Raw genomic sequence first — 54698 nt, forward strand, 5'->3', positions numbered from 1 at the left:
TGTGTAGGATAGCTGGGAGGCTTGGAAACCCGGACGCCAGTTCGGGTGGAGCCAACCTTGAAATACCAGCCTGGCATCATTGGCGTTCTAACTCAGATCCGTGATCCGGATCGAGGACCGTGTGTGGTGGGTAGTTTGACTGGGGCGGTCTCCTCCCAAAGCGTAACGGAGGAGCACGAAGGTACCCTCAGCACGGTTGGAAATCGTGCAGTGAGTGCAAGAGCATAAGGGTGCTTAACTGCGAGACAGACACGTCGAGCAGGTACGAAAGTAGGTTCTAGTGATCCGGTGGTTCTGTATGGAAGGGCCATCGCTCAACGGATAAAAGGTACTCCGGGGATAACAGGCTGATACCGCCCAAGAGTTCACATCGACGGCGGTGTTTGGCACCTCGATGTCGGCTCATCACATCCTGGGGCTGAAGTCGGTCCCAAGGGTATGGCTGTTCGCCATTTAAAGTGGTACGCGAGCTGGGTTTAGAACGTCGTGAGACAGTTCGGTCCCTATCTGCCGTGGGCGTTGGATGTTTGAGAAGGGCTGCTCCTAGTACGAGAGGACCGGAGTGGACGCACCTCTGGTGTTCCGGTTGTCACGCCAGTGGCATTGCCGGGTAGCTATGTGCGGACGGGATAACCGCTGAAAGCATCTAAGCGGGAAGCCCCCTTCAAGATGAGACATCCCCGAGGCCTCGAGCCTCCTGAAGGGCCCAGCGAGACCAGCTGGTTGATAGGCCGGGTGTGGAAGCGCTGCAAGGCGTTGAGCTAACCGGTACTAATGGCCCGTGAGGCTTGACCATATAACACCCAAGCGGTCTGTGGATGACGACCGACCGCCGGATACGACGAGACGCCTCGCGTCAGCATGATTCACCGTTTTTCGCCTGACGACCATAGCGTGCGGGAACCACCTGATCCCTTGCCGAACTCAGCAGTGAAACCGCTCAGCGCCGATGGTAGTGTGGGGTCTCCCCATGCGAGAGTAGGTCATCGTCAGGCCCCTATTCAGAAACCCCGGCCATTGGTCGGGGTTTCGTCGTTGCGGGGGTCTCCCCATGGAGAGTCCCGGAGTGCCGGCCAAGTCATCGTCAGGCCCCTATCCCGAAAAAACCCCCGTGTTCGACAGAGCACGGGGTTTTTTCATGGGCGGCCCATGAGAGTGGCAGCTGTTATCATGGTGTTACGAATCACCACCGGAGATCGTTCGTGACGCTTACCACGCCGGCCCTGCTCTTTCCTGCCATCTCGCTGCTGTTACTGGCCTATACCAACCGTTTTCTGGTGCTTGCCCAGTTGATCCGCAAGCTGGCAGACGAGGAGCGCGACCGTCATCAGTCCGGCACCGCACGACAGATCGTGTTGCTGCGTCGGCGTATCTCCCTGACCAAGCGCATGCAGGTGGCCGGTGTACTGAGCTTCCTGCTCTGTACGCTGTCGATGTTCGCGCTCTTCCTGTCACTTGAGCTGCTGGGCGTGCTGCTCTTCGGTGTGAGCCTGGTGACCCTGTCCATTTCGCTGATCTACTCGCTCTGGGAGGTGACCATTTCGACCAATGCGCTCAATGTCCAGTTGCAGGATATCGAGGACCTGCGCAATCGCGCGTCCCCGGATTCGGTCACGGGTGCGTCCAAGGAGACTGGCCGATGACGATTCCCGGCGAGCTGTTGCTCTATTGTCGTTCGGGATTCGAGCCGGATCTGGCGGCAGAACTCGCGGACAAGGCCTTGGCGCTGGGCTGGCAGGGAGAGGCCGATTTCAGTTCCGGTGCCGGGTTCGTGCGCTTCATCGCCGCCGGCGATGCACCGGCCAACGCGCTGCATCGAGGATTGCCTCTGGCCAGCCTGGTGTTTGCCCGGCAGAGCCTGCTCGCGTTACCGCCGCTCCTGCTTCCCCGTGAGGATCGCCTGACACCCATCATCGACCAGGTCGTGGCGAGTGGCTGGAGCTTCGAGTCGGTATGGCAGGAGACGCCGGACACCAACGACGCCAAGGCCCTCGCCGGCCTGATCAAGGCACTCAAGCGGCCGCTGGAGTCGCTGCTCAAGAAACGCGGCGCCCTGCGGCGCAAGGCCGGTAGCCGCCGTCTTCACCTGCTGTGGAGTGACGGTGATCGCGTCCAACTGGGCATGAGCTTTCCCGGTAATCGCAGCGAACTCCCCGGGGGAATTCGCCGGCTGCGCTTTCCCCACCGCGCGCCGAGTCGTTCCACCCTCAAGCTGGAGGAGGCCTGGCACGAATTTATACCGCGAGATGATTGGGAGGAGCGGCTGGGGGAGGGCATGCAGGCAGCCGACCTTGGCGCCGCTCCCGGCGGCTGGACCTGGCAACTGGTGCAACGCGGCATGCAGGTCTACGCCATCGATAACGGCCCCATGGACAAGGGACTGATGGCCACGGGGCTGGTGGAGCACCTGCGCGAGGACGGCTTCGTCTGGGAGCCGCCCGGCCGGCTCGACTGGCTGGTGTGCGATATCGTCGACAAGCCATCGCGCGTGATGTCCATGGTCCAACGCTGGCTGGAGCGGCGCTGGTGCCGGGAGGCGGTGTTCAACCTGAAGTTGCCAATGAAGCGCCGCTGGCAGGAAGTCTCCCGCTGCCTTTCGGGCCTCGAGTCGGCACTCGCCGAGGCCGGTGTGCGAGCCAAGGTGGCGTGTCGCCATCTCTACCATGATCGCGAGGAGGTAACGGTACACGTGCGCATCCTCGACTGATCCGGATCCGCGCGGTCAATGGGACGTCGGTTCGTAGATGCGGACACGCTCCTCCTCGGTCAGCAGAGGCAGCAGGCTCTGCATGACTCGGGCGCGTGTCTCGCTCTGGTACCATTCCTTCCAGGCGCGCAGGTCACGCCACTTGGTGATCATCAGACGTCGATCACTGTGGCCAAGCTCGACGAGACTTTCGCCGCCGATGAAGCCACGCGCGCCGAGGGAATGGCGCATGGCCTCCCGGGCGGCTGCCTCGTATTCCTCCTCCAGGCCGGGCATGATACGACGTTCGATAATGATCTTGATCATCCGTTACTCCCTTACTTTTACTTTCCCGCAACGAGGTCATCGATGGTTGATTCCGCGGATACCCTGCCGGCCTGTGACGCGCAACTCGATACTACCGGGCTTTACTGTCCCGAACCGATCATGCTGATGCACAACAAGGTGCGTGACATGCAGTCGGGGGAGGTGCTCAAGGTGATCGCCAGCGACCCAGCCACGACGCGAGACATCCCCAAGTTTTGCAGTTTCCTGGGGCATGAACTCCTGCGTCAGCAGGAAGACGACGGCAGTTACCTCTACTTTATCCGTCTCGGCTGAGTCGCGACCAGCCTGTCATCGGCTCGATGTGTCAACGTCACTGTCGGGCATGACCATCAGGGCCAGCGCTTCCAGGGTGGTGGGGTCCTCATGCCGGATGCGGTTGGCGATCTGCCGCTGGAAGAAGTAGACCACCCGGTGGCGGCTATGGCCGGGATAGAGGCAGGGGTCGCTGGGCAGGATGGGAGTGGTCTCGATGAGGCGCTCGTCGGCGAGCAGCGCCTCCACCGAGCCATCGCTGTAGAGACGCCAGCCGAAGACCTGCTTCAGCTGCCAGGGCGCATCGTCCTCGTCCATGCACAGGGCATGGGTTCCCTGGGTCTCGGGAAGTTGCTGGATCAGCGTGGTCTCGTCGGTCTCTTCGTAATCGAAGTAGGCCGCGGCGTGCTCGAGCTCCAGCACCTTGTGCTCGGGAGCCTCCTCGAAGAGCTCCTCTGTTTCCGGGTCACGATAGCCGATGAAATGTCCGTGTTCGGCGTCATCCAGGCGATGGCAGGGCGTCAAAGCCTCCATCCAGGGCACCAGGCCGACTACCTCGCCATTTTCCTGAAGGCCCCAGGCTAGCAGCGGCATGCCGTACAGGGTGTCGGCATCCGAAGCGAGCCGATAGACCATCTCCAGACTGTCCAGCTCGGGTGAAAGACGAACCAACCGGCGGCGCGCCAGTTGCCGTTTGCGCATGGCCTCGAGATCGATGACCCGGGCGGAGCGGGGTGACTGCGGGATTCCCATGATGTCCCTCCAAGTGCTGCGTGGTCACGACTTCGGCCTGGTAGGCAGCGCACTGCGTCACTGTTACTTCATCAATAGCACAGAGTGATTGCCGAGGTTAAGTCCCGGTGGCTCATCGGCAGTGACGGGCAAGGCGATTGCGCAGAGCAGCATGGCGATCGAGGCTCGCCCTGAAGGCCGGCAGGGGAGCCTCGGGGTCGGTCAGTGACAGCCAGCGTCGACGATAGTCGGCCACTGCCGGTGGCGCTGTCACATGCACCTCGAGGAGGGCGTCGATGGCCCCGAACCAGTGTCGTGCGGCGCGTTCGAGCTCGCTCAGCCATGTCATCAACCGGGTCGCCTCGGACGAGTCGGCCAGGCGCTCGGGCGCGCCGCGACAGGCTTTCCCGTCCTGGTTTTCCAGAACTCCTTCGATCAGTGTCGAAGCCTCGGCAAGCCGCTGCTCGGCTAGCAGCAGGGTGCGCAGCAGCTCGGCAGAAAGCGGGCGCTCCTGCAGGGTCTTGAGGTGACCCTCGAGGGTGGAGGAATCGGGAACCCAGCTCCGATCGAACTGGTGCAGGGTTGCCTCCCGCAAGTAGCTGAGGGCGGCACTGCGCGGTTCAACCTCGTCGAGGTCGTCGGGGGAGAGGGGAGAGCTTGCTCGAGAGAAGTTCTTGACCCACTCCTCGGAGGCGAACAGGGCATTCCAGCTGACCTGCGGTAGCCGATCGGTCTTGGTCCTGGTCAGATGCACCAGGCGTTCCCGGCTGTCATCGGAGAGGGTGTCCGGCACGTCCCCGTTCCAGCAGCCGCTCAGCCTGCGCCATAGCTTGAGCTCATAAAGCCAGCGCTGGCTGGGGGCCGCTACCTTGCCGAGCTGGTTGTTGCGCCCTGCCACGAGGTTGGCGATATGGCACTCGCGCAGGGCAAAGATATCGAGAAGGCCCTCGCGAGTCTCGGCGATTCCAAACAGCCGCTCGTCCTGCTCGGGGAAGGCGCCGATGTTGTCCGGGGAGGCGCGCTCAGGTGCCTCGACGCCCAGGGTCTCGGCCAGGCGCTGCTGATAGCCGCGCAGCAGGGTCTCGCTATCCCCCTCGCCGCAGCCGACCAGCAACAGACACAGCATCACCGTCAGCCCCTGGATCCAGTGGCGGCGGGCTGTACGGCCGAAATCACTCGGCGGGAATCTCGATCTGTCCATGAGTCGTCGCCTTGCTGATGCGCCTGAGCCGCTCTCCCAGCAGCAGAGCCGCGATGGTCAGGCCGCCAATCAGGCCGATCCAGTAACCGTGCACGCCCATCGGGTCGATCCACCCGAACAGGCCTTGCGCTCCCAGCCAGTGACCGCCGCCCAGCCCCACCAGCCAGTAAGACAGGACGGTGATCAGCATGATGATCCGAGTATCCTTGTAGCCCCGCAGGGCCCCGGCCAGATTGACCTGCAGGGAATCCGACACCTGGAAGATCATCGCCAATCCGACCAGAGTCAAGGTCAGGTTCTGCACCTCACGGTCATGAGTGTACAGGCCGATCACCGGCTCGGCAGTGATCCATAGCAGCAGGCTGTTGAGCCCCGCCACGGCCAGTGCTACCAGGATGCCGTTCCAGGCCAACAGCCGAGCATCACCGAGGCGGCCCTGGCCCAGCGTGTTGCCCACCCGCACGGTCAGCGCCATCCCCAGGGAAAGCGGGAGCATGAAGAGTATCGAGGTGTAGTTGAGGGCCACCTGGTGGGCTGCAACGGTCACCTCGCCGAGGCTGGCGATGAACAGGGCGATCAGGGTGAACAGCGTCACCTCGACGAAGATCGCCACGCCGATGGGGACGCCCACATACAGCAGCTCGAGGATCAACGGCCAACGCGGGGCTGTCGGGGAGTGCCAGAGTGCGACGTCGCCGTAGGCTTGGGAGCGGCGGGTGTAGGCGATCATCGCCAGGCACATTACCCACATGGAGAGTGCCGTGGCAATACCGCAGCCCAGTGCCCCCAGGGCGGGGATGCCTTGCAGGATATCGGGTACCCCCTCGCCGAACAGTCCCGTCAGACCCTCGCCACCGTAGATCAGCAGAAAATTGCTGGGAATGTTGACGCCGAGTCCGATCAGGCTGATCCACAGCGACGGGCGAGTATGGTTCATGCCGTCCGAGAAGGCGCGTAGAGCTTGAAAAAGGGCCACCCCGGGCATGCCGAAGGCCACGGCGGCCAGATAGCCAGCGGCGCGCGTGGCGACCTCCTCAGGCACCGCCATCAGGCGAAAGACCGGCATCACCGCACTCCACAGCATCACCGCGGCGGCCACTCCCAGGGCCAGGGCGATCCACAGCGCCTGGTGCACGCTGGGACGAATCTCCGTTGTGCGCCTACCACCCAGCAATTGCGCGACGATCGGCGTCAGACCCATCAGAGTGCCGGTCATGAACAGCATCAGCGGCATCCACAGGCTGGAACCCACCGAGACCGCCGCCAGATCAGTGGCGCTGAGTCGTCCGGTCATCATCACGTCGGCGACGCTCATGCCGGCCTGGGCCAGCTGGGCCCCGCAGATGGGCAGTGCCAGGCGCAGCAGCGGCCGCGTTTCCTTGCGGCTGATGGCCAGCAGGCGTGAGGAGAACGAGGCCAAGGCAGCAGCTCCATGCATCGATGATGAGTCGGCAGCGTCCGGCCCGGGACGAGCGCAGGCGGGTCGCCCAGTGTATCAGGGGGCGGCGATTTTCGCTGTGTGCGGCCTTGCCCCTATAATGGCGCCTTTGACGCCTACCTGGAGCCTGCGTGAGCCACCGACTCGAGGATGTGATGGCCTTGTTCGACGGTCTCTTCCTGCCCCGCTACCGGACCCGTCTGGTTCGCGGTGGCGACGAACCCCTCTACCTGCCGGCGGACGAAGCCTCCCCCTGTCATCGGGTGATCTTCGCTCGCGGCTTTTTTGCCAGCGCCCTGCATGAAGTCAGCCACTGGTGCATTGCCGGCGCCCGTCGGCGTGAGTTCGAGGACTACGGCTACTGGTACCTGCCCGACGGCCGCGATGCCGACCAGCAGCGCGACTTCGAGGCGGTGGAGGTGGCACCCCAGGCGCTGGAGCTGCTCTTTTCGCGGGCTTGCGGCCGGCCCTTCCGGGTCAGCATCGATAACCTGGGCGAGGTGGAGGTCGACCGCCAAGGCTTCCAGGCACGGGTCGAGGCGCGGGCCGAACGCTACCTGCGTGAGGGCCTGCCGGGCCGGGCGGCGGCTTTCCGGCAGGCGCTGGCGGTTTTCTACCAGGAGAGTGGCAACCTCGAGCAGGCCGTGGCGGTCGGACAATGTTGTCTCGAGTCGGCCGGGTCGCGGCCCCACGAGGCGATCGACTAGGCTGAAGGGCACTGTCCAGCCGACCGGAGACCGACCGTGGCCGACTCCCTGCCCCAGGAACGCCGCTTCCTTGCCGCCCTGCATGATGACAGCTGGCCCGCGCCGTCACATGACAGCTCCCTTGAGGCGGCCGGGCTCGATCCCGAGGCGCTCGTCGAGCTCTTCGAGTCCCAGCTGACCAGCCGGCACCTCGATCTCCACGCCCGGCGGCTCCAGGCGCGGGGCGAGGGCTTCTATACCATCGGCAGTGCCGGCCACGAGGGCAACGCCGCTATCGCCCGGGCCTTCCGCCCCAGTGATCCCGCTTTCCTGCACTACCGTGATGCGGCCTTCATGATCCAGCGCAGCCGCGCCGTGCCGGACCAGATGCCGATCCGCGATCTGCTGCTGAGCTTCGCGGCCTCGGCCGAGGATCCGATCTCCGGCGGTCGCCACAAGGTGCTGGGTTCCAGAAGGCTCAACATTCCGCCCCAGACCAGCACCATCGCCTCCCATCTACCCAAGGCAGTGGGGGCAGCGCACAGCCTGGGGCTGTGGCGTCGCTTGGGGGGTGGCGGCGAGTGGCCGCGGGACAGCGTGGTGCTTTGCAGCTTCGGGGATGCCTCTTTCAATCATTCCACCGCCCAGGGGGCTCTCAATGCCGCCGGCTGGGCCGCCTGGCAGGGCGCCCCCATGCCGCTGGTGATGGTCTGCGAAGACAACGGCATCGGCATCTCCATGCCCACGCCGGCCGGCTGGATCGCCGCCAGCATGCGTGCCCACCCCGGCTTCCACTATCTCGCCTGCGACGGCCTCGACCTGCTGGATACCTGGCAGGTCGCCCGCGAGGCCGCGCACATCGCCCGCACCCATCGCCAGCCGGTGTTCCTCCATATGCACTGTGTGCGCCTCTTCGGTCACGCCGGCTCCGATGCCCAGCAGGCCTACCTGCCGGCCGCGCGTATCGAGGCCGACGAGGCCCGTGACCCCTTGCTGGTCAGTGCCGGCCTGTTGCGCCGGCACGGCGTGCTCTCCGTGGAGGAGATTGCCGAGCGTTATCGGTCGATCGGCGAGCGGGTAGCTCAGGAGGCCGAGGCGGTGATCCGGCGACCGAAACTGGAAAGCGCCGAACAGGTCATGGCGAGCATCTTGCCGCCATCGCGTTCCGGCCGGCGACTAGCCTGGCAGGGGCAGGTCGAGGCGAGCCCGGCCCCCATGGCCAGGCTGATCAACCAGGCGCTGCAGCGGCTGATGACCTGCTACCCGCATCTGGTGCTGGCCGGCGAGGACATCGGCCGCAAGGGTGGCGTCTACGGGGTCACCCAGCGGCTCCAGGCGCAGTTCGGCCCTCACCGGGTGATCGATACGCTGCTCGACGAGCAGAGCATCCTGGGACTGGGGATCGGCCTCGCCCAGAGTGGTCTGGTGCCGATCCTGGAGATCCAGTTCCTCGCCTATCTGCACAACGCCGAGGACCAGCTGCGTGGCGAAGCAGCCACCCTCAGCTTCTTCTCCAATGGCCAGTACACCAACCCCATGGTGGTGCGCATTGCCGGGCTCGGTTACCAGAAGGGTTTCGGTGGCCACTTCCACAACGACAATGCCATTGCCGTGCTGCGTGACATCCCCGGGCTGCTGGTGGCCTGTCCGTCGAGCGGCGCCGAGGCGGTGGGGCTGTTGCAGGAGGCGGTACGCCTGGCCGACGAGGAGCAGCGGGTGGTGGTGCTCCTCGAGCCCATCGCCCGCTACCACGCCCGTGATCTGCTGGAGGAGGGAGATGATCGCGGCTGCTGTGTTGATCCGGGGCCGGATTACCGCCTGGCGGTAGGCGAGCTCGGCCAATGGGGAGAGGGACGCGACCTGGCCATCGTCAGCTACGGTAACGGGGTCCACCTGTCGCGGCAGGCGGCTGTCCGCCTGGAGGAAGAGGGCATCGCGCTGCGCCTCATCGACCTGCGCTGGCTGACAGCTATCGATCACGATGCCCTGTATCGTCGGGTAGCCGACTGCGAGGGCATCCTGGTGGTGGACGAGTGCCGGCGGTCGGGCTCGCCGAGCGAGGAGCTGATCACCGGCCTGGTCGAGCGCGGCGTGGCAAGCGAGCGCCTGGCACGGCTGACTGCCGAAGACAGCTTCATAGCCCTGGGACCGGCCGCCACGGTCACGCTGCCCTCGGTGGCGGGCATCGTCGAGCGGGCCCTGGCGCTGCTGGGACGGTCGGGGGCGTAGTTGCATGGCGCCCGCTCAGTCATCGACGTCATCGCCGTCTAGCAGCCGGCCATCGAAGGGCAGGGCATCGGGGGGGGCGATGCTTGGGACGAGGCGCTGGTGGAGGTTGAGCATCACCGCCACCTCGTGCTCGGGGCGCAGCGGCTCCAGGCCCAGTTCGCCGAACAGCTCGCCCCGGGCTCGGGCCCAGTCGCCGGGCTCGAGCTCGCCGTAGAGGCTCTCCGCGGGGGCCAGTTCGACGAAAGGGTCGAGGCCATAGGTGTCGAAGAGTCGCGAGATAGCCGCCTCGTCATCACTCACCCCGGCTGTGAAGAGGGTTTCGCTGAAGTGGTCATTCTCCAGCTCACGGATCACATCCAGGGGGCTTACCCCCATGCTGTTGAGTTCCTCCAGGCTGTACTCGCCCAGCGAGACCATCTCGTTATCCAGCCAGTCGTCGTCCGGCTGGATCAGGGTGTGCTTGACCCGCCCATCGGGCAGCGTCCAGGCGATGGCCAGCGGCAAGCCGCCGTCCTCGCCGGTCTCGACAGCGATGAAGCCGGGAATCTCGTTGCTCTCGGGGCCGGCCATGTCAGGACTCCTCATGTTGGGTGGCGGGGCGCGTCTCGTCCGCCGGCAGGCGGAAGAAGGCGAGCGCGGTCGCGGTCGTGGTACGGGCCAGCTCGGCCTCTTCCATGCCACGCCAGTGGGCGATCTCGCGCACGATCCAGGGCAGCAAAGCCGGTTCGTGGCGTCTGCCCTTGAGTTTGGCAGGTAAATTGCGAGGCAGCAGGTACGGGCAGTCGGTTTCCACCATCAGCCGGTCCAGCGGAATCTCGCCGACGAGTTCACGCAGGTGGTGGCCGCGACGCTCGTCGCACAGCCAACCGGTCAGGCCGATGTGCAGGCCCAGGTCGCGATAGCCAAAAAGGGTCTCGCGCTCGGCGGTAAAGCAGTGCACCACCGCGTCAGCGATGTCGTCTCGCCAGGCGTGCAGCATCTCGCGCATGCGGCGTCCGGCGTCCCGTTCGTGGATGAAAAGTGGCTTGCCGCTCTCCACCGCCAGGCCGAGCTGGGCCTCGAAGGCCCGCTCCTGCTCGGCGGGCGTGGAGAAATTGCGGTTGAAGTCCAGGCCGCATTCGCCCACCGCCACCACCTCGGGCTGGCGATGCAGGTCACGCATCGCCCGCTCCAGCGCTGGGTTCCAGCGGCTGGCGTCGTGTGGATGCACCCCGGCGGTGGCGAAGAGCCCGGGATGACGACGCGCCATCGTCACGGCCTGCTCGGCATGCTCGCGGTCGGTACCGGTGAGGATCAGGGTGGTGACGTTGGCTGCCCGGGCGCGGGCCAACACCGCCGGCAGATCCCGGGCGAAACTCTCGTGGGTCAGGTTGGCGCCGATGTCTACCAGCGGGGTGGGCGAGGTAAAGCGCAGGACCTCGGGCAGGACGTCGTCGAAGGTGTCGGTCGGGGCAGCCAAGGCGGAACTCCTTCAGGAAACAGGCGCGCATTGTACCCGTCGCCACGCCGGGCCGGCCATGCGTTACACTAGCGCCCTCGATGAATGAAGAGGTGAGCGCGTGACCCTGCTACGTCTGGAACAGCTGCAACTGGCCTACGGCAACCAAGTGTTGCTGGATGGCGCCGACCTGGTACTGGAGAAGGGCGAGCGCCTTGCCCTGGTGGGGCGCAACGGCACCGGCAAGTCGACCCTGCTCAAGCTGGTGGCCGGGGAGATCCAGCCCGACGGCGGCAATATCTGGCGGGCACCGGGGTTGAAGATCGGGGTACTCGCCCAGGAGTTACCGGATGCCACCGGCCAGACCATCTTCGATGTGGTGGCCCAGGGGCTCCCCGAGGCCGGGGAACTGCTCTCCGAGTATCATCACTTGATCCACGAGGCGGAGCCGGACATGCGCCGCATGGCCGAGCTGCAGACGCGGATCGAGGCGATCGACGGCTGGTCCTTCCATCAGCGCATCGACGTGGTGCTGACTCGACTGGGGCTGCCCGCCGACGCCGAGATGGCCGCACTCTCAGGTGGCTGGCGCCGCCGCGTGGCGCTGGCCCGGGCGCTGGTCGCCGACCCAGACCTGCTGATGCTGGACGAGCCCACCAACCACCTCGACCTCGATACCATCGCCTGGCTGGAAGAGCAGCTGCTGGACTTCAATGGCGCCGTGCTCTTCATCACCCACGACCGGGCCTTCCTGTCGAAGCTCGCCACGGCGATCCTCGAGCTCGACCGCGGGCGGCTGGGCCGCTACCCCGGGGATTACGCCGCCTACCAGGAGCAGAAGAACCACGAGCTGGAAGTTGAAGCCCGTGAACATGCCGAGTTCGACAAGAAGCTCGCCCAGGAGGAGGCCTGGATCCGCCAGGGCATCAAGGCGCGGCGCACCCGCAACGAGGGCCGGGTGAGGGCGCTGGAGCAGCTGCGCCGGGAGCGCAGCGAGCGTCGTGAACGCCAGGGCAAGGCCTCGCTCGCCGTCGACAGCGGCGGGCGCAGCGGCAAGCGGGTGGTGAGCCTCGAGCACGTCACCCAGCGCTTCGGCGATGAGGTGGTGATCGACGACCTCAGCCTGGAGATCCAGCGCGGCGACCGCATCGGCTTTATCGGCCGCAACGGCGCCGGCAAGACGACGCTGCTCAAGATCCTGCTCGGAGAGCTGGAGCCGACCGAAGGCAAGGTGCAGTTCGGAACCAAGCTGCAGGTTGCCTATTTCGACCAGCTGCGCGCCGGTCTGGAGCCGGAGAAAAGCGTCTACGACAACGTGGCTCAGGGCAGCGATCGCATCGCCGTGGGCGGTCGCGACCGCCATGTGATGAGCTATCTGCAGGACTTCCTGTTCACTCCCGAGCGGGTGCGCCAACCGGTCAAGGCGCTCTCGGGCGGTGAGTCCAACCGCCTGCTGCTGGCCAAGCTCTTTACCCAGCCGGCCAATGTCCTGGTGCTCGACGAGCCGACCAACGACCTTGACGTCGAGACCTTGGAACTGCTCGAAGAACTGTTGCTCAACTTCGATGGCACCCTGCTGCTGGTCTCTCACGACCGGGCCTTCATGGACAATGTGGTGACCAGCGTGCTGGCCTTCGAAGGGCAGGGTCGGGTGCGCGAGTATGTGGGCGGCTACAGCGACTGGGTGCGCCAGGGTGGCCGGTTGCCACCGGCGCCCTGGGAGGGCGCGGCGCGCCAGCATGCCGAGCCCACCGCGCCGGCGGCGAGCGCCACTTCGGCACCGGCCAAGGCAGCTGCCACCCCCGCGAACCGGCCGTCCAAGCTCTCCTACAAGCTGCAGCGCGAGCTCGACGGTCTGCCGGCCGAGATCGAACGCCTCGAGAAAGAGATAGCCGCCTACGAGTCACAAGTGGGCGATCCGGGGTTCTACCAGCGGGACGCCGATACCGTGTCGGCGACCCTGCAGTCGCTCAACGATAGCCAGGCCGCACTGGAAGCGGCCATGGAACGGTGGATGGAGCTCGAGGCGATGGCCGCCGGCGAGTGACAACGCCACGATTCAGTGGCGTCTCGCGAGCGTCGGACACGAAACCGCAAGGGCGCCACAAGGCCGCCCTTGCGGTGGAGCAAGGCGCGACTCGTTATTCTTCACTTTCCTCGCCCTTGGCGCCTACCCGTACCGCCAGCACGTCGCACCGGGCCCCGTGCAGCACGCCGGTGGAGGTAGAGCCAAGCAGCAGGGCGAACCCATGACGGCCGTGGGAGCCGACCACGATCAGATCGACGTCTTGTTCCTCGGCGAAGCGGTGGATTTCGGTGTCGGGCATGCCCACCACCACATGCTGGTTCTCGCGGGACACATGGGTGTCGGCAATCTCGGCCAGGCGCTGTTTGGCGTGTTCGTCGAGTTGGTCCTGAATGCTGGTGAGGTCCATGGGTATATCGCCACCGTAGGCGAAGCCCAGCGGCTCCAGGGTATGCATGATGGATAGCTTGGCATGGTTACGATCGGCGATCTGCATCGCCCGCTCCAGCACCTTGTAGGAGTCCTTGGTCAGATCAACGGCGACCAGGACATGACGATATTCGTTGCTCATGGTGCGACTCTCCGTACAGCGTCCAGCGTATTGGGGACGCTTCCACTCTAGGATGCCTCGCATGACAAGACAACGACTTGCATCAAGATTCACGAGGAGAACGGTATGGCCTGGCTGATCATTTTCATCGCGGTGATGCTGGTGATTTCACCGGTGCTCTGGATCAAGCCGAGCCCGCGCCAGAAGCGGGTGGCGCAGATGCGTACGGCCATGAGCCGGGCGGGTGTTACCGTCAAGCTGGACAAGCCACCGTTTCACGAAGCCAGGGGTGTCATGCCCCACTACCGCTGGCCCTATCCGCCACAGCAGCCAGGGCCTGATTTCACGCTGGTGCGAGACGTCGAGGCGGGTCCGGCACTCAAGCCGTTTCGACATGGCTGGTACTGGCGCTTCGAGCCGCTGCGGCCTCTCCCAGAAGCGGCCGAGGCGCCGCTCGAAGCCCTACTGACGCGCCTGCCCCTGGATGCCAAGGTGCTGGAATCGAACAGGGCCGCGCTCGGTCTCTGGTGGTGGGAGTCTCAGGATGCCGAGCGGTTCTCCAGCTACCTGGGGGATTTCGCGGCCCTGCGTGACGCCCTCGCCGGGCATCCCGATCAGCCGGGGAGGGAACAGCTCCCGGGCCGGCCGCGCGACGGAAGGTGATTACTCCACGTCTTCGCGGGCCTGGATCGCCAGGCCGTTCTCCTCGATGCGCGACAGCAGGCTCGCCAGTTGCTCGACTTCCGCGTCGTCCAGGCCGGCCAGCATCTCGCCGCGCGCCTGGCTGACGACCGCGTCGATCTGTTCCAGCAGCGGCGTGGCTTCGGGGGTCAAGAAGATTCGTTTGGTGCGGCGGTCCTGGTCGCAGCCGCGCCGCTCGATCAGACCTTGCTCGGCGAGCTGGTCCAGAGTGCGGACCAGGGAGGGGGCCTCGACGCCGATGGCCCGGGCCAGGTCGCACTGGGGCTGGCCATCACCGAGCCGCCAGAGGTGGTAGAGGGTAATCCAGCGGGTCTGGGTCAGGCCCAGCGGCGCCAGGCGCCGGTCGATGACGGCGCGCCAGAGGCGCGGCACGCGGGAGAGCTGGAAGCCGATGTTCTGGTGCATGGGTCTGTGCATCCGGGAAAAGCCTTACTGGATTGTCCGAACCGTCCGCGTGAAATGCAAGCAGGCTTATCATTGCATCCCCTCGTTCTTGCCCGCCTCATCTTCTGTCTCTTCTGTCTCTTCTGTCTCTTCTGTCTCTTCTGTCTCTTCTGTCTCTTCTGTCTCTTCTGTCTCTTCTGTCTCTTCTGTCTCGCCATCCTTCGCGGCTGTGTCGTCGGAGGCCGATTCGGGTCGGGGCAGCAGCTGACGAATGTCCAGACCGGGGATCCCCGAGGGACGCTGGATCGTGCCGTCGGCCAGGGTGGCTGTCTGGGCATCTTCACTGACCGTGAAGCGCAGCAGGCCTATTCGCTGACCGCTGTCGGTCATCACGTCGATGCGCCACCTGCCCTCGGACTCGGCGGGAAAGTTCTGCTTGTGGCTCCAGGATCGGTAACCGGCTTCTCGTCCTCCCTGGATCTCCAGTGGAATGCGGTCGACCTCCTCGCCGTCCTGTCGCCACACATGTACTACGTCCTCAAGCAGGCCGCGGGGGGCATGGATCGCCGTAAAGGCATAGAGCCCCTCGCGGGTCAGTGCCGCCGGGGTCAGGGGGGTGCTGCCGACCGGCCTCCTGGCCTCGGTATCGAAGCTGGGAGAGAGGGCGCTGCCCGAGATCCATAGACTGGCCGGCGGCACCCAGACGCGACCTACCCAGGCCATCCCGGCCAGCAGAGGCACCAGCGCCAATATCGTCAGCCAACGTGAGCGAGTCATCGGTCGTAGCAGGTGCATCAGGCTCGGCAGGCTGAATAGTCCCATGGCGCCGATGGCCAGCAGCAGGCTCTGGCCGGTGGTCAGGTGCAGCAGGGTCGGTAGCGTGACCAGTACCACCAGGAACACGCACTGCGCATGGAAGGCGAAGAAGAGCCAGCGCTGCCGTTCGGCCAGCCGATAATAGAGTGGGTCGAGGATCGACAGCAGCGCCATGGCCATGATCAGCAGGGTGAAGAACGCCTGGCCGCTCTGCCATACCGTGGTGGCGAGCAGAAAGGGCAGGGTGAAGAACAGAGTCTCCTGGTGGATCAGTTGGGCGATGAAGGTGGTCACGCCACGCGGCAGGGTCGGGTAGCCACGCCGGGCCAGCAGTCGGCCGATCAGGCTCTCGGTAAGCAACAGCACCCAGGCCAGCAACATGCCTAGTGCCAGCATGGCGCCCAGCCATTGCTGGCGTTCCACCAGGAAGAAGCTTCCCAGGCCGGCGGCCAGGGCCATTGGTGGCCACAGCCAGCTCCAGGGCCGCACAAGCTCCACCAGCCGTTCGATACGGGCCTGCCAGGCGCTGAGGCGCGGCGACTGCTTGCCGACGGGAGCTGTCGCGGAGGGCTCTGGCGCATCCGTCGCGGGTTCGTTTTTCATTCGTCGAGTCTAACAGTCGGGTTCCCGTTGGGGTGAGTCGCTCTGGACGTGCCATGCTGTCGGCAGGGCTTGACGTTCGGTCTCGGCTGCACCAAGCTGTCAAAAAATCAAACGGCCGTATGAATTCCTGCATGGAGGTTCCTGGATGATCTATCAAGGCAATGCCATCACGGTGGCACGTGGTCTCAAGGACGGGAGCGATGCCATTGCCACGCTCACTTTCGATTTGAAGGACGAGTCCGTCAACACGCTGTCCAGCGCCGTGGTCGCGGAGCTTGGGAAGGCCGTCTCGGCCATCAGGGCCGAGAGAGGTCTCGAGGGCCTGATGATCTGCAGCGCCAAGGAGGCGTTCATCGTCGGCGCCGACATCAACGAGTTCCAGGATATGTTCGCCCAGGGAGCGGACCAGATCGAGAGCCTGCTCGAGCGGGTGCACGGCATCTTCAATGCCATAGAGGACCTGCCGTTTCCCACCGTCAGCGCCATCAATGGCCTGGCCCTGGGCGGGGGGTGCGAGATCACCCTGGCCACGGACTTTCGCGTCATGGCCGAGTCCGCAAAGATCGGCCTGCCCGAGACCAAGCTGGGCATCCTGCCGGGCTGGGGTGGCTGCGTGCGACTGCCGCGAATCATCGGTGCCGACAACGCTATCGAGTGGATCGCCGGCGGCAGCGAGAACCGCGCCGACGCTGCCCTCCGCATGGGGGCGGTGGATGCCGTGGTGCCCGGCGAACAGCTGGAAGCCGCGGCGAACGACATCCTGGCCCGCGCTCGGGCAGGCGAACTCGATTACCAGGCTCGCCGCGCAGAGAAGACAGGTCCCCTGGGCCTCGGCCCCATCGAGCAGATGATGGCCTTCGAGACCGCCAAGGGCTATGTGGCCGGCAAGGCGGGGCCGCACTACCCGGCACCCATCGAGGCGATCAAGGTCATCCAGAAGGGTGCCGGCGAGTCGCGCGCCCGCGCCCAGGCCATCGAAGCCAAGGCCTTCGCCAAGCTGGCGCTGAGCGATGTCGCCTTCAACCTGGTCGGCCTGTTCATGAACGACCAGGTGGTCAAGAAGAAGGGCGGCCAGTATGAGAAGCAGGCGCGGCCCGTCAAGCAGGCGGCGGTGCTCGGCGCCGGCATCATGGGGGGCGGCATCGCCTACCAGAGCGCCTCCAAGGGCACGCCGATCCTGATGAAGGACATCAAGACAGAGGCCATCGAGCTCGGCCTGAAGGAGGCGCGCAAGCTGTTCGCCAAGCAGGTGGAGCGGGGCAAGTTCTCCACCGAGCAGATGGCCGAGAGGCTCACCAACATCCGCTCGACCCTATCCTACGGGGACTTTGACCATATCGATCTGGTGGTCGAAGCGGTAGTCGAGAACCCCGAGGTCAAGGGCAAGGTGTTGGCCGAAGTGGAAGAGGCGGTCGGCGAGGAGGCGATTCTTACCACCAATACCTCGACCATCTCGATCACTCGCCTGGCCGAGAATCTCAAGCGGCCGGAGAACTTCTGCGGCATGCACTTCTTCAACCCCGTGCACCGCATGCCGCTGGTGGAGGTCATCCGTGGCGAAAAGACCGGCGATGCCGCCGTGGCGGCCACCGTCTCCTACGCCCGCACCATGGGCAAGACGCCCATCGTGGTCAACGATTGCCCCGGCTTTCTGGTCAACCGTGTGCTGTTCCCCTACTTCGGCGGCTTCAACTTCCTGCTGGAAAAGGGCGCCGACTTTCAGCGCATCGACAAGGTGATGGAGACGTTCGGCTGGCCCATGGGCCCCGCCTACCTGCTCGATGTGGTGGGGATCGATATCGCCGTGCATGCCGGTGAGGTGATGGCGGAAGGCTTCCCTGAGCGCCTGGCGCAGGAGGGCAAGAGCGCCGTCCAGCTGATGTTCGACAACGAGCGCCTGGGGCAGAAGAACGACAAGGGCTTCTACGCCTATGAAGAGGACAGGAAGGGCAAGCCGAAGAAGGTCAGCGACGACGACGCCTATGCGCTGGTCAAGCAGGTGGTCAAGGAGCAGAAGGAGTTCTCGGACGACGACATCATCGCCCGCATGATGGTGCCGCTTTGCCTGGAAGCCGTGCGCTGCCTGGAGGACGGTATCGTCGGCACCGTTGCCGAGGCCGACATGGCGCTGATCTACGGCATCGGCTTCCCGCCGTTCCGCGGCGGCGCGCTGCGCTATATCGATGCCATGGGTGTCGATGCCTTCGTCGAGCTGGCCGAGGGCCTGGCAGAGGAACTCGGCCCGCTCTATGCGCCCACCGACAAGTTACGCCAGATGGCCAGTGCCGGCGAACGATTCTATCCCCGCCAGGCCAAGAGCTGAGCCCGCCACTCAACGGTCAGGACATTCCGGTCATTATTTAAGGAGTTATCGATGAGCTTGAATCCGAGAGACGTGGTGGTGGTCGACTGTGCCCGTTCCGCCATGGCCAAGGCAAAGCAGGGCAACTTTCGCCACGTGCGCGCCGAAAACCTCTCCGCCGCCGTGATGCAGGCGCTGTTCGACCGCAACCCGGGGCTCGACCCGACCGAGGTCGACGACGTGATCTGGGGCTGCGTCAACCAGACCCTCGAGCAGGGAATGAACGTCGCCCGCAACGCCGCGATCCTCACCGAGATCCCGAACAGCGTGCCGGCTCAGACGGTCAACCGCCTGTGCGGCTCGTCGATGAGTGCGCTGCACATTGCCGCCGCCAACATCCGGGCCGGCATGGGCGAGTTCTATATCGTCGGCGGCGTGGAGCACATGGAGCACGTGGGCATGACCCACGGCGTCGACGTCAATCCCGCGGCCAGCAAGCACGTGGCCAAGGCCGCCATGATGATGGGCCTGACCGCGGAACTGCTGGGCAAGATGCACGGCATCTCGCGACAGGATCAGGATGCCTTCGGCGTACGGTCCCATCAGCGGGCCCAGGCGGCGATGGAGAACGGCGGCTTCGACCGCGAGATCATCGGCATCGAGGGCCATGACGCCAACGGTTTCCGGATCCGGGTCGATCGTGACGAGGTCATTCGTGGTGATGCCAGCCTGGAGAAGATGGCCGAGCTCAAACCGGCCTTCGACCCCCGCAGCGGCACCGTCACGGCCGGCACTTCCTCGGCGCTCTCGGTCGGCGCGGCCGGCATGGCGGTGATGAGCTACGAGCGTGCCAAGGCCTTGGGCCTGGTGCCCATCGCCCGGGTGCTCTCCACCGGCGTGGCCGGCTGTGATGCCTCCATCATGGGCTACGGCCCGGTCCCGGCCTCGAAGAAGGCGCTGAAGACAGCAGGCTTGACCATCGACGATATCCAGACCGTGGAGCTCAACGAGGCCTTCGCCGCCCAGTCGCTGCCGGTGCTCAAGGATCTGGGCCTGCATGACGCCATGGACGACAAGGTCAATCTCCATGGCGGTGCCATTGCGCTGGGCCACCCATTGGGCTGCTCCGGGGCGCGTATCATCACGACCCTGCTCAACGTGATGCAGGAGCGCGATACCACCCTGGGGCTGGCGACCATGTGCATCGGCATGGGGCAGGGTGTTGCCACGGTGTTCGAGCGCCTCAACTAACACGCTCGGTCAACTCTTTTTGCCCTGGTAAGCAGAACGGCACCCTACGGGGTGCCGTTCTGCGTGGTAAAGCGGTGTTCAGTGGGGCGCCGGCGCGCCCCGCGCGGCAAGGCGCCGCTGTTCGTTGCGTTCGGAGAGCATGGCCTCGGGCCCGAGCCAGCCCTGTTCGCGGTAGTAGCGAATGGCGCCCTCATGCAGGGGAGCGCTGAGCCCGTCACGGATCATCGTCTGGGCCGTGAGTTGTCCGAGGGCCGGATGAGTCGCCTTGAAGCGCAAGAAATCCGCGAAGACGCTCGCGACCAGCTGGTAGACCAGGTCGGGATCGGTGTCTGCCGTGGTGACCAGGGTGGCCTTGACCCCGAAGGTGCGCACTGCAGGCTGGTCCGGGCCGTAGAGGCCGCCGGGAATCGAGGCTCGCGTGAAATAGGGGTAGGCATTCACCAGCAGGTCGACGAAATCGCCCTGCACGTCGACGATTGCAGCATCGCATAGCCGGATGGCCTGGGCCACTGAGGCATTGGGGTGGCCCACGGTGTAGACCATGGCATCGATATTGCCGTGGCAGAGCTCCATGGACTGCTGGTCGGCCGGCAGGTCATGAGCCAGGCGGAAGTCACTGCGACTCCAGCCTCGGGCCTCCATCAACCGCAGCATGGTGCCGCGTTGCCCGGAGCCCGGATTGCCGATGTTCACGGAGCGTTGCTGCAGGTCGTTGAAGCCCTGGATTCCGGCATCGCGGCGCACCACCAGGGTGAAGGGTTCGCTATGCAGGGAGAATACGGAGCGCAGACCTTCGTCCGGCCCGTCATTGCGGAATCCTTCAGTGCCCTGGGTGGCATACTGCTGAAGGTCCGACTGGACCATGGCCAGTTTCATTTCGCCCCTTCGCAGGGCCCGCAGGTTGGCGCTGGAGCCGTCACTCGGCTGAGCTCGGCAGGGCATGTCGACAGTGCGACACAGCGCGCGTCCTACCACATGGTAGACCCCGGAGGGGCTGGCAGTGGCGATAATCACGGGGTCGTCGGCCTGAGCGAATGGGTTCCAGAGGAGTAGGCTGGTCACTCCGATGACTAGTAGCCTTGCGGTTGGTTTCATGACTCATCTCACATCAGTGAGTCGACCAGAGACATCCAGAACCAAGAAGAGACTGGAGGGTAGCCGAAGGTGGGGAGGCTCCACATCATTTCTGGCCGACAGTTTGTATTGTTGTGTTCTTGTTGATGGTGTCGAGTCGTCGTGCGATCAATCGAGGCGGCATCGAGACAGCCCGAGCTCGCTGGTGCATACACGGCTACTCTTGAGGTATAGCAGGTGCACGAGAGTCGGAAGGAGCTATCAATAGAATATAAACATATAACTTTAGATCACGCCGGCCTCCAATCCCGCCGCGACTGCCATGCTCAGCTCTTCCACCTGTTCGGCAAAGGCATCCTGCCACTTGCCGCGCAGGGTCAGCGGTTCCTGGGCCCATTTCCAGCGTAGGCCGGTGACGATCCCCTCCACCGCTCGGCGAGTGCCGGTGCCGTCGCGGCCGGCGCGAATATAGAGCGCGCAGGGCAGGCCCTGTTTTTCCTCCAGTACCGGGTAGTAGCTGCGGTCGAAGAAGTCCTTCAATGCTCCGCTCATGTAACCCAGATTCTCGGTCGTGCCGAGCAGGATGGCGTCGCAGGCCAGCACGTCCTCCGGGCCCGCTTCCAGCGGTGCCTTCACGACCACCTCGACGTCCTCGATGTCAGGATGGTGTGCGCCCCGCTCGGCGGCCTCGCGGAGTCTGAGGGTATTGGCCGAGGGGGCGTGAGCGACGATCAGCAGGCGAGGCATGGCAGTCTCCCGGGTTGAATTCGCGGCGTACGGCCATCATGCCATGGGCAGGTGACGTTGACAGGCGTCGGGCTTTCTCCGACGCTGAGCCGGCGCTATATGACCGTCATTCCTGACATTGACATCTCAACATCTTGGACATCCAGGGAGGTTGATCACCATGGCCTTTGCACTCTCGACCATGCAGTTGCACAGCCCGGCCTTCGCGGCGGGAACCGCCATTCCGAGGCAATTCACGGGGGAAGGGGACGACATCTCGCCGGCCCTCTCCTGGGAGGATGCGCCCGAGGGCACCAAGGGATTCGCGGTGATCTGTCACGACCCGGATGCCCCCCTGGTGCAGAACGGCACTTACGGTTTCGTGCACTGGGTGCTCTATAACCTTCCGGCTTCCACCCACTCGCTGGAAGAAAACAGTGGCGAGGGCACCCCAGGGCTGAACGACTTCGGCAAGACGGGCTACGGGGGGCCCATGCCGCCGGATGCTCACGGAGTTCACCACTACTACTTCTGGGTGCTGGCGTTGGACAAGGCCACCGACCTGCCGGAGGGCCTATCGCTACCCGAGCTGCTCAAGCAGGTCGAGCCTCACCTTCTCGGTATGAATCGCCTGGTGGGCACCTACCAGCGCGACTGATCCGGGTGGCGTTGCGTCCTCTCGGACAGGCAAAAAGCAAGAAGCGCCAGCGAGCCCGCGTCGGCAACGATTCGGGCTCGCACCGGTTTTCTCCCCCTGGGTTGGATAAACAGACTCAGGGAGTGGCCTCGCGCGGCTCCGGCGCGGCGACGCCGTCATGATCGATTACCAGATGCTCCAGCTCTTCGCAGAAGGCCTCGATCGCATCGCTGGCGTGTCCCGGCCGGCGGTGCAACTCGATCTCTACCTGCCCCAGAGGCGGCAGCCCCTCCGCCTCGCCGACGATGCGGCACCCCTCGGGGATACTGCGGGGGGTCTTCACGGTCATCGCCAGGCCGGCCTGAACCGGCAGGTTGATGCCGGTAGGCGACTGGCTGGAATAGTGGACCTCCCAGAGTCGCTCCTGGCGGCCCAGGGCCGAGAGGGCATGGGCGCGGAAGATGCATCCCTCGGGGTTGAGCGCCAGGGGCAGCGTGGCCCAGTCGGCCGGCGAAATGCCCTCGGCCACCACCCACACCATCGGTTCCCAGCCGAGCAATTGCCCTGACTGTGTCGGCTGATGGCGGATCGATAGCACCACGTCCAGCAGCCCCTCCTGGAAGCCCTTTACCAGGCTGGCGCTCATGTCGCATTGGATCTCGAGGCGCGTATCGGGGAAACGCTCGGCATAGCGCGGCAGCAGGGCGGGCAGGTAGGCGGCGGCCTGCTCCTCCGAGGTGGCAAAGCGGATCAGTTCGCCTCGCTGCGTCTTGCCCATGGCGCTTCGCGCTTCGTCCTCGAGCTTGAGCATGTGTCGGGCATAGGGCAGCAGCCGCTCCCCGGGGGCGGTCAGCAAGACGCTACGGCTGGTGCGCTCCAGCAGCGACTGGCCCATCTGGTCCTCGAGGCGCTTGATCTGCAGGCTCACCGCCGACTGGGTGCGGTGCAGAACCTTGCCGGCGGCGCTGAATCCCTGGCATTCGGCCACGGTGACAAAGGTGCGAAGTAGCACGGTATCCATGATCAATGAGCTCTTGAAATTGGTTGTATCTTAATCATTCATTTTCATTATGGATTAGGCGTCATTAAGCTGTCCAGTGACATCCCGCCACTCTCAGGAGCCGAGGCGCCCCATGCAAGCAACAGCTGACGTCCAGACGACCAACACCCTCGATGGCCTTATCGACCTGACTCGCTACCCCGTCGATGATGTGGACGGTGAGGCCGGCCGCGCCCTCATCGCGCAGTGCCGTCGCCAACTCGACGAGGACGGCTGCGTGGTGCTCAAGAACTTCGTGCCGAAAAAGGCGCTGGCAAGGCTCGAGGCCGAGACCGAGCGCCTCTCGCCGGAGGCGCACTACAACCAGATCGAGACCAATCCCTACAACAGCGCCGGTGACCCCGAGAAACCCCTCAGTCATCCGGTGAACCGCTTCGACGACCGCACCAACGGCTTCGTCGCCGGCGACCGAATCGATGGCGACACCATTATCCGCCAGGTCTACGAGCATCCCGACTTCCAGCGCTTCATCGGTGCCGTGGTGGGCATGGAGGAGATCCACCAGTACGCTGACCCGCTGGCCGACCTGGTGGTCAACGTGCTGCGCGAGGGCTGCCAGCATCCGTGGCACTATGACACCAACGAGTTCATCGTCACCATGATGACCCGCCAGTCCCATGGCGGCGGCCGCTTCGAGTACGCCTCCGGCATCCGCAGCCCCGAGGGGGAGAACTTCGCGGAGGTGGAGAAAGTGATCGACGGCGACCGCACGCGCCTCAAGTCCCTCGATCTCCAGCCCGGCGACCTGCAGGTCTTTTTCGGCCGCTATTCGCTGCACCGGGTCACGCCGGTGGAGGGCGACAAGGAGCGCCACACCGTGATCTTCGCCTATGCCAAGGAGCCGGGCTTCATAGGCCGTCCCGAGCGTGCCCAGCGCATCTTCGGCCGCATGGCGCCGGTCCACGAACGGCTCCTCGAGGAGGGCATGGACCGCTCGGACAGCCTGGCCGACTGAGCCCTGACGTCGCCTCCTACTACCTCCCTTGCCGATGGCCGCGCGTGCAGGCGGCCATCCCCTGACGACACAGCGAGAGACCCCATGAGCATCGTAGAGTCAGAGAAACTGACCGACAGCGAACCGGACCGGATTCCGGTCGTGCCGTCTGCGCCGATGGCCAACGGCGACAGCATCCCTACCGCCTTCGACCCCAGGCAACTACGCGCCGGGCGTCTGGAGCGCCTGAGGGCCATGATGGCCGAGCAGGGCTATGCCGCCCTGGTGCTGTTCGACCCGAACAATCAGCGCTACGCCACCGGCTCGCGCAACATGTTCGGCTATTTCCTGCGCAACTCCACGCGCTACATCTATGTGCCACTTGAAGGCCCGATCATCCTCTTCGAGTATCCGGGCAGCGCCCATATCTCCACCTGGCTGGAGACCATCGACGAAGCGCGCACCTCCAAGGTGGTGTGGTCGGCGGTGAACCAGCGCGACAATCTCTCCTCGGATCCCTTCGGCGTGGAAATTGCCGAGCTGATCCGGGAGCATGGTCGTGGCAACAGGAAGGTCGGTCTGGACCGTTGTGCCCTCAACCTGGCCCGTTCGCTGGAGGCCCAGGGTCTGGATGTCTTCGACTGCATGCAGGACACCCTGCACTGCCGTCGTATCAAGACCCCCGAGGAGATCGCCTGCCTGGCCCAGTCCATGGCGGCAAGCGAAGCCTCGGTGGCCGAGGTGGAAGCCGCCATCAAGCCCGGCGTCACCGAGAACGAGCTGTTCGCCATCATGTACGGCGAGGTGATCCGTGGCGGCGGCGAGTTCATCGAGACCCGCCTGCTCAACTCCGGGCCGCGCACCAATCCCTGGTTCCATGAGGCCAGCGACCGCAAGATTCGCCCCGGCGAGCTGGTGGCGCTGGACACCGATACCATCGGCTGCCATGGCTACTACTCCGACTTCTCGCGCACCTTCCATGTCGGCCCGGGCCGGCCCAGCGCCTACCAGCGCGAGCTCTACCGGATGGCCTACGACCAGGTGCACCACAACATGGGCATCCTCAAGCCCGGCATGACGTATCGCGAGATATCCGAACAGGCCTGGAAGATACCCGAGCGCTTCCTGGATCGTCGCTACCCCTCGATCATCCACGGGGTAGGCATGCACGGCGAGACACCGCTGGTGGCCCACCACATGGACTTCGACCGTTTCTCCTCGGACGGTGTGCTCGAGCCCGGCATGGTGGTCTCGGTGGAGAGCTATATCGGTGAGGTGGGCGGCGCCGACGGCGTCAAGCTCGAGGAGGAGGTGCTGATCACCGATACCGGTATCGCCAAGCTCTCCCGCTACCCCTTCAACGAGGCACTGCTCGGCCGCGAGTTCTGAATCTTTGGCAGGCCCCCAGCTGAACGTCCCCTCCAGCTGACTCCGTCCCTCCTCGCGTTCTCCCATCGCCCATCCATGTAGGATGGGCGATGTCGTTACGCGACGGGTTAATACGCCCTTGCATAACTGCTGCCCCAAAGCCCGCATTCATACCTGGGGCTGTGCTAAGTGGGCACAGGCATGCTCGCCGCTGTGTCACTATTCATCATTGGGTGCTATGCATAATGGTCTAAAGCAGCCACATGTGTTCGATACAGGCGCACTTTGACCGTCCATTTTCCTGCATGCAGCGTGCTGCACGGTCATGGTGAAGCCGGCAGGGGGCCTAGAAAATGACATTGGCAGGGTTTGATGCGTCGCAGGCGGCAGAGATCGAGGCGCTGTTTGTGACGACATTCTCCCACTCGGAGGGGCCGGCAGAAGGCGAAGTGGTAGGTAGACTGGTGCGCCACCTGATGGTTGATACCGACCCGCGGGATGTCCTGGGATTCGTGGCCATGGAGAAGGGCCGTGTCGTGGCAGGCATCTTCTTCTCGAGGCTCACGTTCGATGCCCCGGTGGAGGCCTTCCTGCTGTCACCGGTGGGGGTGCGACCCGATCACCAGGGCAGGGGCATCGGGCAGCGCCTGATACGCTTCGGCCTCGAGCGGCTCAAGGAGAGGGGCGTGACGCGAGTCTTCACCTACGGGGATCCGGCGTTCTATTCGCGTGTCGGCTTCACGCCGGTCGCCGAGTCGAGGGTGTCGGCGCCGTTCAGGCTGTCCCAGCCGGAAGGCTGGCTCGGCCAGGGGCTGAATGGGCATGAGATGACGGTCCTGGCCGGTGTCCCATGCTGCGTCACGGCGTTCGGCGATCCCGCGTACTGGTGAGGTACAACGTCACCAGCCTGGTCGCCTGGCCGCCTGGGTGTCCTCGTGCCACCGGATGGCATGACTTGGGCCCCGGCGGGGAAGCGTCTCGCGTCGTGGTAGCCAGCGCACGAAGTGGTGCAGGTACTCCTCGAAGAGGGTGTGGTACGTCGCCACCACGGGAAGGCCCAGCCGTTCTCCCAGGCCGATGCCGGCGCTGTGCGCCACGAAGGGGGTATGCACGTGGATCAGGTCGAACGCCCTGGCCAGGAGTTGCGGCGCCAGTGGCCTGCCGCGAAGAGGAAGTGAGTGCTCGGCGCGTCCCGTTCGGCCTGATGCTGCAGGCTCAGCGCATTGCCATGGGCCAGCCGCGTGAGGAATGCTTGCTCTGCGGGGCTGAGTGGTTTGCGCTGAGGCATGACGGTGGGCTCCTGTGGCACTCTCCTAGAGCCTGGCGTTCGAACATGACAACGGTGTGTCAGGTCAGTTGGTCACTACCGCTCGACTTCGAAGCAAGGAGAAACCCTGATGTCCGAACTGCCACCGCTGAAGGTCTACTACGACGGCATCTGCCCCGTATGCCGGCGGGATCGTACCCGCTACGAGCGCTGGGCGGGGGAGGCAGGCCGTCAGGTGGCGTGGTGCGATGTGACCGAGCACCAGGCGACGCTGCGCGAGAAGGGCGTCGATCCGCAGGCGGCGCTGCTCTCCCTGCATGTGGAAGAGGAGCGCGGGCGCATCCGGGAGGGCATCGACGCCTATGTGCTGCTGATGCGCCGGGTGCCACGGCTGAAACCCGTTGCCTGGGTGATTGGCCTGCCGGGGCTCAAGCCGGTGCTTCGCTGGCTGTATGACCGCTGGGTCAGGCGTCGCCTGGCCCAGGAGGGGCGCCTGCCCTGAACCGGCGCATGGCCGCACGCGGTAGCATCCTCCTGGCCGGGAATGGCTCAGCGCTCCTGCCGGGCCGACCAGTGACGCTGCATCTCGAGGAAGGTGAGCGAGGCCGACCAGGTGATCAGCATGAAGCCGATCAGTGCCTCGGTACCCGTCATGAAGCGGATCGGGCCGGTGGGGAAGAGGTCGCCATAGCCCAGGGTGGTGTAGGTGATCGCCGAGAAGTAGACGTAGTCGAGGAAGTTGACGGCGCCGATGCCCGATAGTCCACCGGCCAGCGGGTGCTCGCCGAGCAGGGCCATGGCCACGGCGAAGATCCAGATCTCGGTGACGTGGGCGGCGAAGAGGCCGAAGGTCAGCTTGAGAAAGCGGCGACGCAGCGTGCTGTGCGACCGTTCCAGGCGCTGCCAGAGCCTCAGCGACACCTCGTAGTGCAGCAGGATGCAGGCCACGACGGCGATCAGGGTGATGGCCACGGCCCAGAGGTGGCCGGCATCCAGAGCAGCATCGAGCACGGCAGGGGTCCTTTTGTCGAGATATGGAAAGCCTAGCGCGATCGCGGGACCGCCGTCACGGCCCGAGCCGCGGCCCAATGACGGCCCGGCGGGGCGCTGCTAGGATAGTGCTACGTGTCACACGCGGGATGCGCGGCCCGGCAGATCGCACCTCCCCTGCTAGGAAGGCTGTCATGACAACCCCCGATGCCACGCGGGCGGAAGCCCTGGACGATACCCTCTCACCGCTCTCGCTCAAGCGGGTTGGTATCGATACTTACCGCGAGAACGTGGCCTACCTGCACCGCGAGTGCGACCTCTATCGTGCCGAGGGCTTCCAGGCGCTCTCCAAGGTGGAGATTCGCGCCAACGGCCAGCGCATCCTGGCAAGCCTCAACGTGGTGGACGATGCCGCCATCGTCGACTGCCAGCAGCTCGGCCTTTCCGAAGACGCCTTCGAGGCCCTCGGTTTGGCCGAGGGCCATCCCGTGAGCGTCTCCCAGGCAGAGCCCCCGGCCTCGATTCCCGCCCTGCACCGCAAGCTCGCCGGCGAGCGGCTATCGCGGGAAGACTTCCGGCACATCATCCGCGACATCGCCGAGCTGCGCTATTCCAAGATTGAACTGTCGGCCTTCGTGATCGGCTGCGACCGCGGCGAGCTCGATCGCGAGGAGGTCTTCTACCTGAGCGATGCGATGAGCCGGGTCGGGCGCCGTCTCGACTGGCACGAGCATCCTGTGGTCGACAAGCACTGCATCGGCGGCATTCCGGGCAATCGCACGTCCATGCTGGTGGTGCCCATCGTCGCTGCCCACGGCTTGCTGTGTCCCAAGACCTCCTCGCGGGCCATCACCTCCCCCTCGGGCACCGCCGATACCATGGAAGTGCTGGCCAACGTCGATCTGCCCTTCGACGTACTGGGCGACATCGTGCGCACCCATCGCGGCTGCCTGGCCTGGGGGGGTACCAGTGAGCTTTCACCCGCCGACGACGTGCTGATCTCGGTGGAGCGCCCGCTTTCCCTCGATTCACCGGGCCAGATGGTCGCCTCCATTCTCTCCAAGAAGGTGGCCGCGGGGTCCACGCATCTGCTGCTCGATATCCCCGTGGGCCCCCATGCCAAGGTGCGCTCCATGCCCGAGGCGCGACAGCTGCGCCGGCTCTTCGAGTTCGTGGCCGGGTGCATGGGCTTGACCCTGGATGTGGTGATTACCGACGGCAGTCAGCCGGTGGGACGCGGCATTGGCCCCGTGCTGGAAGCCCGCGATGCGATGCGAGTGCTCACCCACCATGCCGAGGCGCCCATGGACCTGCGCCTTAAGGCATTGCGCCTGGCCGGGCGAATGCTGGAGTTCGATCCGGACGTTCGCGGCGGCGCCGGCTTCGGGATGGCCCGCGATATCCTGGATGACGGCCGTGCCGCCGAGAAGATGCGGGCGATCATCGAGGCTCAGGGCGCGAAGCCCTTCGATCCGGAAAACCCGCCGCTGGCTCCTCACCGCTTCGAGGTACTGGCCACGGCGGACGGCGTGGTGACCGGCATCGACAACATCAAGCTGGCACGCATCGCTCGACTGGCCGGTGCGCCCAAGGCGGCAGGGGCGGGGGTGGAATTGTTCAGGTGCATCGGCGACCCGGTAACGACGGGCCAGCCGCTGTATCGCGTGCACGCCGCCTATCGCAACGAGCTGACCTTCGCGCACCAGTCCACCGAGCGGGAATCCGGCATCGCCATCGGCCACGCCGACGAGATCATCCGGCTCAACGTCGAATTCTGAACAAGGAGGCCCGATGACGTGCGCACTGCTGTATTTCCAGGACGAAATGGCCCCGGCGCGTCGTCTTGCCGAGGCGGCAGGCCTGCCCGCCCACACGGTCGAACGCCACCGCTTCCCCGACGAGGAGCTCAAGCTCCGGCTGCCCTTCACCGAGTCGGAGGCTTTCCCCGAGACGCTGGTGCTCTATCGCAGCCTCGACCGACCCAACGCGAAGCTCATCGAGCTGCTGCTGCTGGCGCGTCATGCTCGGCGGCAGGGCGTGACGCGCCTGGTGCTGGTGGCACCCTATCTCGCCTACATGCGCCAGGATATCGCCTTCCATTCCGGTGAGATCGTCAGCCAGACCATCGTCGGGGGCTTCCTCGCCGAGCTGTTCGACGCCGTGATCACCGTGGATCCGCACCTGCACCGTATCGAGCGCCTGGACCAGGCAATTCCCCTCGAACACGCCATCGCGCTCCACGGCGCCCCGCGCCTGGCCGAACTGATTGCCGAGAAACGCCGCAATCCCCTGCTGCTGGGGCCGGACGAGGAAGCGCTGCAGTGGGTTCGCCAGGCTGCCGAAATGACCGGCTTCGATTTCGGTACCTGCCGCAAGACCCGCAACGGCGACCGCAACGTGGCGATCGAACTGCCGGACATCGAGGTGGCCGGCCGCCAGATAGTGCTGATGGACGACGTGGCGAGTTCCGGTCATACCGTCGCTCGTGCGGCCGAGTCGCTGACCGCTGCCGGCGCCGCCTCGGTGGACGTGGCGATTACCCATGCGCTGTTTGCCGGCGATGCCTTGGCGGTGATCCAGTCGGCCGGCGTCGGTGAGGTCTGGAGTACCGACTGCATCGCCCACGAGAGCAATGCCATTGCCATGGCCCCAGTGCTGGCAGAGGCGCTGGCAGTGCTGCTTACCCCCAGGCCCGGAAAGCGATAGCGCTCTCGGCAGACGGCGCCGGATGCGAGTTCGGTTGATCCGGTTCACCCGAACTCCCCCAAAAACAGCAGGGCGGGCCCGAGGCCCGCCCTGCTGCATGCGTTCTACCCGATGTCGATGCTTACTTCTCGTTTGTCTCGGCTTTGTCGCTGCCCTGGTGCGTCAGCGGCCCGGCCTGGTCCAGGCGCGGGTGGTTGTCGCGGAACTCCTGATGCGGGTTCGGCAGCGCGTCCAGCGCCTGCACGGTATGGGTGATGGCATGGATTGCCGCGATCACGTCCTTGGTGTAGCCGGTCTCGGAGATGGTGTGCATGTTGCGGATCGGGAAGCCGATGGAGGTTGCCGCGCAGTCCACGGCCGCGAGTACACCGGCCATGCCGTCCGTGCCGGTGTCCACCCCGACGATGTCGCGTTGCATGGGGATGTCATGTTCCCGGGCAGCGGTCTCGACGATGCGGTTGAGCTGTTCGCTGGCGATGGCGCCCACCGACATGGTAAATCCCTTGCCCATTTCCAGCGGCTGCATGCGCCGATCGCCGATCCCCGGTGCGGCGACATAGTCGTGGTTCACGTCCACGGCGATGATGGCATCGGGGTGCAACTCACCGGCCATCACGCGGCTGCCGAAGCGGCCGATCTCCTCGTAGCTGGCGATGGTGAACAGCACGCGCACCTGGCTGGTGCCGCCCGCCTCGGCAATCAGCCTGGCGACCTCGGCGGTGGCGAAGCAGCCCAGGCCGTTGTCCAGGTAGGCGCCGTAGAAGGTGTCCGGGCTGAAGCCGGGTCGGATGGGCCGGTCGAGGATGATCGAATCACCAGGCCGCACTCCCAGGTTCTCCACCTGCTGCTTCTTGTTCTCGCCGTGGATCTGTAGGTCGAGGTAGATCTGCTCCTTCTTGATGCCCTTGTCGCCAGAGCGCTGTTCGGGGTTGGAAAAGTGGATGGCGCCCAGTGCCTCCACGGTGCCACCCTCGATGCGGCGGTAGCTGCCGGGCGCCTTGGGGTCTTCGCTGAACAGCGTGACCTCGTGACCGATCAGCACGCCGGGGAGGAAGGAGTCGGTATTGATCCAGATCTTGCCGTCTTCGCTGACCGAGCGGACCTGCATGCGAATCTTGTCGGCATGGCCAATGATCATCACCTTGAAGAGGTCGTCGCGGCCTGGGTGGGTGTCCAGCACGACCCCGGCGTGGCCCATGAACTGCTTCAGCTGCCACTCCGCGGGAGCAAAGCTCTCGAAGTGTGGCTTTAGGACGCCGTAGGTCATCGCCGCCTCGAGCCCCACCGGGCTGGGTGCCGACAGGATGCGCCGCATCAGGTCGAACTGCGGGTTGGGCATGGGGCTGTTCCATGGCTTTTGCGTATCACTCATGACGTTCTTTCTCGCTCGTTCTGGTCGTGGGTAGGAAGTTGTCAGTGGGAAGCAGTCAGTAAGAGTCAGTGTAATGTTGAGGGAAAGCACCTCAGCGTCGGCGACGTATCCAGTAGCGCCGGCCCATTGGGCCCGGGCGTTCGATGATCTCGGCAGGCTCCCGGCCCTGATCCTCCAGAGGATGATGCAGGGCTGGTTCCGGCGTCTCGTCGACGCTCATCAGCCGGCGGACGCGCTCGTCTGTCGGCGGATGGGTTCTCAGCCAGTCGAGCCCTGCCGGCGGGTGGCGGCCAAACAGCGTGGCCAGCCAGCGGCCCTGGTAGTGCTCCAGGACGTTCAGCGCGGAGGCCAGCCCTTCAGGATCGCCTGTCAGGGACACGGCGTCCAGATCGGCGGTGTACTCGCGGTTGCGCGAGAGCGCCAGCTGAAGCAGGGTGCTCAGGGTCGGCGCGAAGGCCACCACCAGCAGCAGGCCCCAGGGTAGTCGAAGCTCACCGGCCAGAATCATGGGCAGCATCAGCAGCAGACTGATCTGCAGCACCGTGGTCAGCCACAGTGTCAGGCGAGTCATGGCGGCGGCCATGGACATCACCCGGGTATCGCCATGGCGAAGGTGGCTGACCTCGTGGGCCAGCACACCCGCCAGCTGGCGCAGCGTCAGGGTGCGCATCAGGCCATCGGTAACGGCGATGCCGCCATCGTGGCGGGTGCCCACGGCGAAGGCGTTGAGCTCCGGCGAGGGGGCGTAGAATAGCTGTGGGGATTGGGTGAGGCCGGCGCGTTGGTAGAGGGTATCGAGTAGGCGATAGAGCCTCGGCGCCTGGTGGCGGTCGAGCAGGCCGGCTCCAGCCTCGGCGAGCACGTAACGGGCTGGCACCCAGCTGCCAGCAAGGGCTACGGCTATCACGACGCCCAGACTCATCACGATCCCCGGGCCGCCGGCCAGCAGATAGCCGGGCACCGCCAGCACCAGGGCCAGCCCGCCCATGATCAGCAGGGTCTGCAGGCTGTTCTTCACCCGGCTGCGCCAGGGTCGTAGTGTTCCTGTTGGCATGGGCCGCTCTTTGCCGTGGTCAGCCGTGCAGCCGGTGCAGGCTGTCGATCAGCCGCCGGCAGATGGCGTCCAGCTTTTCCATCTGTTTCTCGTCGCGCAGTTGGCCGCCTTCGTCGAAGGCATCCGCGGCCCGGCCCACGGCGAGCTGGTCGGGGAGCACCGTCACGCCGATATTGGCCAGCAGCTGGCGGGCCAGCGCCAGACTGCGGATGCCGCCCAGCCCACCGGGCGAGGCAGACACCAGCGCGGCCAGCTTGCCCTCGAACAGGGCGAGGCCGCTCTCGCCCTCGTGGGGGCGGGTCAGCCAGTCGAGGGAATTCTTGAGCAGCGGGGTGATGAAGCCATTGTACTCGGGCGAGGCGATCAGTAGCCCCTCATGGTCGGCCAGGCCGCGACGCAGCACCAGGGCATTCTCGGGCAGGCCCTGCTGGGCTTCCAGGTCGCCATCATAGAGCGGCATGGGATGGTCGCGCAGGTCGATGAAGGTGGGCCGGCCACCCAGCCGCTCGATGCGCTCGGCCGCCAGGCGTGCCAGTGCCTTGTTGTACGAGCCGGTGCGGCTGCTCCCGGCAAAGACAAGAACGCGGGGATGGGGCAGGCGATCCGTCATATAGCCTCCTATGATGGCCTCTCTCTCGACATCTTGGCGCCCGGCGGGTTCATGCGCCGGTGTCCAGTCGGAGCGGCAAGATCAGGCGTGGTGGGGCAGGTGCCCGGCGAGCGTGCGGCGCAGCGGCTTTACGGCGAGACCCGTCAGCACGATCAACCCCAGCCATTCGATCCAGGCCGGCAGCAGCTCGCCGACTTCCTCGATCTGGCGGGCGATGTCGAGCTGCCACCAGCTTGCCACGGCATCCACGCCCAGTCCCAGCAGCACCGCACTCACCATGATACCGACGAGGTAGGCCACCAGACCATGGTTGCCCATCTCGCGGCGGAAGACCCCCAGGGTGGCCAGGCTGGTGACCGGTGCGGCGATCAGGAAGACCAGCACGGTGCCGGGCGAGACGCCGGCCAGCAGCAGTCCGGCGGCGATGGGGGTGGCGGCGGTGGCACACATGTACAGCGGTATCCCGATCACCGCCATGATCAGCATGGCCCCCAGGCCGCTGCCCAGTTCGGCCAGCTGCTGTGGCGGTACCAGGGCGATCAGGCCGCCGGCGACCAGCAGGCCCACCAGTAGCCAGAGGCTGATATCGTCGAGGATATCGGTGAAGGCATAGCGCAGCCCGCTGGCCAGTCGGCCGGCGAGTGCCGGCGCCGCGGCCTCGTCGGCGTCTTCAGGCGAATCCTCACAGTCACTGGCACAGCAGCTTCCGCAGCTGGCCTCGGTGCGAGGCTCGGCGCTAGCCAGTGCACCCGCCGGGGCGGTACGACCCACTAGCAGGCCGGTGACAATGGCGGTGAGCACCGCACTGGCTGCTCTGGCCACGGCCATGAAGGGACCGAGCAGGGCATAGGTGATGGCCATGGAGTCCACGCCGATCCCCGGGGTGCCGATCAGAAAGGCGGTGGCGGGGCCCCGCGATGCGCCGCCGCGATACATGGCCAGCGCCGTGGGTATGGCCCCGCAGGAGCAGAGCGGCAGAGGGGCGCCGATTACCGCCGCGCGGGCAATGCTGCCCAGCCCATGGCCGCCCACCCAGCGCTTGAGCAGCGCCTCGGAGACCAGCGCCTTGATCAGCCCGGCCATCACCAGCCCCAGCAGCAGCCAGGGAGAGGCAGAGAGGGCAACGGCCAGGATAGCGTTCAGCAGGGACATGGGCAGGCTCTTCGGCGAGGATGGTCTATTCTGGGGCCGCCGGTCACCCGTTCGTCAAGCGCGGTCCGCATGGGCATTCCGGCGCTGCCCCGTTACTCGCGGATCTCGGCGATGATCTCGCCGGTCGCTTCGTTCAGCCCTCTCTCCTGAAAGCCGAGGCTGGCGTAGAAATCCCGGGCGACCTGATTGCCGGGCACATAGCAGATCGCGATCCGCTCGAAGGCGCCCTGTGCCCTGATCTCTTCCAGCACGCAGTGCATGGCACGATGCCCGATACCCCTTCCCTGATGGCGTCGGTCGACCATGAGACGGAAGATGTTGTAGGCGGGTGGCCGGTCGTCGTGGTTGAAGAGCTCGTACATGACAAAGCCGACCACTTCCCCGTCGCAATAGATGGCGCGAGGCTGATAGGTCCGATGCAAGCTCGATTCGGCAATGGAGTACAGGTTGTCAGCCACATAGCCACGCTGCGATGTTGCTACCTCCAGCGCGATGACGGCCTCGAAGTTCTCGCGATTGACGTTCTTCAGTGCGATGTCCATCGCATGCTCCTCTCGTCGGGACATCCCCCGGCATGAGCAGGGGTATCACGGCCGCGCGAATGAGGCACGGTACAGCGGGTTCCACGCATTCCGGCATCGTCTGGCGAATTTCGCCCTGGATCAGACCATCATACACGGGCCTGTTGGCCGGTGCCTTGGGGGTGCTGGAATCTGGGCGGGGTGGGGCAGTGTTGCGCCTTACCTGCTTCTGGCCGTCTATGCCAAGCTGGGAGCAGTATGAGTGACATGTCGAGGTGACCCATGAACGACCGCCGGCGCGAGTCGCTGGAGCACGAGCATCGACCGGAGGCGATCGAGCGGCGACTGCGTGAGCCATCCCGGGCCCAGCTTATTCCCGACGCTATCCTCGGCGGCATCGATGGCTGTGTGACCACCTTTGCGGTGGTCTCCGGCGCCTTCGGGGCGGGATTTTCGGCCACCGTTGCTCTGGTACTGGGGGTCGCCAACCTGTTGGCGGATGGTTTTAGCATGGCGATCAGCAACTACGAGGCGATTCAGGCCCAGCGTGAGCATGTCGAAGGGGTACGCCGCAGTGAAAACCACCATATCGACATGGTGCCGGAGGGGGAGCGCGAGGAGATCCGTCAGATCTTCCAGCGCAAGGGGCTCGCGGGTGAGACCCTCGAGCGGGTGGTGGAGACCATCTGCAGCAACCGTGAAATATGGGTGGAGACCATGGTCGCCGAGGAGCATGGCCTTCGCTCCGAGGGACTGAGCCCGCTGAAGTCGGCGCTTGCCACCTTCGTCGCCTTCCTGGTGGTGGGCGCCATGCCGCTTCTGCCCTATGCGATACCCGGGCTGGATATCACTCGACAGTTCCTGTCGAGCCTGGCGGTGGCCGGGCTGATGTTTTTCCTGATCGGGATGGGCAAGAGCCTGGTCTATCATCAGCCGGTCATGAAATCGGGGCTGCGGACCCTGCTCATCGGCGGTGCGGCGGCGGGCCTGGCTTTCCTCACTGGCCATCTCGCGCAGGCGCTGTTCGGTGTGGGGATGTGATCGTGGCAGGCAGCGGCGGCCATGGCGAGGGTCGTGTGGAGTGACGTAAGCTGGGTGGCACCATAACGCAAGGGAGTCAGCGAATGGATCGCTTCATGCACGCCGCGCTCGAGGAGGCTCGCCATAGCCTTGAGGAGGGCGGCATCCCCATCGGCTCGGTGCTGGTGCATCGTGGGGTTATCATCGGCCGTGGCCACAATCGTCGCGTGCAACTGGGCAGCGCGGTGCTGCACGGCGAGATGGATGCCCTGGAGAACGCCGGCCGCCATCCGGCCGAGGTCTACCGTGAAAGCATCCTGGTCACGACTCTCTCGCCCTGTGCGATGTGCAGCGGTGCCATTCTGCTCTATGGCATCCCCAAGGTGTTGATCGGCGAGAATCGTACCTTTCAAGGCGAGGAAGCGCTGCTGCTCGAGCGCGGCGTCGACGTGGAGGTGTTGCAGGACCCCGAGTGTATCGAGCTGATGGAGGGCTTCATCGCCGCCTCGCCCGAACTGTGGCACGAGGACATTGGCGAGTAGAGCGGTGGTGCCAGCCCATGACGAGTATCAACCTGATCTGTATCAAGTCGGTCGGGCAGGGCTGGACTATTCTTGATGATGAGGCGGGCCTGTTCGGGGAACGTCGGCCGATGTTGCCGGTGTATCTCCCCTCGAGTTTTCATAGGCCTCGCCATTTCTTATCCGCATTCGAGGAGTCATCGTCATGGCCAAGAAAGCTTCCAAGGAGACCAGGGACGTCCCCGTATCGACCGAGACGTCTGCACCGCAGGCCGAGTCTCGGTCGATGAGTCCGTTTCGGGAGTTCGAGCGCATGCTCGATACGTTCTTTGATCGTGGCGGTATGCCGTCTCGCTGGGAGCCCCCTTTCTGGCAGCGCTTCGCGGCCTTCGAGAAGGGCATGCCGAAGGTCGATGTCATCGACCGCGATGCCGAGGTGGTGGTCCGTGCCGAGGTTCCGGGCTTCGAGCGCGAGGAGCTCGACGTCTCGGTGACCGACGGCGCGGTGACCATCAAGGGCGACCACCGCGAGGAGAGCAAGGAGGAGGAGGGCGAATACTTCCACTCCGAGATCTCCCGGGGGTCCTTTACCCGGACGGTGGCCCTGCCCAGCGAGATCGATGCCGACAAGGCGGCCGCCAGCTTCAAGAACGGCGTCCTCGAACTGACGCTGCCCAAGCACAAGAAGGCCAATCGCCGCAAGGTCGAGGTCAAGTAACCATCCGGAATGACCGGCATGCCGGGTATCGCGGCGTGCCGACTTCCCTGGCGTGAGGGAACGAAAATGGACACCACCTGGGTGGTAGTCGCCGACCAGGCACGGGCACGGCTCTTCTCGGCATCCGACCAGAGAGGGTCGCTGCAGGAGGTGGAGGACCTGGCCAATCCCGAGGGATGCCTGCATGACCGCGACCTGAATGCCGACAGCCCGGGACGTGCCTTCGACTCCATGGGCGAGGGACGTCATGCCATGGGCAAGCACCATTCGCCCAAGGAACAGGAGGCGATCCGCTTCGCCCATGAGGTGGGGGAGCGCCTGGCCGCCGGCCTGCACGACGGAGCCTTCCGGCACCTGATCCTCAGCGCGACGCCGCGCTTCCTGGGGCTGCTGCGCGAGACGCTGCCCGAGGCTGTCGCGAAGTGCATCGTGCTCGAGCTGCACAAGGACCTCACGGCACTGAGCCCCGAGGAGATCCGGGCACACCTGCCGGAGAGGCTGCCCCGGGCGCCCCTCTCCTCGGAGGGGTAGGGGGCGGGTAGTCGGAACGAGGGACGGCGATGGTCGGCGTGACCCTCTGGCTGACCGGGGATGTGATGACCGGACGCGGCATCGACCAGATCCTGTCGCATCCCGGAGAACCCCGAATATTCGAGTCCTGCATGGCCTCGGCCAGCGGCTATGTCCGGCTGGCCGAGCGAGTGAACGGCCCGATTCCGCATCCCGTCGACTTCGCCTACGCCTGGGGCGACGCCCTGGCGTGGCTCGAGCGCCAGGCTCCCGATCTGCGCCTGATCAATCTGGAAACGGCGGTCACCACCAGCGACTATGCCGAGCCCAAGGGAATCCAGTACCGCATGCATCCCGCCAACCTGCCCGTGCTGGCCGCGGCGGGAGTGGATGCCTGCGTACTGGCCAATAACCATGTGCTGGACTGGGGGCGGCGCGGGCTACGGAGACCCTTGAGGTACTCGGCAAGGCGGGCTATATCACGGCAGGTGCCGGCCTTGACCGGCATCAGGCAAGGGGCCCGGCACGCTTCGTGCTCCCCGGCAGGCGCCTGCGGCTGCTGGCCTTCGGGCTTCCCAGCAGCGGCGTGCCGCGAGACTGGGCGGCTGGTGACGCCCGCCCCGAGGGCAAGTTTCAGGGCGAGGAGGCGCTGCTGCGAGAGCGCGGTGTCGAGGTCGAGGTGTTGCAGGACCCCGAGTGTATCCCGCTGATGGAAGGCTTCATCGCCGCCTCGCCCGAACTGTGGCATGAGGATATCGGCGAGTGAGTCGAGCCCTGATTCATTGACTCTGCTCGCCGGCGTCGGGCGGGGCGAACGACGCTTAGGGGTCACTGACGAAGGCACCGCGATGGAAGGCCGCTGCAGCCTCCACCTCGGCAAGGCCCCGCAGGCCGGGTTCCGGTGGTTCTTCCCCGGCCAGCACCCGGAGCACCGACCTGACGCCGTGCGAAAGCGATATCAGGTTGTAGCCCCCCTCCAGCACGAAGACCAGCCTTCCCTCGCAATGTTGGCGTGCCAAGTTCTGCAGGATGCTGGTCATGGTGGAAAAACCGTCATAGGAGACATTCAGCGCCAGGTCATGGGCGTGGGGGTCGAATCCTGCCGAGACCAGGATGAGGTCGGGTCGGAACCACTCGGCCGCTGGCACCAGGATCTCACGGAAAGCCTTGAGATAGGCGGTATCGCCGGAATCGGCGGGGAGGGGAACATTGACGATAGCGCCTTCCCCGAGGCCCACCCCCACTTCCTCGAGAGTCCCCGAGCCAGGATAGAAGGGAGAGGCACGGTGGATATCAAAGAACAGCACATCCGGGTCGGCCCAGAAGATGTCCTGGGTACCGTTGCCGTGATGGGCATCCCAATCAATGATCATTACTCGCTCGCAGTCCAGTGCCGCCTGGGCATGGGCCGCAGCCACCGCCACGTTGTTGAACAGGCAGAAACCCCGCGCACGAACCGGTTCGGCGTGGTGACCGGGGGGCCTTACCAGCGCGAAGCTGCTCTCGGCCCGCCCTTCTACCACCGCCTCGACGGCGGCGATTGCGGTGCCTGCGGCCACCTCGGCGGCATCGACGCTGCCGGGTGATACGGCTGTTGTATCCTCGTCCAGCCAGGCACTCTCTCCGCGCAGCTGGTAGATGCTGTCCAGGTAGGCGTTGGTATGAACGCGCCCCAGCTGCTCGCGAGTTGCCGGCCTACCGGCCTCGAAGATTACCCCCGGAACGGGTTCGAGTTCCAGCAGGTGGCGGATGGCGGTAAGCCTGGCGGGATGTTCGGGATACTTCCAGGGCACTCCCAGCCCTGACAGTAGTGAGCGGACTCGCTTGTCCATGCGTCCTGGCAGGAAGGGGACTTCGATATCAGGTTCATGGGCCAGCATCCGCTCGTCATAGAAGGCGATCACGCTGTTCTGTTCGGCCACTGTGTAGGTTCCATTTGGTGGGCGACTTCAGGATGAAGAGGGTCATGCCTCTGGATACAGCATATCAGCGCTTTGCTATCGGGGGTGGACAACTGCCATTACCTCAGCGTATGGCGTCCAGCAGGCGCTCCGTGGCCAGGAATAGCTGCCGGCGAGGCTGGGCGCCTTCGAGCACGCCGGCATGCTCGCCATCCAGCGAGAAGCGCAGGCCCGGCACGCCGCCGATGCCGACCTCCCTGGCGATCTGTTGATCGTCTCGTACCTGCTGGCGGAATTTGCCCTCCACCAGTGCCTGGCGCAGGGCCTGGCCATCCATGTCGAGCCTTTGCGCCACGCGGACCAGTGACTCAGTATCTGCCAGGTCGAGGCTTTCCTCGAAGAAGCCACGGAACAGCGCCGTGCGCATGGCGTTGGTGGCCCCTGGCCGTACGGCTTCCTGTGTCCGGGCCCAGGCACTTGCCTCGTGGGCCAGCCGCGAACGCGGCTGGAGGCGGGGCAGCCGAAGCATCATGCCGCGCTCCGCGGCCATGGGGTAGACGGCCCGTTCCCAGATGTCGTGCAGGTAGTCGCCATCGGGGTCGAGGGTCGGCTCGGGCTCGGGGCGCAGTTCGAAAGCTCGCCAGCGGATCGCCACGATGTCGCCGAAGCGCTCGGCCAGAGCGTCGATTTCCGGCGCTTCCAGATAGCAGAACGGGCAGACGTAATCACTGAAGACATCAAGGGTAATGCGCGGCCGGGTCATCAATTGCCTCCTGTGGCGGTGTGGCAGGACCCGGAAGGGTAGCAGCGGGTCCTCCGACAGGATATGGCAGGATGGAACGCTGTCGGTTGATAGCCCCATGCCGTACCTTCTCCCATCCTGTCAGTGATGTTTCTCCCGAGGCTACCGCCACGGGGCCCGCTGCCGCGATGGTCGGACTGAAGCGGTAGAGCCGGTCGGTGTAGGCTCGCTGCCCTTGGTCGGGGTTGGTCAATAAGGTGTGATACCTTCGTGCCATGTCGGGAGAGGACGCGCATGGCCAATGATTCATCCCACAACGCTGCCACAGATGATGTCTCCCTGGGGGACAAGGTCGCGTTCCTGTCGCACCCCCGGGCTTACGCCGGTTTCCAGGGGGAGGTCGATGTCAAGGAGACCCATATGGCATGGGTCTTCCTGACGGCGGGTCGGGTCTACAAGCTCAAGAAGCCCGTTGAGTACAATCACCGCGACTGCCACTTCCTGCGGGACCGCGAGTTGCTTTGCCATGAAGAGGTTCGCCTCAACCGTCGCCTGGCGCCGGAGATCTACCTGGGCGTAGCCTCATTGAGGCTGACGTCCGATGGCATGCTGGAGATCAACGGTGAGGGAGAGGTGGTCGACTGGCTGGTCGTGATGAAGCGACTGCCCGAGCATCTCATGCTGGATGTGGTCCTGACGCGGGGCAGCGTCACCGAGACACGGATTACCCGGGTCGCCGAGCGTCTTGCCGACTTCTATCAGGGGCTCGAACCGGTCGAGATGTCGGCAGAAACCTATCTGGATCGCTTCAAACTCGAGGTCGACAGCAACCGGGAAGTCATCGTGGATCGCCGATTCTCCGTGGCGAATGACGGCGTGGCGTTCATGCTCGACCGTCTCGATCGCCTGCTCGCGGAGGAGCCTGACCTGCTCGGAAATCGCCCTCGCCAGGGTCGGGTCGTCGAGGGGCATGGGGACCTGCGTCCGGAGCATGTCTGTCTCTCCGAGCCCCCCGTGGTCATCGATTGCCTCGAATTCAGCCGGCCCCTACGGCTGGTGGACCCCTTCGACGAACTGAGTTTCCTGGGGCTCGAATGCGAACGGCTGGGTGCCGCCTGGATTGGCCAGTGGCTGGTCAGCGAGTGCACCCGGAGACTCCGGGACAGGCCATCCAGGCGGTTGCTGGCCTTCTACACAGCGTACCGGGCCTGTCTCAGGGCACGCCTCTCGCTCGGCCACCTGCTCGAGCCGGATCCACGCTCCCCGGACAAGTGGGAGCCGCAGGCCAGGGAATATCTGGCGCTGGGGCTGCAGGCCTGCCGTGAACTGGATTAGCCAGGGCCCTGTGGGGCACCCTGGCCATCGGGGCAATAAGGAGCCTGGCCTTACGACGGGCCCTCGAGCAGCTCGGTAAGCGAGCCATTTTCGTGGACGCGGCGGATCGCCTCGGCAAACAGCGGAGCCGCGCTGACCACTTCGAGGTGTTGGCTGGCGACGTCGGCATCCAGCCGGGTTGGCGGGACGGTATCGGTCACGATCAGCGTCGCCAGCTGCGGGTCGCTGACCACCCGGTCGGCATCGCCGACGAAAAGGCCGTGTGCCGCCAGCCCGACGACCGTCCTTGCGCCCCGGTCCAGACAGGCCTGGGCGGCACGCAGCAGGGTGCCACCCGAGCTGACCAGATCATCCACGACCAGTACGGTGGCGCCTTCGACCTCGCCGGTCAGCAGGGTGCCGCTGACCTTGCCCTCACTGCGACGCTTCTCCATGTAGGCCGCGCCAACCTCGCGATCCAGCAAGGGCTCCAGCATCTCTTTGAAGCCCTGCGCCCGCTTGACGCCACCCGGGTCGGGGGAGGCCACCACCACTGGTCCATCGCCGCAGCGTTCGCGCATGTGCTCGGCGAACAGGCGACGCGTATCGAGGGTATGGGTGGGGCAGCGGAAGGCGTTCTGGAAGGCGGCAGGGTTGTGTACATCTAGCGTCATCACGCCATCAATGCCCATGGCCTCGAGCAGCATGGCCAGATAGCGGGAGGTGAGCGGGTCGCGCGACTTGGTCCGGCGGTCCTTGCGCGCGTAGGCCATATAGGGAATTACGGCGGTGACACGTCGAGCGCCTGCGTCGCGGACGGCACCCAGGAAGAACAGCAGCCGGCAGAGCCGTTCGTTGACCCCCTGTTCGGGGTCGCCATTGAGGCTCTGCAGCACGTAGACATCCTCACCACGCACGCTTTCCAGCGGTCGTGCCTTGTGCTCGCCATCCTCGAAGTCGCGTTCCTCGTGTTCGGCAAGTGAGATGCCAAGCGATTGTGCCACCTTGTCGCCAAAGGGGTGGCTGGCGCTGAGAGAGAACAGTTTCATGCTCCTCAGCATAGACGCTAGTCCCCGGCTTTGACGAGCAGGAGGGATCAGGTGTCGTGAGGTGGCAGGCAGGCTGGCAGGCTCTCGCGCAGCGAACGGGGGATGATGTCGAGGTATCGAAAGCCCCCAACATTCTCATCGGCGATGTTGTCTGTCTGCATCAGGATCACCTGGTCGCGCGTCAGCGGCTGGCCGGGCAGCCAGACGGCCAGGGCCGCTACCAGCCGCCAGGCGAGAAAGGGAATCGGCACCAGCGGCCGCTCGCGGTGCAGGTGGCCGAGCAGTGTCTCGAGGATCTCGCGGTAGCTCAGCACGTCGGGTCCGCCGAGCTCGAACAAGCGTCTTCCCGGGGCCGAGCGGCCCGCAAGGACAGCGATGGCCCGGGCGACATCCACCACGTGTACCGGCTGCAGTCGGGTCGTTCCGCGACCGAACAGCGGGATCAACGGTAGCCGGGTGAGGCCCTCCAGGCCGGAGAGGAACGCATCACCCGGGCCGAACAACACGCTTGGCCGCACGATGATCGCCTTGGGGATGGCGTCCAGTACCGCCTCCTCGCCCCGGGCGCGGGCTCGCACATAGGCCGAGGCCGAGTCATGACGGGTGCCGATGCCCGAGACCTGCACCAGCCGCTCGATGCCGGCTGCCCGGGCTTGGCTGGCCAGTCGCCAGGCTCCGGTGACATGGATGGCCTCGAAGCTGGTATCGCGAGTTTCCACATAGAGGCTGACGGCATTGACCACGGCGCTGGCGTCCTCCAGGGCCGCGGCGAGGCTTTCCTCGTCGCGGATATCGGCGGTGGCGAGTTCCACCGGATCCCCGTCCTCCAGCCAGGCGGGCAGGGCAGGGTGGCGAGCGGCAATACGTACCTCGCGGCCTGCCTCGACCAGTTCGCGAACGATGGCATCACCGAGAAAGCCGGTGCCGCCGAAGACCGTAACTAGACCCTCGCGCATCATCCCCTCCCCGCGGCCGCTCAACGATAACCGGCCATCAGTTCGCGCACCAGCGGCGTATCGGCGTCGCGGTGGGTGGGCAGCTCGAAGCGGGCCCGGGCGATGGCGGTGCGTGACAGCTCGGCGGTGATCAGCATTTCGCCTGCCTCGGCCTCGGCGAGCAGTTCGCCCCGGGGGCCGAGGATGCGCGAGCCGCCCCAGAAGTGGCTTTGGCCCTCGGGGCCGAAGCGGTTGGCCATGATCACCGGCGTGCCGTAGGTCATGGCGTAGAAGCGCACGTTCAGGGCCCAGTTCTGCTCGTTGGAGAAGTCGTCGCTGACGATGCCCGAGGCCGAGTTGATCGGTGCGCAGAGCACGGTAGGGCGGGGCAGCAGTGCCGCATGGACCAGTGCCGGGTTCCACAGGTCGGCGCAGATCAGCTGTGTGGCCGACCAGCCGGGGCGAATCGGCGTATGGGTGAGCTCGCTGCCGTGGGTGAACCACTTGCCCTCCTCGAGGCCGCCGTAGGTGGGCAGGTTCAGCTTGCGATGTACCGCGGCGATCTCGCCGTCCTGGAGGATGGCCAGCGCGTTGTAGTACTCGCCGGGACTCGCTTCCTCGACGAAGCCCACCACCGTCTGCATCTCGCGGCAGGCCAGGGCCAGCTCGCGAAGGCGCGGATCCTCCAGCGGCATCGCCACCTGCATCACCCGGCTGCCCAGGCCGTAACCGGTCAGCGAGAGCTCGGGGAAGACCAGCAGCTCGAGGCCCTGGTCGCAGGCGTCCTGGATAGTGTCGAGATGCTGCGCCAGGTTGGCATCCACCTCACCGAGGGTGGCGTTGACCTGGGCGGCGCCGACCCGGAGTCTGTCCTGATAATGCATCTCATCCCCCTGGAAAGAGGGAAGGCCGCCCGTGGGCGGCCCTCCTTGCCTACTGCGATAGCCTGCATTATGCCAGGCATGGCCTGAAGCGTCACAGCAGCTCGTTTTCCTCGAGGAAGGACTGGGCCACGTCTTCGATGTTCTCGCGCTCGACGTCGACCTGCGCGTTGAGTTCGGCCATGGTGTCGTCGTCGAGCAGCGCCGACAGGGCGTTCATCTGTTCGGCGAGCTCCGGGTTCTCTTCTAGGGTCTCCTGGCGCACCACGGGTGTCAGGGCGTAGGCCGGGAAGTAGCCCTGGTCATCCTCGAGGACACGGAAATCGAAGGCCGGGATACGACCGTCGGTAGCGAAGACCAGACCCACCTCGACATCGCCGTCGCGCAGGGCCGGGTAGACCAGGCCGGAATCCATGCGCTTGACATCGCTGCGCCCGACACTGAAGTCGTAGGCTTCCTGGAGCGGCCGCCAGCCGTCCTCGCGAGCATAGAACTCTGCGTTCAGGGCAAAGGTCAGGCCCTCGCCGTCATTGACCGCCTCGGCCAGGTCGGAAAGAGTGGCGATGCCGCGCTGCTCGGCGTCTTCCTCGCGCATGGCCAGGGCATAGGTGTTGTTGGCGTCAGAAGGCTCAAGCCATACCAGGCCCTTCTCGGCGTCCAGTTCCTTGACCCGCGCGTAGGTGTCTTCGGGCGACAGCCGCTCGGTGACGTCGTTGTAGTTGATCAACGAGGTGCCAGTGTACTCCCAGTAGAGGTCGATCTGGCCATTCTCCTGGGCCTGGCGGAGCACGGCAGAACCCATGCCGGCACGGTTCTCCACATCATAGCCAAGTCCCTCCAGGTACTGGGTGGTCATGTTGGAGAGGATCTGCTGCTCGGTGAAATTCTTGCCGCCAACGGTGATCTCGGCGGCAACGGCAGTGGTCATGGCGCCGGCCATGGCCAGGCCGGACAGGGTGGTCATCAGGCGTTTCATGGGTGCTTCTCCTCGTGTTGCTTGGAATGGTATGACACGGGTCCAGCGATCAGGCGCGCGACGGGTTGACCCCGCGCGGTACCAGCAGGAACGCGACGGTGGCGATCAGGGCATCGACGACGATCGCCAGCAGGGCAGTGGGAATGGCGCCGGCCAGCATCATCACTGGATCGTACAGGTCGATGCCGGTAAAGATCAGCTCACCCAGCCCCCCTGCGCCGATCAGGAAGGCCAGCGGCACGGTCCCCACGTTGATGGTCAGGGCGGTGCGCATGCCCGCGAAGATCACGTATAGGGCGTTGGGCAGCTCCACTCGCAGCAGGCGCTGGGTCGACGACATGCCGATACCCGCAGCGGCCTCCATCAGGGCGGGATCGACGCCCTTGAGCCCGGTGTAGGTGTTGCGGGTGATCGGCAGCAGAGTGGCGACGAACAGGCCGAATACCGCCGGCACCGTACCGATGCCCAGGAAGCTCATGGAGAGCGCCAGCACCGCGAGCGTCGGGATGGTGGTGCCGACGTTGAGCACCTGCATCAGCGATTCCGCCCAGCGAGTCATGCTCGGGCGCGACAGGACGATCCCCAGCGGGATGGCCACCAGGATCGCCAGGCCACCGGAGATCGCTGTCAGCCACAGGTGCTGAACGGCCAGGTACTGCACGTCGGGCAGATAGAAGAGAAAGTCGTCGATGACCCCGCTCGACTGGCTCCATACCCCGGCGAAGAAAATCGCCACCAGCAGGAGTGCCTGCAGGGCCCCTTTCAGGCTCTGGATCGGCATCGGCTCACTCCTTGACGGCGCTGTCGGGATTCCGGCTGGCGGCCTCGTGGGCACGGAAGCGTGAACCGAGGTGATGCGTCATGGCGCGCTGGGTGATCTGGCCATAAACGCGGCCTTCGTCGTCCACGCAGGGCAGCCAGGTGGCATCCTGGGCAAACATCAGCGAGGCCACCTTGCGCAGGTCGTCCTCCAGGGTCACCGTGGCCGGGACGTTCTCGAAGTGGTCGCGGCAGTAGCCCTTGGTGGTGCGCGCCTTGGCGCGGGTGATCAGGCCTACCGGCTGGCGCTGGTCATTCACCATCAGGATGGCATTCTGGTACCCGTAGTCGTCGATTCGCCCCAGCGCCGTTTCCAGGGTGTCGCCGGGGCTTACCGTGGCGATCTCGTCGGAGACCACTTCGTGTACCTTGACCAGGTTGAGCCGCTTGAGCGTGCGGTCCTCGCCAAGGAAGGACTCGACGAAGGCGTTCTTGGGCGCGGCCAGCAGGTCGTCGGGCGAGGAGTGCTGCACCAGCTTGCCCTCGCGGAATATTGCCACCTGATCGCCCATCTTGATCGCCTCGTCGATGTCGTGACTGACGAACATGATGGTCTTCTTCAGTTCCTGCTGCATCTTGAGGAATTCGTCCTGGATCACCGCCCGGTTGATGGGGTCGATGGCGCCGAAGGGCTCGTCCATCAGCATCACCGGCGGGTCGGCGGCCAGCGCCCGGGCCACCCCGATGCGCTGCTGCTGACCGCCGGACAGCTCGCTGGGAAAGCGCTTGAGAAAGGCATCGGGTTCCATGGAGATCATCGCCATCAGTTCCCGGGCACGTTCCCGGTAGCGGGCCTTGTCCCAGCCCAGTAACTGGGGCACCACCGTGATGTTCTGTTCGATGGTCATGTTGGGGAACAAACCGATCTGCTGGATCACATAGCCGATGTTGCGGCGCAGGTCCTGAGTGTTCATGCCGGTGGTGTCCTCGCCGTTGATGAACACCTTGCCCGAGGTCGGCTTCACGATGCGGTTGATCATCTTCAGGGTGGTGGTCTTGCCGCAACCCGAGGGGCCGAGCAGGATGCAGATCTCGCCGCTGGGTACGCTCATGCTGATGTGATCGGCGGCGACCACCGCGCCCTTGGGCGTGTCGAAGACCTTGGTCAGGTTATCGAGTTCGATCATTCGGGTGTCCTTGTCGTCTTGGTCGTCAGGGGGCTCGCCATCAGGCGGTGGAGGTGTCGAGTTCCATACCCCTGGGGGTCAGGCGTTTCTGAACAAAGAGCAGGGTGTAGTCGACGATAATCGCCAGCAGGCTGACCGCCACGGCGCCGACGATCAGCTGGCGCGGATCGGACTGGGAGATACCGCGGCTGATAAAGGTGCCCAGTCCCCCTGCGCCGATATAGGCGGCGATCGCCATCACCCCGATATTGAGCACCACGGCCGTGCGCACCCCAGCCATGATCACCGGCACCGCCAACGGGATCTCCACATAGCGCAGGCGCTGGTTGGGGCTCATGCCGATTCCCCTTGCTGCTTCGCGCAGCGCCGGGTCCACGTTGTTGATGGCGGTATAGGTGTTGCGGATGATCGGCAGCTGGGAATAGAGCAGCACGGCGATCACTGCAGGCAGATAGCCGATGCCCTGACCGATCAACGACAGCACCGGGATCATGATGCCGAACAGGGCGATCGACGGGATGGTGACGATGATCGAGGCGGTGTAGAGCACGCCTTGTGCCAGGCGCTCATTCTTGGTGATGGCGATGCCGATGGGTACTCCGGTGAGGGTGGCGATGCCTACGGCAACACCGACCAGGGAGATGTGCTCCAGGGTGCGCGTGGCCAACAGGTCGATGTTGTCCAGTGCGTAAAGAATCAGTTCCACGTCGTTTCTCCTTGCCAGCCTCGTCCCTTTGCAAGCATAGCGGCCTGACGGCAACCCTGCGGTGCCGGCGTAACGGTATCGCAAGAAGGAGCGAGGGGGCGACGAAATGCCTCACATGAGGCCATCTACCATAGCAGAGCGTTCTATCTATTTGTTTTTCGCCGCATGAGGATGCGCAATGAGAGGAATTGGGAGTGGTGATGCTCCTGGGGGAGTAGTGTGTGTTCGCCATGCCTACAAATGAGATCGATTATCGTTATTGTCGGTAACGTCCGTGAACGTGACGCGATCCTCGCGATTGAACGCTAGGGCTTCACATCAAATTGATACAGGACTAAAATGGTCCCCAATCGAACGTAGGGGGAGATTCGTCCCCAGGGAGGCAAGCCTTGCTCAAGCTTTCGCGGCTGACCGACTATGCCGCCGTGGTGATGGCGCAGATTGCCCGTCACCCGGAGCAGCCTCATGCTGCCGCGGAGCTTGCCGAGGCGGTCCAGCTGCCCCATCCCACGGTCAGCAAGACGCTGAAGATGCTGGTGAGAGCCGGCCTGCTGGAGTCGCGCCGCGGCGCCCAGGGGGGGTATTCCCTGGCACGTCCCGCCTCACGGATCACCGCCAGCGACATCATCTCGGCCATCGAAGGGCCGGTGGCGATGACCGAGTGCAGCCAGGCGGGTGGCGAGTGTGACCTGGCCGCCACCTGCGGGGTCGCGGACAACTGGCAGCGGGTTTCACTGGCCATCAGTACCCTGCTCGACAGCGTGACCCTGGCCCACCTCGCCGACACCAGCCCGATCAAGCTGCCGGTGCAGTTGCCCATACAGAGCGTGAGTCTGGCCGCCGAGGCCTGACGCACCCGAGCATTTCACTACCCGAGGCGAGCCTCGCTCGCCGACCCAACCGCCCGGGAGGGGATACATCATGGCAAGTCAGGAAATGGAACAGCTTGTCCGTCGCGAGTACAAGGAAGGCTTCGTGACCGACATCGAGAGCGACACGGTACCGCCCGGCCTGGACGAGAGCACCATTGCCTTCATCTCGAACAAGAAGGGCGAGCCGCAGTGGATGCTTGAGTGGCGCCTCAAGGCCTACCACCAGTGGCTGAAGATGACGTCGCCCTCCTGGGCGCACCTGGACTACCCGCCCATCGATTACCAGGCGATCTCCTACTACAGCGCCCCCAAGCGTGACGAGGATCGTCCCCAGAGCCTCGACGAAGTGGACCCCAAGCTGCTCGAGACTTACGAAAAGCTGGGCATTCCCCTGCACGAGCGCGCGGCCCTGGCCGGCGTGGCAGTGGACGCCGTCTTTGATTCCGTCTCGGTGACCACCACCTTCAAGGAGAAGCTGCACGAAGCAGGCGTGATCTTCTGCTCCATTTCCGAGGCGATCCGCGACTACCCGGAACTGGTCAGGCAGTACCTGGGCAGCGTGGTCCCTCAGGGCGACAACTACTTCGCGGCGCTGAACTCGGCGGTGTTCACCGACGGCTCTTTCGTCTTCGTGCCTGAAGGCGTGACCTGCCCCATGGAGCTTTCCACCTACTTCCGCATCAACGCCGCCAATACCGGCCAGTTCGAGCGCACCCTGATCGTCTGCGAGAGCCGCGCCCAGGTCTCCTATCTGGAAGGCTGCACGGCACCGCAGCGCGACGAGAATCAGCTGCATGCGGCGGTGGTTGAGCTGGTGGCGCTCGAGGATGCCTACATCAAGTACTCCACCGTGCAGAACTGGTATCCCGGCGACGAGGATGGCAAGGGCGGCATCTACAACTTCGTCACCAAGCGCGGCGACTGCCGCGGTGACCGCTCGCGCATCAGCTGGACCCAGGTCGAGACTGGCTCGGCGATCACCTGGAAGTACCCCTCTTGCGTGCTGCGCGGCAAGGACAGCATCGGCGAGTTCTACTCCGTGGCGGTGACCAACGGCCGCCAGCAGGCCGATACCGGCACCAAGATGATCCACATCGGGGAGGGTACTCGCTCCAGCATCATCTCCAAGGGTATCTCTGCCGGGCGCAGCAACCAGTCCTATCGCGGCCTGGTGAAGGTGGGCCCGCGGGCCAAGGGCGCGCGCAATTTCACCCAGTGCGACTCGCTGCTGATCGGCGATCAGTGCGGCGCTCACACCTTCCCCTACCAGGAGATCGGCAACAGCACGGCCACCGTCGAACACGAGGCGACCACCTCGAAGATCGGTGAGGACCAGCTGTTCTACTGCCAGAGCCGGGGGATCTCCGAGGAGGATGCGGTCAGCATGATTGTCAACGGCTTCTGCAAGGACGTTTTCCAGGAACTGCCCATGGAATTCGCCGTGGAGGCCGAGGCTCTCCTGAACGTCACCCTCGAAGGTGCCGTGGGGTAAGGCGCCGTGTGCGCTTTTCTCGGAATTCGCGAGAAGGTCAACATATTTCAGCAGTCGCAACGGCGGCTCATCACGAATCAAGGGTAGTCAACATGCTCGAAGTCAAGGATCTGCACGTCACGGTCGAGGGTTCCGAGATCCTGAAGGGCCTCAGCCTGACCATCAACGCCGGTGAGATTCACGCCATCATGGGGCCCAACGGGGCTGGAAAGTCGACCCTCTCCGCAGTGATCGCCGGCAAGGACGGCTATGAGGTGACGAAGGGTTCGATCACCTTCGAGGGCCAGGACGTGCTGGAGATGGAGGTCGAGGAGCGGGCCCGGGCCGGCCTGCTGCTGGGCTTCCAGTACCCGGTGGAGATCCCGGGGGTGAAGAACATCTACCTGCTCAAGGCGGCGCTGAACGCCCAGCGTGAGGCGCAGGGCCTAGGCGAGATTCCGGCACCGGAGTTCATGAAGCTGATCAAGGAGAAGGTCGCTTCCATGAAGATGGACACCAGCTTCCTGCAGCGTGCCGTCAACGAGGGCTTCTCCGGCGGTGAGAAGAAGCGCAACGAGATTCTGCAGATGCTGGTGCTGCAGCCGAAGCTGGCGATGCTCGATGAGATTGACTCGGGGCTCGATATCGACGCCATGAAGGTGGTCGCCGACGGCGTCAATTCCCTGCGTGCCGAAGATCGCGCCATCCTGCTGGTGACCCACTATCAGCGGCTGCTCGACTACATCGTGCCGGATCGCGTGCACGTGCTGGTCGATGGCCGCATCGCCAAGAGCGGCGATGCCGATCTCGCCCGCGAACTCGAGAGTCGTGGTTATGACTGGGTGCAGGAGGAGACCGCCGCATGAATGAAGATGTGCAGAGCGATGTGCAACGTTTCCTCGATCGGCTCGATGAGCGCGTTGCCGAGCGCATCGCTGCCCAAGGCGTAGAGCCGAGCTGGATCGCCGCCCGGCGCCAGGCGGGGGCGGCGCGCTTCGAGGCGCTGGGCTTTCCCCACCGCCGCATCGAGGAGTGGAAGTACACCGATGTGCGGTCCATCGCCCGCGGTGACTTCCGTTTGGCCACGGATGCCGACTTTTCTCCGGCCACGGCGGCGAGGCTGACCCTGCCCGTGGAGGCCCACCGACTGACCTTTGTCGACGGCGTCTTCGCCCCGGGCCTTTCGCAGCTCGATGACCTGCCCGGAGGCGTGCAACTGTTGCCGCTGTCCCGTGCCCTCGACGAGAACCACGAGGCAGTGGGCGGCCCGCTGGGCCGGCTTACCGGGGTCGAGTTCTCGCCGTTTGCGGCGTTAAATACCGCCTTCATGGAAGAGGGCGCCGTACTTCGTCTAGCGCCAGGCACCGTGGTGGAAAAGCCGATTATCCTGCAGTTCCTCTCACGCGCGGGCGAGGCGCCGGTGATGAGCCATCCGCGCATCCTGCTCGAGATGGCCGGACGCAGCCAGGCCACGGTCATCGAACATCATGTGGGCGAGGAGGCTGCGGCCAACTTCACCAATCTGGTGGAGGAGATCATCCTCGACCGCGGTGCAATCCTCACTCACTACAAGCTGCAGGAGGCGGCGCTTGCCGACCTGCACGTGGCCAGCATCCACATCGAGCAGGCCCGCGACAGCCGCTACACTTCGTTCAACCTGAACCTGGGCGGTGGCCTGGTGCGCAATGACCTGGTGGCCGAGCTCAATGGCCAGGGGGCCGAGACCAACTTCAACGGCCTCTTCTACGGACAGGGCCGCCAGCACGTGGACAACCACACCCTGGTCAACCACAACGCCCCCAATACCTTTTCCCACGAGAACTACAAGGGCATCCTCGACGACCGTGCCCATGGCGTGTTCAACGGCAAGGTGATCGTCAAGCGCGACAGCCAGAAGATCGAGGCCGAGCAGAGCAATGCCAACCTGCTGCTCTCCGATCGCGCCGAGATCGACACCAAGCCCGAGCTCGAGATCTACGCCGACGACGTCAAGTGCGCCCACGGTGCCACCACCGGCCAGCTCGATGAGGAGGCGGTGTTCGCCCTGCGCACCCGCGGCATCGACCAGCAGACCGCCCGTGGTCTGTTGACCCTGGCGTTCGCCGGCGAGGTGCTGGAGCAGGTCGACCTCGATGCCATTGCCGAGCGAGTCGAGCTGGCGGTGGCGGGCAAGCTCCCCGAGCGCTTCAATCTGGCCGGCCTGGTGGAAACCGCCGTCGCCCTGAACGAGGAGTGAGCCATGGCCGACTTCAGTGATCTGACGCTGGACGTGGCGAGGCTGCGACGCGACTTCCCGATCCTCGACCGGGAGGTCCATGGCAAGCCGCTGGTCTACCTGGACAACGCCGCCACCAGTCAGACTCCGCGCCAGGTGATGGCGGTGTTCGACGACTACTACGGTCGCTACAACGCCAACATCCATCGCGGGCTGCACACCCTGGCCGACGAGGCCACGGCCGCTTTCGAGGGCACCCGGGAGACGGTGCGGGCCTTCCTGAATGCGGCCGAGACCCGCGAGATCGTTTTCACCCGCGGCACCACCGAGGCAATCAACCTGGTGGCCAATAGCTGGGGGCGCGCCAACCTCGGCCCGGGTGACGAGGTGCTGATCTCGCGGCTGGAGCACCACTCCAACATCGTGCCCTGGCAGCTGCTGGCCGGCGAACTGGGATTCACCATCAAGGTGATCCCGGTGGACGACCGCGGTGTGTTGGACATGGCAGCCTATCGCGACCTCTTCACCAAGCGAACCCGACTGGTGGCGGTGAACCATATTTCCAACGCCTTCGGCACGATCAATCCGGTACGCGAAATGGCGCGGGTGGCCCACGAGCACGACGCCCGAATCCTCGTCGACGGTGCCCAGGCCGCTCCCCACCAAGCCATCGACGTGCATGACATCGATGCCGACTTCTATACCTTCTCCGGCCACAAGGTCTACGGGCCTACCGGCGTGGGCGTGCTCTTCGGCAAGGCCGATCTGCTCGAGGCGATGCCGCCCTGGCAGGGGGGTGGCGAGATGATCCAGACGGTCTCCTTCGAGACGCCCACCACCTTCGCCGACATCCCGCACAAGTTCGAGGCAGGGACACCTGCCATTGCCGAGGTGATCGCCCTGGGGCGTGCCCTGCAGTGGGTCCAGGGGATCGGGCTCGAATTGATTGGCGCCTGGGAGGCGCGGCTGCTCGACCATGCCACCGAGGGGATACAGGGCATCGAGGGGCTGCGCGTCCTGGGCACTGCGCCGGACAAGGCGGGCGTGCTGTCTTTCGTGGTCGACGGGGCGCATTCCCAGGATATCGGGCTGCTGATCGATCAGCTCGGGGTGGCGATCCGTACCGGCCATCACTGTGCCCAGCCATTGCTGGCGCGGTTCGGGGTGGACGCTACCTGTCGTGCCTCTTTCGCCGCCTACAATACGCCCGAGGAGATCGATGTCTTTGTCGAGGGGCTCGAGCGTGTCATCGGCATGCTGCGCTGACGTCTACCAAGGAGCGACATGAGCGATATCGAGCAGATTGCCACCCTCCACAAGGGCCAGCAGCTGCCCCTGCAGCGTGACGTCGAGGGTATCTCCATTCCCTTCGGCAAGACCGTGACCCTGCCGGAGGACAGCGTCGTCAGCGTGATGCAGGCCAAGGGGAGTACGGTCAGCGTGGGCTTCGAGGGGCGCCTCTATCTGATCGAGGGAGCCAATCTGGATGCCCTGGGCCTCGAGGCGCAGCCGCGGCCGACGCTGCCCGAGGATGCCTCGGAGGAGGAGATCGAGCAGTTCGTGTGGGAGCAGCTGCGAACCTGCTTCGACCCCGAGATTCCGGTCAATATCGTCGACCTGGGTCTGGTCTATGGCTGTCGCATCGAGCGGCTGATCAATGGTGATCGCATCGTCACCATCCGCATGACGCTGACGGCGCCGGGCTGTGGCATGGGTGACGTGATCGCCGCCGATGCCCGCAACAAGATCCTCGGCGCCCCGCAGGTCAGCAAGGTTCATACCGAGATCGTCTTCGATCCCCCCTGG

General features: G+C 65.0%; 57 protein-coding genes, 2 rRNA genes and 1 pseudogene (1 of these 60 running past the window's edge). 31 read left to right on the forward strand and 29 right to left on the reverse strand.

From position 1 onward, the window contains the following. From HALO32_RS08050 to rlmM, 4 genes are all read left to right on the forward strand, one after another. Nucleotides 1–796, forward strand: a 23S ribosomal RNA gene (locus tag HALO32_RS08050); the annotation flags it as partial. Between the two features lie 83 nt (nt 797–879). Next, nucleotides 880–995, forward strand: a 5S ribosomal RNA gene (gene rrf / locus HALO32_RS08055). A gap of 207 nt (nt 996–1202) precedes the next feature. Beyond that, nucleotides 1203–1643 carry a DUF2721 domain-containing protein gene (locus tag HALO32_RS08060; RefSeq protein WP_151443281.1) on the forward strand — a complete coding sequence of 147 codons (441 nt, stop codon included), beginning with the start codon at nt 1203–1205 and terminating at the stop codon, nt 1641–1643. Further along, nucleotides 1640–2707 (forward strand): 23S rRNA (cytidine(2498)-2'-O)-methyltransferase RlmM, encoded by a 1068-nt coding sequence (gene rlmM, locus HALO32_RS08065; RefSeq protein WP_151443282.1) that lies wholly within the window; start codon nt 1640–1642, stop codon nt 2705–2707. The genes HALO32_RS08060 and rlmM overlap by 4 nt, the downstream gene beginning before the upstream one ends. A 15-nt stretch (nt 2708–2722) precedes the next feature. On the opposite strand, the gene HALO32_RS08070 is transcribed toward rlmM, so the two are convergent. Beyond that, nucleotides 2723–3013: an antibiotic biosynthesis monooxygenase family protein gene (locus tag HALO32_RS08070; RefSeq protein ID WP_151443283.1), complete on the reverse strand. Its 291-nt coding sequence runs from the start codon at nt 3011–3013 to the stop codon at nt 2723–2725. A 42-nt stretch (nt 3014–3055) separates the two neighbouring features. Between HALO32_RS08070 and tusA the strand changes: the two genes are divergently transcribed. Then, the gene (tusA, locus tag HALO32_RS08075) at nt 3056–3307 is read left to right on the forward strand and encodes a sulfurtransferase TusA (protein ID WP_151443284.1); all 252 of its coding nucleotides are present in this window, start codon (nt 3056–3058) and stop codon (nt 3305–3307) included. Between the two features lie 15 nt (nt 3308–3322). Here the strand turns inward: tusA and HALO32_RS08080 are convergent, their stop codons facing one another. The 3 genes from HALO32_RS08080 to HALO32_RS08090 all read right to left on the reverse strand — a co-directional run bounded on the left by HALO32_RS08080 (nt 3323) and on the right by HALO32_RS08090 (nt 6639). Beyond that, nucleotides 3323–4039, reverse strand: coding sequence for a hypothetical protein (locus tag HALO32_RS08080; RefSeq protein ID WP_151443285.1), 717 nt, complete (start codon nt 4037–4039; stop codon nt 3323–3325). Nucleotides 4040–4151: 112 nt separating this feature from the next. Continuing rightward, the gene (locus HALO32_RS08085; protein ID WP_151443286.1) at nt 4152–5219 is read right to left on the reverse strand and encodes a DUF3080 family protein; all 1068 of its coding nucleotides are present in this window, start codon (nt 5217–5219) and stop codon (nt 4152–4154) included. Beyond that, nucleotides 5191–6639: an MATE family efflux transporter gene (locus HALO32_RS08090; protein ID WP_151443287.1), complete on the reverse strand. Its 1449-nt coding sequence runs from the start codon at nt 6637–6639 to the stop codon at nt 5191–5193. The genes HALO32_RS08085 and HALO32_RS08090 overlap by 29 nt, the downstream gene beginning before the upstream one ends. A gap of 149 nt (nt 6640–6788) precedes the next feature. Between HALO32_RS08090 and HALO32_RS08095 the strand changes: the two genes are divergently transcribed. Next, nucleotides 6789–7364 carry an elongation factor P hydroxylase gene (locus tag HALO32_RS08095; protein WP_151443288.1) on the forward strand — a complete coding sequence of 192 codons (576 nt, stop codon included), beginning with the start codon at nt 6789–6791 and terminating at the stop codon, nt 7362–7364. A 36-nt stretch (nt 7365–7400) separates the two neighbouring features. Continuing rightward, complete coding sequence (locus HALO32_RS08100) at nt 7401–9572, forward strand: thiamine pyrophosphate-dependent enzyme (RefSeq protein ID WP_151443289.1); 2172 nt, start codon at nt 7401–7403, stop codon at nt 9570–9572. A gap of 15 nt (nt 9573–9587) precedes the next feature. Here the strand turns inward: HALO32_RS08100 and HALO32_RS08105 are convergent, their stop codons facing one another. Then, nucleotides 9588–10142, reverse strand: a complete 555-nt coding sequence (locus tag HALO32_RS08105) for a hypothetical protein (protein WP_225809846.1) — start codon at nt 10140–10142, stop codon at nt 9588–9590. Nucleotide 10143: 1 nt separating this feature from the next. After that, nucleotides 10144–11031: a TatD family hydrolase gene (locus HALO32_RS08110; RefSeq protein ID WP_151443290.1), complete on the reverse strand. Its 888-nt coding sequence runs from the start codon at nt 11029–11031 to the stop codon at nt 10144–10146. Between the two features lie 100 nt (nt 11032–11131). On the opposite strand from HALO32_RS08110, the gene HALO32_RS08115 reads away from it, so the two are divergent. Further along, on the forward strand, nt 11132–13057 hold the full coding sequence (locus HALO32_RS08115) for an ATP-binding cassette domain-containing protein (protein WP_151443291.1): 1926 nt from the start codon (nt 11132–11134) through the stop codon (nt 13055–13057). A gap of 94 nt (nt 13058–13151) precedes the next feature. On the opposite strand, the gene HALO32_RS08120 is transcribed toward HALO32_RS08115, so the two are convergent. Beyond that, entirely contained in the window at nt 13152–13607 is a 456-nt protein-coding gene (locus HALO32_RS08120) for a universal stress protein (RefSeq protein ID WP_151443292.1), read from the reverse strand. Nucleotides 13608–13712: 105 nt separating this feature from the next. Between HALO32_RS08120 and HALO32_RS08125 the strand changes: the two genes are divergently transcribed. Next, complete coding sequence (locus HALO32_RS08125) at nt 13713–14249, forward strand: preprotein translocase subunit YajC (RefSeq protein ID WP_151443293.1); 537 nt, start codon at nt 13713–13715, stop codon at nt 14247–14249. Here the strand turns inward: HALO32_RS08125 and slyA are convergent, their stop codons facing one another. Continuing rightward, nucleotides 14250–14693, reverse strand: coding sequence for a transcriptional regulator SlyA (gene slyA, locus HALO32_RS08130; protein ID WP_151443294.1), 444 nt, complete (start codon nt 14691–14693; stop codon nt 14250–14252). It lies immediately after the preceding gene. A gap of 69 nt (nt 14694–14762) precedes the next feature. Next, the gene (locus tag HALO32_RS08135) at nt 14763–16091 is read right to left on the reverse strand and encodes a DUF5924 family protein (RefSeq protein WP_225809848.1); all 1329 of its coding nucleotides are present in this window, start codon (nt 16089–16091) and stop codon (nt 14763–14765) included. A gap of 145 nt (nt 16092–16236) precedes the next feature. Between HALO32_RS08135 and fadB the strand changes: the two genes are divergently transcribed. Next, nucleotides 16237–18414, forward strand: a complete 2178-nt coding sequence (gene fadB, locus HALO32_RS08140; RefSeq protein ID WP_151443295.1) for a fatty acid oxidation complex subunit alpha FadB — start codon at nt 16237–16239, stop codon at nt 18412–18414. 51 nt (nt 18415–18465) lie between these two features. Further along, a complete protein-coding gene (fadA, locus tag HALO32_RS08145; RefSeq protein WP_151443296.1) occupies nt 18466–19644 on the forward strand; it encodes an acetyl-CoA C-acyltransferase FadA in 1179 nt (392 codons plus the stop codon). Nucleotides 19645–19722: 78 nt separating this feature from the next. Here fadA and HALO32_RS08150 read toward each other — a convergent pair whose 3' ends face one another. Together HALO32_RS08150 and HALO32_RS08155 are read right to left on the reverse strand one after the other, a co-directional pair. Next, on the reverse strand, nt 19723–20739 hold the full coding sequence (locus HALO32_RS08150) for a TAXI family TRAP transporter solute-binding subunit (RefSeq protein ID WP_151443297.1): 1017 nt from the start codon (nt 20737–20739) through the stop codon (nt 19723–19725). A gap of 264 nt (nt 20740–21003) precedes the next feature. After that, the gene (locus tag HALO32_RS08155; protein WP_151443298.1) at nt 21004–21465 is read right to left on the reverse strand and encodes a flavodoxin family protein; all 462 of its coding nucleotides are present in this window, start codon (nt 21463–21465) and stop codon (nt 21004–21006) included. Nucleotides 21466–21625: 160 nt separating this feature from the next. Between HALO32_RS08155 and HALO32_RS08160 the strand changes: the two genes are divergently transcribed. Further along, a complete protein-coding gene (locus tag HALO32_RS08160) occupies nt 21626–22102 on the forward strand; it encodes a YbhB/YbcL family Raf kinase inhibitor-like protein (protein WP_151443299.1) in 477 nt (158 codons plus the stop codon). Nucleotides 22103–22217: 115 nt separating this feature from the next. On the opposite strand, the gene HALO32_RS08165 is transcribed toward HALO32_RS08160, so the two are convergent. Continuing rightward, entirely contained in the window at nt 22218–23102 is an 885-nt protein-coding gene (locus HALO32_RS08165; protein WP_151443300.1) for a LysR family transcriptional regulator, read from the reverse strand. A 112-nt stretch (nt 23103–23214) separates the two neighbouring features. Between HALO32_RS08165 and HALO32_RS08170 the strand changes: the two genes are divergently transcribed. The 3 genes from HALO32_RS08170 to HALO32_RS08180 all read left to right on the forward strand — a co-directional run bounded on the left by HALO32_RS08170 (nt 23215) and on the right by HALO32_RS08180 (nt 26333). After that, nucleotides 23215–24096, forward strand: a complete 882-nt coding sequence (locus HALO32_RS08170) for a HalD/BesD family halogenase (RefSeq protein ID WP_151443301.1) — start codon at nt 23215–23217, stop codon at nt 24094–24096. Nucleotides 24097–24180: 84 nt separating this feature from the next. After that, nucleotides 24181–25464, forward strand: coding sequence for a M24 family metallopeptidase (locus tag HALO32_RS08175; RefSeq protein ID WP_151443302.1), 1284 nt, complete (start codon nt 24181–24183; stop codon nt 25462–25464). A 332-nt stretch (nt 25465–25796) separates the two neighbouring features. Beyond that, nucleotides 25797–26333, forward strand: coding sequence for a GNAT family N-acetyltransferase (locus HALO32_RS08180; protein ID WP_151443303.1), 537 nt, complete (start codon nt 25797–25799; stop codon nt 26331–26333). Nucleotides 26334–26342: 9 nt separating this feature from the next. Here the strand turns inward: HALO32_RS08180 and HALO32_RS08185 are convergent, their stop codons facing one another. Both HALO32_RS08185 and HALO32_RS17960 read right to left on the reverse strand, forming a co-directional pair. Next, a complete protein-coding gene (locus HALO32_RS08185) occupies nt 26343–26597 on the reverse strand; it encodes a glycosyltransferase (RefSeq protein WP_225809859.1) in 255 nt (84 codons plus the stop codon). Continuing rightward, nucleotides 26561–26731, reverse strand: a complete 171-nt coding sequence (locus HALO32_RS17960; RefSeq protein ID WP_192576467.1) for a hypothetical protein — start codon at nt 26729–26731, stop codon at nt 26561–26563. Before HALO32_RS17960 ends, HALO32_RS08185 begins: the two co-directional genes overlap by 37 nt. Nucleotides 26732–26840: 109 nt before the next feature. Here HALO32_RS17960 and HALO32_RS08190 point away from each other — a divergent pair, with 109 nt between their 5' ends. After that, complete coding sequence (locus tag HALO32_RS08190) at nt 26841–27212, forward strand: thiol-disulfide oxidoreductase DCC family protein (protein ID WP_151443304.1); 372 nt, start codon at nt 26841–26843, stop codon at nt 27210–27212. Between the two features lie 47 nt (nt 27213–27259). On the opposite strand, the gene HALO32_RS08195 is transcribed toward HALO32_RS08190, so the two are convergent. Continuing rightward, entirely contained in the window at nt 27260–27721 is a 462-nt protein-coding gene (locus HALO32_RS08195; RefSeq protein WP_151443305.1) for a potassium channel family protein, read from the reverse strand. A gap of 173 nt (nt 27722–27894) precedes the next feature. On the opposite strand from HALO32_RS08195, the gene HALO32_RS08200 reads away from it, so the two are divergent. Together HALO32_RS08200 and HALO32_RS08205 are read left to right on the forward strand one after the other, a co-directional pair. Then, entirely contained in the window at nt 27895–29478 is a 1584-nt protein-coding gene (locus HALO32_RS08200; protein WP_151443306.1) for a thymidine phosphorylase family protein, read from the forward strand. Between the two features lie 13 nt (nt 29479–29491). After that, on the forward strand, nt 29492–30406 hold the full coding sequence (locus HALO32_RS08205; protein ID WP_151443307.1) for a ribose-phosphate diphosphokinase: 915 nt from the start codon (nt 29492–29494) through the stop codon (nt 30404–30406). 121 nt (nt 30407–30527) lie between these two features. On the opposite strand, the gene HALO32_RS08210 is transcribed toward HALO32_RS08205, so the two are convergent. From HALO32_RS08210 to HALO32_RS08230, 5 genes are all read right to left on the reverse strand, one after another. Next, the gene (locus HALO32_RS08210; protein WP_151443308.1) at nt 30528–31778 is read right to left on the reverse strand and encodes a M20/M25/M40 family metallo-hydrolase; all 1251 of its coding nucleotides are present in this window, start codon (nt 31776–31778) and stop codon (nt 30528–30530) included. A 91-nt stretch (nt 31779–31869) separates the two neighbouring features. Continuing rightward, nucleotides 31870–32832 (reverse strand): zinc metalloprotease HtpX, encoded by a 963-nt coding sequence (locus HALO32_RS08215; RefSeq protein WP_151443309.1) that lies wholly within the window; start codon nt 32830–32832, stop codon nt 31870–31872. Nucleotides 32833–32851: 19 nt separating this feature from the next. Next, nucleotides 32852–33442, reverse strand: a complete 591-nt coding sequence (locus tag HALO32_RS08220; RefSeq protein ID WP_151443310.1) for an NADPH-dependent FMN reductase — start codon at nt 33440–33442, stop codon at nt 32852–32854. Nucleotides 33443–33523: 81 nt separating this feature from the next. Continuing rightward, on the reverse strand, nt 33524–34594 hold the full coding sequence (locus HALO32_RS08225; protein WP_225809850.1) for an SO_0444 family Cu/Zn efflux transporter: 1071 nt from the start codon (nt 34592–34594) through the stop codon (nt 33524–33526). Between the two features lie 92 nt (nt 34595–34686). Beyond that, nucleotides 34687–35136: a GNAT family N-acetyltransferase gene (locus tag HALO32_RS08230; protein ID WP_192576468.1), complete on the reverse strand. Its 450-nt coding sequence runs from the start codon at nt 35134–35136 to the stop codon at nt 34687–34689. 261 nt (nt 35137–35397) lie between these two features. Here HALO32_RS08230 and HALO32_RS08235 point away from each other — a divergent pair, with 261 nt between their 5' ends. From HALO32_RS08235 to HALO32_RS18115, 6 genes and pseudogenes are all read left to right on the forward strand, one after another. Next, on the forward strand, nt 35398–36156 hold the full coding sequence (locus HALO32_RS08235; RefSeq protein WP_151443313.1) for a VIT1/CCC1 transporter family protein: 759 nt from the start codon (nt 35398–35400) through the stop codon (nt 36154–36156). A gap of 83 nt (nt 36157–36239) precedes the next feature. Continuing rightward, on the forward strand, nt 36240–36677 hold the full coding sequence (locus HALO32_RS08240) for a nucleoside deaminase (RefSeq protein ID WP_151443314.1): 438 nt from the start codon (nt 36240–36242) through the stop codon (nt 36675–36677). A 184-nt stretch (nt 36678–36861) separates the two neighbouring features. Beyond that, on the forward strand, nt 36862–37374 hold the full coding sequence (locus HALO32_RS08245; RefSeq protein ID WP_151443315.1) for an Hsp20/alpha crystallin family protein: 513 nt from the start codon (nt 36862–36864) through the stop codon (nt 37372–37374). 66 nt (nt 37375–37440) lie between these two features. Further along, on the forward strand, nt 37441–37905 hold the full coding sequence (locus tag HALO32_RS08250; RefSeq protein ID WP_151443316.1) for a host attachment protein: 465 nt from the start codon (nt 37441–37443) through the stop codon (nt 37903–37905). A gap of 29 nt (nt 37906–37934) precedes the next feature. After that, nucleotides 37935–38351 (forward strand): annotated as a pseudogene (locus tag HALO32_RS18290) (CapA family protein); the annotation flags it as partial. A gap of 65 nt (nt 38352–38416) precedes the next feature. Next, nucleotides 38417–38650 carry a hypothetical protein gene (locus HALO32_RS18115; RefSeq protein WP_225809867.1) on the forward strand — a complete coding sequence of 78 codons (234 nt, stop codon included), beginning with the start codon at nt 38417–38419 and terminating at the stop codon, nt 38648–38650. Between the two features lie 55 nt (nt 38651–38705). Here HALO32_RS18115 and HALO32_RS08265 read toward each other — a convergent pair whose 3' ends face one another. Beyond that, nucleotides 38706–39806 carry a histone deacetylase family protein gene (locus tag HALO32_RS08265; protein ID WP_325063453.1) on the reverse strand — a complete coding sequence of 367 codons (1101 nt, stop codon included), beginning with the start codon at nt 39804–39806 and terminating at the stop codon, nt 38706–38708. 103 nt (nt 39807–39909) lie between these two features. Further along, nucleotides 39910–40548, reverse strand: a complete 639-nt coding sequence (locus HALO32_RS08270) for a DsbA family oxidoreductase (protein ID WP_192576469.1) — start codon at nt 40546–40548, stop codon at nt 39910–39912. A gap of 273 nt (nt 40549–40821) precedes the next feature. On the opposite strand from HALO32_RS08270, the gene HALO32_RS08275 reads away from it, so the two are divergent. After that, nucleotides 40822–41862, forward strand: coding sequence for a hypothetical protein (locus HALO32_RS08275; protein ID WP_151443318.1), 1041 nt, complete (start codon nt 40822–40824; stop codon nt 41860–41862). A gap of 50 nt (nt 41863–41912) precedes the next feature. Here the strand turns inward: HALO32_RS08275 and HALO32_RS08280 are convergent, their stop codons facing one another. The 7 genes from HALO32_RS08280 to HALO32_RS08310 all read right to left on the reverse strand — a co-directional run bounded on the left by HALO32_RS08280 (nt 41913) and on the right by HALO32_RS08310 (nt 48334). Beyond that, nucleotides 41913–42890, reverse strand: coding sequence for a ribose-phosphate diphosphokinase (locus HALO32_RS08280; protein WP_192576470.1), 978 nt, complete (start codon nt 42888–42890; stop codon nt 41913–41915). 47 nt (nt 42891–42937) lie between these two features. Continuing rightward, nucleotides 42938–43846, reverse strand: coding sequence for a complex I NDUFA9 subunit family protein (locus HALO32_RS08285; protein WP_151443319.1), 909 nt, complete (start codon nt 43844–43846; stop codon nt 42938–42940). A gap of 20 nt (nt 43847–43866) precedes the next feature. Further along, nucleotides 43867–44709: a nitrilase-related carbon-nitrogen hydrolase gene (locus tag HALO32_RS08290; protein WP_151443320.1), complete on the reverse strand. Its 843-nt coding sequence runs from the start codon at nt 44707–44709 to the stop codon at nt 43867–43869. Between the two features lie 91 nt (nt 44710–44800). Next, nucleotides 44801–45682, reverse strand: coding sequence for a glycine betaine ABC transporter substrate-binding protein (locus HALO32_RS08295; protein ID WP_151443321.1), 882 nt, complete (start codon nt 45680–45682; stop codon nt 44801–44803). Between the two features lie 49 nt (nt 45683–45731). Then, nucleotides 45732–46463 (reverse strand): ABC transporter permease, encoded by a 732-nt coding sequence (locus tag HALO32_RS08300; protein WP_151443322.1) that lies wholly within the window; start codon nt 46461–46463, stop codon nt 45732–45734. Nucleotides 46464–46467: 4 nt separating this feature from the next. Next, the gene (locus HALO32_RS08305; RefSeq protein WP_151443323.1) at nt 46468–47628 is read right to left on the reverse strand and encodes an ABC transporter ATP-binding protein; all 1161 of its coding nucleotides are present in this window, start codon (nt 47626–47628) and stop codon (nt 46468–46470) included. A 40-nt stretch (nt 47629–47668) separates the two neighbouring features. Then, entirely contained in the window at nt 47669–48334 is a 666-nt protein-coding gene (locus HALO32_RS08310; RefSeq protein WP_151443324.1) for an ABC transporter permease, read from the reverse strand. Nucleotides 48335–48723: 389 nt separating this feature from the next. Between HALO32_RS08310 and HALO32_RS08315 the strand changes: the two genes are divergently transcribed. From HALO32_RS08315 to sufT, 6 genes are all read left to right on the forward strand, one after another. Then, entirely contained in the window at nt 48724–49185 is a 462-nt protein-coding gene (locus HALO32_RS08315; RefSeq protein ID WP_151443325.1) for an SUF system Fe-S cluster assembly regulator, read from the forward strand. 70 nt (nt 49186–49255) lie between these two features. Then, a complete protein-coding gene (gene sufB, locus HALO32_RS08320; RefSeq protein WP_151443326.1) occupies nt 49256–50698 on the forward strand; it encodes a Fe-S cluster assembly protein SufB in 1443 nt (480 codons plus the stop codon). 92 nt (nt 50699–50790) lie between these two features. Then, nucleotides 50791–51543: a Fe-S cluster assembly ATPase SufC gene (sufC, locus tag HALO32_RS08325; protein ID WP_151443327.1), complete on the forward strand. Its 753-nt coding sequence runs from the start codon at nt 50791–50793 to the stop codon at nt 51541–51543. Further along, entirely contained in the window at nt 51540–52913 is a 1374-nt protein-coding gene (gene sufD, locus HALO32_RS08330) for a Fe-S cluster assembly protein SufD (RefSeq protein ID WP_151443328.1), read from the forward strand. Before sufC ends, sufD begins: the two co-directional genes overlap by 4 nt. 3 nt (nt 52914–52916) lie before the next feature. Next, entirely contained in the window at nt 52917–54158 is a 1242-nt protein-coding gene (locus tag HALO32_RS08335; protein WP_151443329.1) for an aminotransferase class V-fold PLP-dependent enzyme, read from the forward strand. An 18-nt stretch (nt 54159–54176) separates the two neighbouring features. Beyond that, nucleotides 54177–54698, forward strand: the 5' portion of a protein-coding gene (gene sufT, locus HALO32_RS08340; RefSeq protein ID WP_151443330.1) for a putative Fe-S cluster assembly protein SufT. The gene runs 51 nt beyond the window's last position; only the first 522 of its 573 coding nucleotides appear in the window; it begins with the start codon at nt 54177–54179; the stop codon falls past the right edge of the window.

Origin of the sequence: Halomonas lysinitropha, assembly GCF_902500215.1 — a bacterium.
Classification (GTDB): Bacteria; Pseudomonadota; Gammaproteobacteria; order Pseudomonadales; family Halomonadaceae; genus Halomonas; species Halomonas lysinitropha.

Coding starts and splice junctions, on each gene's coding strand:
- rlmM (WP_151443282.1), top strand. CDS start 1,640: ATGACGATTCCCGGCGAGCTGTTGCTCTATTGTCGTTCGGGATTCGAG.
- HALO32_RS08070 (WP_151443283.1), bottom strand. CDS start 3,013: ATGATCAAGATCATTATCGAACGTCGTATCATGCCCGGCCTGGAGGAG.
- tusA (WP_151443284.1), top strand. CDS start 3,056: ATGGTTGATTCCGCGGATACCCTGCCGGCCTGTGACGCGCAACTCGAT.
- HALO32_RS08080 (WP_151443285.1), bottom strand. CDS start 4,039: ATGGGAATCCCGCAGTCACCCCGCTCCGCCCGGGTCATCGATCTCGAG.
- HALO32_RS08085 (WP_151443286.1), bottom strand. CDS start 5,219: ATGGACAGATCGAGATTCCCGCCGAGTGATTTCGGCCGTACAGCCCGC.
- HALO32_RS08105 (WP_225809846.1), bottom strand. CDS start 10,142: ATGGCCGGCCCCGAGAGCAACGAGATTCCCGGCTTCATCGCTGTCGAG.
- HALO32_RS08120 (WP_151443292.1), bottom strand. CDS start 13,607: ATGAGCAACGAATATCGTCATGTCCTGGTCGCCGTTGATCTGACCAAG.
- HALO32_RS08125 (WP_151443293.1), top strand. CDS start 13,713: ATGGCCTGGCTGATCATTTTCATCGCGGTGATGCTGGTGATTTCACCG.
- slyA (WP_151443294.1), bottom strand. CDS start 14,693: ATGCACCAGAACATCGGCTTCCAGCTCTCCCGCGTGCCGCGCCTCTGG.
- HALO32_RS08135 (WP_225809848.1), bottom strand. CDS start 16,091: ATGAAAAACGAACCCGCGACGGATGCGCCAGAGCCCTCCGCGACAGCT.
- fadB (WP_151443295.1), top strand. CDS start 16,237: ATGATCTATCAAGGCAATGCCATCACGGTGGCACGTGGTCTCAAGGAC.
- fadA (WP_151443296.1), top strand. CDS start 18,466: ATGAGCTTGAATCCGAGAGACGTGGTGGTGGTCGACTGTGCCCGTTCC.
- HALO32_RS08150 (WP_151443297.1), bottom strand. CDS start 20,739: ATGAAACCAACCGCAAGGCTACTAGTCATCGGAGTGACCAGCCTACTC.
- HALO32_RS08155 (WP_151443298.1), bottom strand. CDS start 21,465: ATGCCTCGCCTGCTGATCGTCGCTCACGCCCCCTCGGCCAATACCCTC.
- HALO32_RS08160 (WP_151443299.1), top strand. CDS start 21,626: ATGGCCTTTGCACTCTCGACCATGCAGTTGCACAGCCCGGCCTTCGCG.
- HALO32_RS08165 (WP_151443300.1), bottom strand. CDS start 23,102: ATGGATACCGTGCTACTTCGCACCTTTGTCACCGTGGCCGAATGCCAG.
- HALO32_RS08170 (WP_151443301.1), top strand. CDS start 23,215: ATGCAAGCAACAGCTGACGTCCAGACGACCAACACCCTCGATGGCCTT.
- HALO32_RS08175 (WP_151443302.1), top strand. CDS start 24,181: ATGAGCATCGTAGAGTCAGAGAAACTGACCGACAGCGAACCGGACCGG.
- HALO32_RS08180 (WP_151443303.1), top strand. CDS start 25,797: ATGACATTGGCAGGGTTTGATGCGTCGCAGGCGGCAGAGATCGAGGCG.
- HALO32_RS17960 (WP_192576467.1), bottom strand. CDS start 26,731: ATGCCTCAGCGCAAACCACTCAGCCCCGCAGAGCAAGCATTCCTCACG.
- HALO32_RS08190 (WP_151443304.1), top strand. CDS start 26,841: ATGTCCGAACTGCCACCGCTGAAGGTCTACTACGACGGCATCTGCCCC.
- HALO32_RS08200 (WP_151443306.1), top strand. CDS start 27,895: ATGACAACCCCCGATGCCACGCGGGCGGAAGCCCTGGACGATACCCTC.
- HALO32_RS08205 (WP_151443307.1), top strand. CDS start 29,492: ATGACGTGCGCACTGCTGTATTTCCAGGACGAAATGGCCCCGGCGCGT.
- HALO32_RS08210 (WP_151443308.1), bottom strand. CDS start 31,778: ATGAGTGATACGCAAAAGCCATGGAACAGCCCCATGCCCAACCCGCAG.
- HALO32_RS08215 (WP_151443309.1), bottom strand. CDS start 32,832: ATGCCAACAGGAACACTACGACCCTGGCGCAGCCGGGTGAAGAACAGC.
- HALO32_RS08220 (WP_151443310.1), bottom strand. CDS start 33,442: ATGACGGATCGCCTGCCCCATCCCCGCGTTCTTGTCTTTGCCGGGAGC.
- HALO32_RS08225 (WP_225809850.1), bottom strand. CDS start 34,594: ATGTCCCTGCTGAACGCTATCCTGGCCGTTGCCCTCTCTGCCTCTCCC.
- HALO32_RS08230 (WP_192576468.1), bottom strand. CDS start 35,136: ATGGACATCGCACTGAAGAACGTCAATCGCGAGAACTTCGAGGCCGTC.
- HALO32_RS08235 (WP_151443313.1), top strand. CDS start 35,398: ATGAACGACCGCCGGCGCGAGTCGCTGGAGCACGAGCATCGACCGGAG.
- HALO32_RS08240 (WP_151443314.1), top strand. CDS start 36,240: ATGGATCGCTTCATGCACGCCGCGCTCGAGGAGGCTCGCCATAGCCTT.
- HALO32_RS08245 (WP_151443315.1), top strand. CDS start 36,862: ATGGCCAAGAAAGCTTCCAAGGAGACCAGGGACGTCCCCGTATCGACC.
- HALO32_RS08250 (WP_151443316.1), top strand. CDS start 37,441: ATGGACACCACCTGGGTGGTAGTCGCCGACCAGGCACGGGCACGGCTC.
- HALO32_RS08270 (WP_192576469.1), bottom strand. CDS start 40,548: ATGACCCGGCCGCGCATTACCCTTGATGTCTTCAGTGATTACGTCTGC.
- HALO32_RS08275 (WP_151443318.1), top strand. CDS start 40,822: ATGGCCAATGATTCATCCCACAACGCTGCCACAGATGATGTCTCCCTG.
- HALO32_RS08280 (WP_192576470.1), bottom strand. CDS start 42,890: ATGAAACTGTTCTCTCTCAGCGCCAGCCACCCCTTTGGCGACAAGGTG.
- HALO32_RS08285 (WP_151443319.1), bottom strand. CDS start 43,846: ATGCGCGAGGGTCTAGTTACGGTCTTCGGCGGCACCGGCTTTCTCGGT.
- HALO32_RS08290 (WP_151443320.1), bottom strand. CDS start 44,709: ATGCATTATCAGGACAGACTCCGGGTCGGCGCCGCCCAGGTCAACGCC.
- HALO32_RS08295 (WP_151443321.1), bottom strand. CDS start 45,682: ATGAAACGCCTGATGACCACCCTGTCCGGCCTGGCCATGGCCGGCGCC.
- HALO32_RS08300 (WP_151443322.1), bottom strand. CDS start 46,463: ATGCCGATCCAGAGCCTGAAAGGGGCCCTGCAGGCACTCCTGCTGGTG.
- HALO32_RS08305 (WP_151443323.1), bottom strand. CDS start 47,628: ATGATCGAACTCGATAACCTGACCAAGGTCTTCGACACGCCCAAGGGC.
- sufB (WP_151443326.1), top strand. CDS start 49,256: ATGGCAAGTCAGGAAATGGAACAGCTTGTCCGTCGCGAGTACAAGGAA.
- sufC (WP_151443327.1), top strand. CDS start 50,791: ATGCTCGAAGTCAAGGATCTGCACGTCACGGTCGAGGGTTCCGAGATC.
- sufD (WP_151443328.1), top strand. CDS start 51,540: ATGAATGAAGATGTGCAGAGCGATGTGCAACGTTTCCTCGATCGGCTC.
- HALO32_RS08335 (WP_151443329.1), top strand. CDS start 52,917: ATGGCCGACTTCAGTGATCTGACGCTGGACGTGGCGAGGCTGCGACGC.